Origin of the sequence: Acinetobacter sp. YH12046 (genome assembly GCF_013419905.1) — a bacterium.
Classification (GTDB): Bacteria; Pseudomonadota; Gammaproteobacteria; order Pseudomonadales; family Moraxellaceae; genus Acinetobacter.
Genome location: NZ_VOZF01000008.1, coordinates 1 through 57671 on the forward strand (window position 1 = coordinate 1; position 57671 = coordinate 57671).

Sequence of the window (57671 nt, forward strand, 5' to 3'; positions counted from 1 at the left end):
TTCGCAAGAGATGCGATGGATGTCTGATGATTTGTAGTCATAAATTTTAGTCCCCACTTGTTTTTAAGTGGGGACTAAATTAAGGCTTATAGGATGAATTCATAAGGTGTGTTCAGCGGACGCTTACGTCTAATTTGAGTTATGAATAAATATAAATATTAAGTATATTTATGAAATAAGCTTATTTTTAGAAAGTATTTAAGTATTTTCTACCTGCATATTGGGATATTCGACCCAGCGATAATCCTTAACTTTAATATCCCGAACATGATGAAAGCTGGACCAGATCAGTTTGCTACCTTTACTCCATTTTAATGTAGAGATACGAGATTCAACTTTCTCAATCTCTTCCGCTGTTGCAGGACGTAAAGAGCCAATCTCTGCATATAAACGTACACCGGGATAATGCTTAAATTTTCCCTTGAACATGGAACTTAACCAGAACAGTTTGCTGCTATTCACAGCCTGAATGCAGGCAAGTGGCTGATGCTGTAAATTTTCAGAGAAGATGGTGGAGTAAGTATCAAAAAAGAAACCTGTACTAGACTGCTGATCCAGAAAGACAGTTCCGATCGGAGTAATACTAGGAAAGCCTCGGGGATTGACGGTTGCGATCGAACAATGCATTGCTGCACGCTGCGCATCTGCAACAACTTGACGGATATTTTGCCATTCAGAAGGGGAAATCATGATGTTTTCTCTTTATTATTTTAATCAAGCTTAATCTGTATGTCTAAAATAGGCATTGCCATAAAAATATTCAGGCAAGGGCAATTTAACCAATTAAATATATTAGGTAAATTCCCTGTAAACGAAAAAGAGCCGATATGGCTCTTTCAAATTTTAGAAATGGAAAAATGAATTAACCATCATATTCCACATAATCCCACAGGTTTAAGCGCGCTTTAATTTCTTTGCGGATATTCGGCAACATCGGGAGTAATGTCCCGTCAATCCATAAACTTAAAGCTTGTGCAGAAATCAGTTGCTGTTGTTCATCGACCAGTTGCGCGCCTTTAACCATCACCAGTGTTTCTTCAGAAGCTTCGGTTTCAACACCTTTGAATAGCACCTGTAATTCATAACCGGTATCCTGAATCAGCCATTCCAGTTCGACCTGGATATTCTGATTAGATTTAAGTACGACCTGACCTTCGACCAAGTCCGAATCAGACAGGCAGTCATGTTCAACCCGTATTTTGGCTAAAAACCATTCTTGTTGAGACAGATCCTGCAAGGTCTTAACAGGGGTGAGAATATCACTGAGTTTAAACTGACGACTTAAATCAAAAAATTGCATGGGAGTGGAAAGCGAAAATTCGCAAAATACTGGAAAAGTGTAATTTTAGAGCAATCAACGGAATAGGTAAAACCTTTGTAGGTATTGATCTGATTAATATATAAGAAATAAGCTGAAAAATATAAGTATAAAAACCCGATTTAGAGATTTAGTCAATTTTATATTGTTCAGCTTATCATCAATAAAGATTTAAAATATCCAAAGCCAACTATCAATTAAGGAAAAATCACATTAAATGTAATTTGATTGCAATGTATCTGTCATTACATTAACCATTCTCCCGGGAATTTTGTTGCCAGATTCATCATATAACGCTGGAACTGTGTCGTTTCAGGGTCATGATTATGCTGAATGACTGAACCATTTTTTTGGTGTTCCAGCCAAATGATCTCACCCTCTTTATCTAACTTCAGTTGATAAGCCATTCTGGGTAAATACTGGTTTAAGGACTTGGTAATTTCATCTTGGAGTTGATCTGATTCAATCACCAGACCGACTTCAGTGTTTAAATAGGCAGAGCGTGGATCAAAGTTAAAGGAACCGATAAATACCATGCCATCCAGATCAAAGAATTTGGCATGTAGACTGGAGCTGTTCTTATTTTTGGCCGGAATAATATTACCGGTCATAATTTCATACCAGGTCCGTTTTGGTCGTTCAATATAAGGTTTGAATTCCCAGAGCTCGATCCCATTCTTGAGCAGCTGTTTACGGTATTGCTGATAATAGGCATGAACCAAAGCGACATCATTTGCCTGGAACGAATTGGTTAAAATTCTGATTTTGACACCCTGTTGGGCACGTTTACTTAAATAATCCGCACCTTCCTGAGTAGGAATGAAATAAGAAGAAACCAGTTCCAGATGATCTTTGGGTTCACCCATAAGTTCCAGCATATGGGTATAAATATAATCGCCATTCTGGGCGCTACGACGGACCTTGGAAGGGGCATCGGCAACAAAATAGGCATTTCCCCATTTGATTGGGCGCTTTCTCAACTGCTCATCAATCTGCTGTTCAGCAATACCGACTCGGCGTTTCAATTCATTTTTATCGACTTCATCTTCTTTAAATTCAGTTCTTAGTCGTTTTAAAAGTTGTGGATTACCCGAATCATTTAGAACTTGTCGGATATCATAGCTCAGATCATCGTTCCAGAATTTGATAAAGGTCTGATTCGCATCGTGGGCTGGTTTCCCGGCAAAGAAAATATCGACATCGCTAAACTGAAAATCCTCACTAGCATCAAAATATTCACTACTGATATTCCGACCACCCGTGACCGCTGCCGTACCATCCGCAATAATCAGTTTGTTATGCATGCGCGGATTAACATATTTCATACGAAATCCGTAATCTAGGGCACGCAATTGACGGAATTTATAAGGATTAAATAGTCGGACTTCGAAATTGGGATGCTGGGCTAAGGCCAGCAGCTTATCATCCAGTTGAGTTCCGTTCTGGTCATCAATCTGAACCCGAACCTTCACGCCACGGTCTGCGGCTTTTAATAATTGGGAGAGGATCATGTTGCCAATATAGTCATCTTTCCAGATGTAATATTGCAGGTCGAGATGGTATTTGGCTTGATTAATCAGATATAACCTTGCCGCCATACTCATAAAACCGTCATATAAAGGCAGATAAGCCATTTTCCCTTCCTGAATCTGTGGCAGTTGTTCCTCTCTGATCCAGTGGGTCGATTGTACTGGAGTAATAGCTTCTTCTTTTGCTGTATTGGGAGCTAATTCACAGCCAGAAATAGTCAGGCTAAAAACAAAAATACTTAAACATGTAATTGACGAGGGCTTAGTCATTGATGTTCCATTAGTTATAGGGGTTTTATTCCTCAACTTGTGATGTTAATGGTTGAATCTCCGAATAGAAAGAGGTTACTGTTAACCATCTGTAAATCAGTAATAAAAGGATCGTTTTACATGAAATCACGTGCAGCGGTTGCATTTGGCCCAGGTCAGCCATTAGAAATTGTGGAAGTAGATGTTGCTCCACCAAAAGCAGGTGAAGTACTGGTAAAAATTAGCCATACTGGCGTATGTCATACCGATGCATTTACCTTGTCTGGTGATGATCCGGAAGGCGTATTTCCAGCCATTTTAGGCCATGAAGGCGCGGGTGTGGTCGTTGAGGTAGGTGAAGGCGTGACGAGTCTGAAACCGGGTGATCATGTGATTCCACTTTACACAGCAGAATGTGGTGAATGTCTGTTCTGTAAATCGGGTAAGACCAACCTGTGTGTAGCGGTTCGTGCGACTCAGGGTAAAGGTGTAATGCCAGATGGAACTACCCGTTTTTCTTATAATGGCCAGCCGATTTATCATTATATGGGCTGTTCAACGTTCTCTGAATATACAGTCGTTGCAGAAGTTTCTCTGGCGAAAATTAACCCTGAAGCTAACCATGAGCAAGTGTGTTTATTAGGCTGTGGCGTGACTACAGGTATTGGTGCAGTACATAACACTGCTAAAGTACAGGAAGGCGATAGCGTCGCTGTATTTGGCTTAGGCGGTATTGGTCTTGCAGTTGTACAAGGTGCTCGCCAGGCCAAAGCCGGCCGTATTATTGCCGTGGATACCAATCCAGATAAATTCGAACTGGCTAAACAGTTTGGCGCTACTGATTTTGTGAATCCAAAAGACTATGACAAGCCAATTCAGCAAGTGATTGTGGAAATGACCGGTTGGGGCGTAGACCACTCTTTTGAATGTATTGGTAATGTCGACGTAATGCGTTCAGCACTAGAATGTGCACACCGTGGCTGGGGTCAGTCTGTGATTATTGGCGTAGCAGGTGCAGGTAAAGAAATCTCGACTCGTCCATTCCAGTTAGTGACTGGTCGTAAATGGATGGGTACGGCATTTGGTGGTGTTAAAGGTCGTTCTCAATTACCGGGCATGGTTGAGCAGGCCATGAAAGGCGAAATTCAATTAGAACCATTTGTGACACATACGATGCCATTAGAACAGATCAATGAAGCCTTTGATTTGATGCATGAAGGCAAGTCGATCCGTAGCGTGATTCATTTTGATTAAGATGATTTAGCGATTTAAACTTCATAAAGGCCGGTGAACACCGGCCTTTTTATTTTAATAATTAAGGTATATCAGATACATTTGCCTATCAAAGCACCACAGAGCTTTACCTAAAAAACACAAGGCTTCTAAGGTCATTACATGCCAGATGCTTATAGTGAATAGAAGCGTATCGATAGACGCGATTAAAACCATGTTTAAGAATCATTTTAAAGAATAAGGATAAGCTCTATGTCGAATGATAGATTTGATCGTATTAAAAATTCTCCTAAAGATGTCCGTGATGATTTAAACGCCGATCCAATTAGCTGCGAGCCAGGTGCACATCCTATTGGCACAGGCGTAGGTGCCGCCGGTGGTGCAGCTGCAGGTGCAGCAGTCGGTGCAGCAGGCGGTCCGGTCGGTGCAGCAGTAGGCGGTGTTGTTGGGGCAGTGGTCGGTGGTCTCGCAGGTAAAGGCGTAGGCGAAGCTGTGAACCCGACTGAAGAAGCAGCTTTCTGGCGAGATAATGCTGTTGAAACCCCTTATTATTCAGATGCCCGTACCACGTATAGCGATTTAGATTACGATCGTGACTATGATGCGGCCTATCGTGTCGGTTATGAAAACCGTGGAGCATATGATGCCAATACCCGTTTTGAAGATGTAGAAAGCGATCTGAAAGTAAAATGGGAGCAGGCAAAAGGCCAGTCACGCTTGAACTGGGAACAGGCAAAATTTGCAGTACGTGATGCCTGGAATCGCGTAACCCGTTAATTGCAAATGCCAAAACCAAGATCTAATATGCTCTTGGTTTTAAGGAAATGGGCAAAGTCTGCTGACCGTCACGACTTTGTCCATTATTAATATCTGAAAGGTTAGAATTCTAGGGCGATAAGTAAAAGTATAAATACTGATAAATATTTTTTTATATTTACTACTTGTCAAAACTGGATAGAACGCGTATTTTAATTTCAGATTCACATTTTTATGAAAGACATAAACATGTTAAAGCAACCTATCATTTCAAACGCTTATTTTTATTTCTGGCAGTTTAGATAATTGCCTGAATGCGTTTGGGCAATGAAAAGGTTGCCCACCAGTTAATACCTGATCGGCAACCCTGATCAGGTTTTTTTATGCATGTGATTTAACAATTTTTTGGAGACAGCCATGACAAACTTTAACTATTCATACTTTAGCAACTTTTATTGGTCTTACTTTAGCCAGCTAATGACGCTTTCGACATCTTCGATTAGACCCATAACGCTCAAATAAAAGTTTGGACTGATTGCCAGTCCCAGGATTTAAAGTCATGAATATTGCACATACATCACAACAACATCAAACAGAAACCATTTTAGCTTTACCACAGCAGCTTAAGCAGCAATTGCCACTGTCTCCGCAATTGGCTGTACAAGTCGCTGAACAGCGTCAAATTATTCAAAATATTTTAGAGGGTAAAGATCACCGTTTAATGGTGATTACCGGACCATGTTCCATTCATGATGAAGCTTCCGCACTGGAATATGCAGAAAAATTAAAACAGCTTCAGGAACAGGTTTCTGATCAAATTTTCCTGGTTATGCGGGCTTATATTGAAAAACCACGTACCACCGTAGGCTGGAAAGGCTTCCTGTATGACCCAGAACTCGATGGCTCATCCAATATTCAATTGGGTCTGGAAAAATCTCGTGCACTGTACCTAAAACTGATTGGCATGGGCCTGCCGATTGCCTCAGAGATCTTAAGTCCAATGGCGACAGCGTATTTCGATGATCTATTGGCCTGGGGTGCGATTGGCGCGCGTACCAGTGAATCACAAATTCACCGTGAAATTTCCAGCCATATGCCGTACAGCATCGGTTTCAAAAATGGGACAGATGGTTCGATTCAAATTGCTCTTGATGCTATTCAGTCAGCTTCCAATCCACATCAGTTCATGGGCATGAGCCAATCGGGTCTGCCGTGTATCCTGAGCTCAAAAGGGAATCCAAAAGCACATTTGATCCTGCGTGGTTCAAATAGTGGTCCGAACTACCAGTTGTCTGAAATTGAAAAAATTAAAGCGAAACACTCAACCGATTTGCCGGCCCTGGTTATTGATTGCAGTCATGGTAATAGTTCAAAAAACCCAATGCTACAACCTGAAGTGCTGGAGCAAATCGTCGCTGAACGTTTGCACAGCAATGTGCGGGGTGTAATGCTCGAAAGTCATCTGGTCGATGGCAATCAGAAAATCTCTGAAGATATGGTTTACGGCCAGTCAGTGACTGATGGATGTCTGGGCTGGACAAAAACCGAGCAATTATTGTTAAATATGGCTGATTCACTGCGATGCGAAAGTTTAAAGCGTAGCGCTTAAACTCACGATCTTATCTTTCCTCAATTCGTTGAGGAAAGATATTATGATCGGATATGGTTGTTCAGAAGTATTTTTCTAAATGCTGAAAGCAACAATTCGATATTTTGAAAATTAAAACAATGAGTATTAAAACGATTTTAAAAAATTCATAAAAAATAATTAATTTAAAAAAATAAACAATAACAATAATTTATTAGAGGTCAGCCTGATACTGTTTTTAAACAGCGGATGAGTAATGATCCCGGGAAGCTTGCTATGTATACAACTGAATTACTCGATGAAGCACGTAAATTTATGCACCATATGCTGACCAAAGTCGTGGAATATGGTAGTTCCGACCTTTTTATTACAGCTGATTTCCCGCCCAGTATCAAACAGCAGGGGTTGATGAAACCATTTGGTCAGCAGAAACTCACAGCCGATAAGACCCGTTTGTTTGCTTATGCCTTGATGAATGAGCGACAGATTCAGGAATTTGAATCGGTGATGGAATGCAATTTTAGTATTAGCATCCCGGGCGTGTCGCGCTTCCGGGTTAATGTCTTTCAGCAACAGCACAATGTAGGCATGGTGATTCGAATCATTACGACAGATATTCCAAGCTTTGAGCAGTTAGGCTTACCAGCTTCATTGCAACAGGTCATCATGCAGAAACGTGGTTTGGTGCTGGTAGTTGGTGCAACGGGTGTCGGGAAATCGACTACATTGGCAGCCATGATTGATTATCGTAATACGCATACTGAAGGGCATATTATTACGATCGAAGACCCGGTGGAATATGTCTATCAGCATAAAAACTCGATGATCACCCAGCGTGAAATTGGTGTAGATTGCGTTTCCTGGCACAATGCACTGATTAATACCATGCGGCAGGCACCTGACGTTATCGTGATTGGCGAAATCAGGGATACAGACAGTATGGAGCATGCAATTGCCTTTGCTGAATCTGGCCATTTATGTCTTGCAACACTCCATTCTAATAATGCCGATCAGGCACTGGACCGGATTATTAACTTCTTTCCAGAAGAACGCCGTAATCAGTTACTGCTAGATTTATCAGCTAATATCAAAGCCGTGATTTCTCAGCGGCTAATTCGCACTGAAGATGGTAAAGGTCGTCGGGCTGCGGTAGAAATTCTGCAAAATACTCCTTTAGTTTCTGACCTGATTCGTAAAGGTGAATTCCATGAACTTAAAACGATTATGGCTCGTTCGCGGGAACTGGGCATGCAAACCTTTGATCAGGCATTATTTGATTTATATAACCAAGGCATTATTTCTTATGAAGAAGCCTTGCGTAATGCAGACTCCAGCAATGAATTACGTTTGCAAATCAAGCTGAAGAGCAGTCGTATTAATCCTGTTTTACAGGCAGAAAATGCACAGATTTCACTTCTGGAACAGTCCAGATCGCGTGCACTTTCTCCTGATTAATCTTGGCTTTTTAATAAACAGACTACTATTCAGTTCAATAGAACTGAGTCATAAATCTTCTTTAATGGTGGCTTTTAAGCAAGGCAGTTTTAGGCCACCTATCTAATTTTTTAATTTTATCCTTACTTGCCTGGTGAATTCAGTTTCACCGTCTTGCATTTATCCTGAATATGATCTTTTTCATTGTAATATTCTTTTAAAATGAAATAGGTTTTAAAAGGCAATATATGTCTACTTAATTGATATTTAATTGAACTACATCATATAAATTTTAAAAAATATTTTCTTTATAAATCAAATCTGTTTGAGGCTTTAAAAAAAACGCTGCACAATAAAAATCAAATGATATTGGCATGAATCAAGCATTTAAATTCATGTAATTGTGTATTTCCAGGGGAAGAGAATGTTCACGGCAGAACTGTTGGACGAAGCAAAAAAATTCATGCATCACATGCTGACCAAAGTAGTGGAATATGGGGGCTCAGACTTATTTATTACCGCAGATTTTCCACCGAGTATTAAACATCAGGGCTTAATGAAGCCCTTTGGACAACAAATTCTTACTGCTGAAAAAACCAAACTGTTTGCTTATAGCTTGATGAATGATAAACAGCGTCAAGAGTTTGAAGCTGAACTAGAATGTAACTTCGCGATTACTGTACCGGGTGTATCGCGCTTCCGGGTAAATGTTTTTGTACAACAGCTTCAGGTCGGGATGGTAATCCGGACCATTACGGCAGAAATTCCAAATTTCCAGAAACTGAAATTACCAGAATCATTGAAACACGTGATTATGGAAAAACGCGGTCTGGTACTGGTTGTAGGAGGAACGGGTTCAGGTAAATCGACCTCTCTGGCAGCGATGATTGACTACCGCAATGAAAATTCGGCGGGGCATATCATTACCGTGGAAGATCCGGTGGAATATGTACATAAACACAAGAAATCCATGATTACTCACCGTGAAGTTGGAGTCGATTGCCATTCCTGGCACAATGCGCTGAAAAATACCTTGCGTCAGGCCCCCGATGTAATTCTGATCGGTGAGATTCGGGATACCGAAACCATGGAACACGCAATTGCCTTTGCTGAAACCGGACATTTATGTCTGGGTACACTGCATTCCAATAATGCTAACCAGACTTTGGACCGGATTATTAACTTCTTCCCGGAAGAACGCCGTAATCAGTTATTAATGGATTTATCTTCGAATATGAAGGCGATTATTTCCCAGCGTCTGATTCGTACTCAGGATGGAAAAGGGCGTCGGGCTGCAATTGAAATCATGTTAAATACACCTTTGATTTCTGATCTGATTCTAAAAGGTGAGTTTCATGAGCTGAAAGCCATTATGGGCAAATCTCGTGAACTGGGCATGCAGACTTTCGATCAGGCCTTATTTGACCTGTATAACGAGGGTGCGATTTCTTATGAGGAAGCATTGCGTAATGCTGATTCGACTAATGAATTACGTTTACAGATCAAGCTGAAAAGCAACCGCCAGGATAATCCTGCTGCTGGAGAAGCAACACAATTCACGATGATGCAAGAACCGAAAGCTGAAGAAAAAGAACAGGAAAATACTTCAGCATCTGAATAAATACATCTTCGTGTCAGAATTAAAACAGGCAGTTCATCTGCCTGTTTTTTTATTATATTTAGATATTAACTTGTATTAGGCAGTCTTAACTTGAACGACCAGTTTAAAGTAAACAATACTGCATAAGGTGAGTAAACTACAGAGAATAAAGGCGAACTGATAACTATAAGTCGCAATAAGCGCCCCAATCAGTAGCGAACCGACCGCAATTCCTACATCATAGAAGGTATAAAAGGTCGAAGTAGCATAACCAATCCGGTGTTTCGGTGCACGTTGAATGGCCAGTGTTTGAATGCAAGGTTGTGCGCTGCCAAAACCGATACCAATCAATACCGCAGCCAGCAGGAATCCCCCCAACGTCTGAATCTGACTGAGTAAAAAGAGTCCTAAGCTAAAGATGAGTAGCGCAGGATAAATCACATATTGTGGACCTTTGCGATCGTAAATTTTTCCGGTAATCGGACGTAAACTCATCATGGAAATGGCGAATACGACAAAGAATAAACTGGCATAAGCCATCAGGTTTTTACTGGCAGCAAAAGGTGCAATAAAAGACATGATGCTGGCATAAGAGAAAGAAATCAGAGCTGCCAGAACAGCAACAGGCAATGCTTTCTTTTCTACAACATCAGACAACACCAGTCCTTTTTTCTCAGGAATAGTTTGAATGATGTGCTCAGGCTCTTTGACCGGAATCATTAAGCAGAAAGCAAATCCGATAAAAACTAATGCAATAAGCAGCGTTGTGATCTGAAAATAAGACCAGTATTCAATCAGACTTAAGCCAATCAATGGTCCTAGAACAATACCCAGATTGACTGACATGACGTAATAGCCCATGCCTTCGCCTTTACGCTGTTCTGGAATAAACTGATTTACTACAGGGACACAGACGGTAGTCAAAATACTAAACCAGATCCCATGCAAAAAACGGATGATAAATAAGGTCGTCAACTGATCGGCAAGCAGGTAGGCTAGGGAAAATAGACTGAAAAAGATTCCAGAAACAATCAGGGTTTTACGGATACCCAATTTTTCAATAATTAGGCCACTAAATGGTCGTACAGCAATCGCTGAAATCATGAACAAGGTCATGGCCAGACCAGCTTGGGCTAAGTTTCCGCCTAATTCTTTCAGGATATAAATCGGTAAAATCGTGGTTTGTGCAAAATAGAAAATAAATAAAAACAAGTTATTGGCCAGACACAGCACAAAAGGCTTGGTCCATAAAGGCAATAGATTGGATTTCATAATTTTCCTAAATTGATCTATAGGGAAATGCTGCGATGAGCATGAATATTATTTTTATAAAGCAGCCTGAGCTATCTGATGCGAGTGATAGCAGGTACAGCAAAGACTTTAAGAAAAATGTGTGAAAAATACAATAAAATTCCGATATAAATACATTGTATTTGATGGTGAGCTTTAAATACGAAGTTTTCAATGCGTAAAAAAATCAGCCCGCAGGCTGATTCTTATTTTTCCATACTAAATCAAAGTAGCTTATAGGCCAGCTTCATATTCTGTATTAGACAATAGCTTTTCTACATCTGCCATATTGTCCGGTTTGATTTTATAGATCCAGCCTTTGCCATACGGGTCATCATTAATGAAGTCAGGATCATCTTCAAGCGCAGCATTGATTTCAACCACTGTACCAGAGACAGGTGCATGAATATCAGAAGCAGTTTTCACTGATTCAACCACGCCAGCCTGTTCGCCCGCAGTAATATGTGAGTCAAGATCTGGTGCTTCTACATAAACCAGATCACCTAATGCATCCTGTGCATGGTCGGAAATACCGGTCACAACAAGATCACCCTCAATGCGTACCCATTCATGCGTACTTGCGTACTTTAATTCTGAAGGATGATTCATTGATAACTCCCTAAAAATCTTAAGATCATTTTTGATATGTTTTATACATTCTTTTTGGCCAAAACAAAAGGTTTATCCGTGCTTATAAATAAGGATCTTTACGCCAGTTGCTCGGGCTACGACCACTCCAGCGCTTAAACGCCCGACTAAAATTGGCCACATCACTATAGCCAAGTTCATCAGCGATCTGCTCCAGAGTAAAGTCTGTACGGGATAATAAGGAAGTGGCATGCCGGTAGCGCACTTCATCCACTAGCGTAGAGAAAGAAGTACCTTCAGCGGCCAACTGACGCTTTAAGGTTCGATCCGACATATGCAGCCGTTCAGCTACGCTTTCAATACTCAGATAATGCTGTTCGGAATGAGTCAGAATATCCCGTACCCGCATGGCAATCCGGTGCCGTTCACCAAGTGCCGATAATTCAGCTTCACACTGGTTAATCGCAATCTGGCTAGCAATCGGATCAGCGTGTACCAACTTGTTCATCAGGTAGCTTTTATCAAAGCTTAAAATTAAATGCGGCTGTTCAAAACGGAACTGATGCGTAGGAAATTTCGCCATGAAGCGCTCAAAACCTTCCGGTTTTTTGAAATCAAAGTCGATTTCACCGGTTGCATCGTTAACCCCGGTAATGGCTTTGGCCATACTGATCAGGCCAATCATCAGGGCAATTGAAATTTCGGTGCGAAGCGGTTCCAGCTGAATATCAGTTTGCAACTGTACGGTTGCCTTAGCGCCAAAGGTCGAGAAAAATAGCTGCAGGAAGGGTAAACGTAACTGAATGAATCGGTTCGCTAGCACCAGAGCTTCGGTAATATTATTCGCCGTCATGATGGCATAACCGATAAAGCCATGAATCGAAATCCGCATCTGGGTACCTAAGTGATAACCCAGTGTCGGTTCACCAGTGAGCTTCAGGGCATGCTTGACCAGTTCATTGGCCACAGGGGTCGGAATACGGTAATCAGGATCTGCCAACTGTTCACTGGTCAGGCCAAAAGGCTTAAAAAGCGACTCATTATTATACCCCCAGCGGGAAATGACATCGAGAAGCAAGAGACCGTATACACCTGGAATACCTTGGTCTTGGCGTGGAGCTATTGTTTTCATGCGCGATCCGTTGCACTCATTCAAATTTTTTTATTTTCACTTCATATTGGCATGAAAAAGCCATTTTCTTGATAAAAATTGTTGGACAAAGCTGTGGCAATTTCCACAAGCAGATTTTAATCAACTTCAAGCAGAGTAGCTCAACTTAAAGTTGGAAATCAATGTAAACCAGAGATATTTTAGGGATTTAATTTTAAGCCTACAGATTTCTATTAATTCAGAATAGGGCTGTTTTTTGAATAATCTGGAATTTAAAAATGCTTGTGGAATAGTTGATATTCCCATAAAAGCAAACCGAAGCATGGCTATTCAAGTGACTCAAATAGAATGCTTCGGTTTCTGTTGTAGAGCTTAGCTACTACTGAATAGAGCGATTATGCTTCGTGTAAGTTATCAGTTTTGGCATGTTGCTGTACCAAGAACCCGCCGGTTTGACGCTGCCATAGCTGCGCATAGATTCCGTTTAAGGCCACCAGTTCATCATGCGTACCTTGCTCGGCAATTTTACCTTGATCCATCACAATCAGACGATCCATCTGCGCAATGGTAGAAAGACGATGCGCAATCGCAATAACCGTTTTGCCTTGCATCAAGTCATCCAGACTATTCTGAATAGCCGCTTCAACCTCAGAATCCAGAGCACTGGTGGCTTCATCCAGAATCAGAATCGGTGCATCTTTCAAGAATACCCGGGAAATGGCAATACGTTGGCGCTGTCCACCAGAAAGCTTCACGCCACGTTCACCTACATAGGCGTCATAGCCTCTACGGCCACGCAAATCAGTCAGATTCGGAATAAATTCTTCTGCTTTGGCCTTGCGTACAGCTTCAAACATCTCTTCATCAGTTGCATCCGGACGACCGTATTTGATATTTTCAGCTACGGTACGATGCAGCAAAGACGTATCCTGAGTGACCAGCGCAATATTTTTACGCAAACTGTCCTGAGTGACATCGGCAATATCCTGATCATCAATCAGAATACGGCCCTGATTCAGATGATAGAAATGCAATAGCAATTGAATCAGGGTCGATTTACCAGCTCCAGAACGCCCCACGATGCCGATTTTTTCACCTGGGCGAATGGTCAGATTAAACTGGTCAATGACCGGTTTTTCATTATAGGCAAAAGTGACATTATCAAATTTAATCTCACCGTGTTTTAGCTCCAGTTCTTTCGCATCTTCTTTGTCTTGAATATTGATCCGACGACCTAGAGTTTTCATCCCGTCCTGAATGGTACCGACATTTTCAAACAGGGCAGAGGTCTGCCACATCATGAACTCGGCAATACTATTCAGCTTTAATACCATCGCTGTAGTGGCTGCAATAATCCCGAGCTGCGCTTGACCTTGCATCCAGAGCCAGATTGCAGTACCCAGCACACCTGCATATAGCACAACACTCAGCATCAGAATGCTGATTTCGTATTGAGCGCCCAGACGCATTTGCTTATACACCGTAACCATAAATTCCTGCATAGAGGATTTGGCATACTGGCTTTCACGACCCGCATGCGCAAACAATTTTACGGTCTGAATATTGGTATAGGCATCAGTCACACGTCCGGTCATGACTGCACGCGCATCCGCTTGTAAGGATGAAATTTTGCTTAATCTTGGAATGAAATAGCAAGCAGCACAAATAAACAAGAATAGCCAGACCATAAGCGGCAAGATAAGTAAGGGTGAAATGGCACCCAAAACAATATTAATTGTGACGAAATAAATCAGCACATAAGCCAACATATCGCCCAAAATGACCCAGAATTCCCGGATCGCCAGCGCCGTTTGCATGACTTTGGCCGATAAACGTCCGGCAAAATCATTATGGAAGAAGTCCAAACTCTGTTTGAGCAATAAATTATGGAAGCGCCAACGCAGACGCATCGGGAAATTACTGTATAAAATCTGATGCTTGATCAGGGACTGGGCACTGGCAAACAGGATATTGGCCAGCAAGATAATACTCAATAAGGTCAGGTTGCTGGCATGTTGATCTAAAAAAGTCTCTGGCTGACTTTGACTCAACCAGTTCACCAGATCACCAATTTTTGAATACAGTAAGGCCTCAAAACTGGCTGCACCTGCGGTACACAATACTAGAATCAGCAAATAACGGCGTACCCCATAAGCTGCTTGCCAGACAAAGGGGAAAAACCTGGTGGGTAAAGGTTGATTCAGGTTTTTGGTGGGATAGGGGTCTACCAGCCGTTCAAGCCATCGAAACATTAACGTACTCTTATCATGTATTTTCTTTGCGAGGATTATAAAGGATTCTGCTTTTTGAAGTCTGAATTTGAGTGAAATTGCCACAAATGTTTAACTAAATCAAACTTTAGGTTGCAGAGCAGAAACTCATGCCAGATTTATGCCAGCTGATATGAAAACTAAAAATAAGAGCTTGAAATCGTTTTAAATACTGAGAATAAAAAAGCCCGAAATAGAGATTATGTCGGGCTTAAGTTAAGAGGTTAGTTTAAGTGATAATCGGAGATGAAGAACTCGCGTTAAAAGATTCTTTAAAATCACTTCCAGAAGGCGCCTGATAAACTTTCAATCCAAATTCCGGAATAATCGCCAGAATATGGTCCATGATATCTGACTGGATATTCTCATACTCTGCCCAAACCGTCGTATTGGTGAAAGCATAAATTTCCAGTGGCAAACCTTCGCTGGTCGGTTGTAACTGACGCACCATCAATGAGAAATCTTTGGCAATACCCGGATGCTGTTGCAGATAAAATTCCAGATAAGCGCGGAACGTTCCTAAATTGGTCAGACGGCGCTGGTTGTATTGTGAATGATGCTGGAGCTGCTGGTTAAACTTCTCTAGTTCTTCTGATTTGGTATTCAGATATTGATCCAGCAGGATAAAATTTTTCAGCTTGTTCTGTTCTTCAGCCGTCATGAAATGTACGCTGGTTTGATCAATATGAATTGAACGTTTGATCCGGCGGGCACCCGCTTCCTGCATGCCGCGCCAGTTTTTAAAGGTATCAGTCACCAGTTTATTGGTCGGAATCGTGGTCACAGTCTTGTCAAAGTTCTGCACAGTCACTGTATGTAATGACATATCAATGACATCACCATCGGCATTTAGGGTCGGCATTTCAATCCAGTCACCAATACGTACCATGTCATAAGATGAAATCTGAACCGAAGCCACCAGTGACAGAATCGTATTTTGAAAGACCAGCATCAGGACAGCGGCCATCGCACCAAAGCCAGCGAGCAAGGTGAATACATCTTTTTTCAGGAAAGTGCCTAAAATCATCAAGCCACAAACAATGAAGATGATCAGCTTGACCAGCTGTAAATAACCTTTAATCGGCTTGTTGCGTGACTTGGGATTACGCTGATAAATCAGGTTAAAGATATTCAGTAACTCACCGAGTGCCAGAGCAATGGTCAGGAAAATAAACGCCTGAGCACCCATTTGCACAAAGGTTTGCACCTTATCGGATAAATGCGGGACAGTGGTAATCCCGTTCATGATCACGATTGCCGGAACAATATTGGAAATCCGGCGAATCACACTATGTTCAGCAAAAATCTGATTATTGGCAAAGGGCATTTTGGAAATCAGTTGACGAATACCGCGTACGACAATCTGTTTGGCAAACACATTGGCAAGGATGGCCAGTAAAATCACAATACTCAGTGAAGATAACATTTCCAGCCATGGGTACTGATCGGCCCAATCTCGAATATTCTGAATAAAATTAAACTGTTCCAACTGATCTTTCTCTTTAACTCAAAAAATTTGTTAGAGTTTATAGGTTTAAACGCAATTTTTTAATCTTGGATAACCTTTTAAAACATATCTTTCTTAGAGGCTGCAAACTTAATCACTATTCAGGCATTTGTTTTTATTTTATCGGAACAGTATTTTTTTCCTTGAGGTTAATTCAGATTGAATAGATCAATGAAAATTGATTGGTTAATGGCTAGGAAATGTGAAAAATCGATAGAACAGCCTAACTTGGTATTCCTATGCTTCTTTTTAAACTTTAAAAAATTAAAAAAGGTCAGAGTGAATTAAAGAATTTGGTATAGCGTTTATTATGTTAGTTCAACATAACTTAATGTTTATTTTACATTTTATATACTTACTTTTTTTAGGGGATAGTGCTAGGATTAAAATCATATAATCTTAATCATTAAAAATGAAAAATCTTCAAATAGTTATAGCACAAGCTTACATTCCTATGAACTGGAACATATTGAGCAATCAATAAGCCATGAAATTAATAACACTATATTAGAGATAGTGGTTAATGATGAATCTTTTGAAAAAATTGATTGTTACTTGTATTCAAAAAAAGATACGAAAAAATTCTTAAAAGCTCTATACATTATGTAATAGCACTCTTAGAAAGAGCAAAGTATAGGGTAGAAAAAGCTCAGCAAAATAACGTGAGTCCTTTGCATATCTGCTTATACGTGATTAAGAAAATTGAGGGATTTATTGAATATTTACAGACTAAATTTTAGTTATTAGCGCTTTCATTTAAAGCCTGTTATATGAAATCTGAAGTTTCCACATAGGATTTGAATTGAGTGAAATTTGCTATCTATTAAAACAAGAATATGCAAAAGACAAGCTGACATAGACTTAATGAAACAGATTAAAAAAACCGGCAAGTATGCCGGTTTTTTTATTTATGCTTTTCTTTTAAGGAAAATGTGTTTACCACATTAAATCATCAGGAATCACATAAGCTGCATATGGATCTTCTTCATCAGTAGTTTCTTCATTTTTCTCTGAATTATTCACGATGATAAAGCCTTCCATTTTTGAATTGATGCGATCCGCCAGAGCTTTAGGCAGGAAGGCATAACTCTCATTTTCACGTGCAATCACCAGACTGCCAGCGACCAGTGCATTATAAATCTGCTGGTTGATATAAACTTTCTTGATCTTGCTGTCATCAATAAACTGATAACTAATTTCGCCATCCGTATCGCGGATTTTATGCTGGTTAATCATCTGCATGATGGCAGCTTTGAGTTCTTTTTCCTGCAACTGGGCTTTTTTCGCCTGTTCAATGGCTTGGTCTTTAGCCAGCTTTTCCTGTTTGTCCTGCTCAATCTTGGCCTTGATTTCGGCTTCTTTACTGTCACCTGTGCGTTTTTCATGTACAGCCTGTTTAGACAGTTTTTTGGCTTTTTTATTATCGACCAAGCCTGCCTTTAACAATTGTGCCTGTAATGCATTTTTAACCATGAGAATTTCCAGAAATTAGTCGTGTTGATGTCGATAACGTAAATAGATCACCCAATAGGTCAGGCTAAGCAGCAGGCTTAACACTGTAGGGACCAGGAATGCATTTAATTTTAAATAAGGATAAATCCAGCTGGCAAGTATGCCACCCACCAAAAAGCCGGCCAGAATCAGCATATGCAGGATCACTTTACGGGATTCTACTACCAGACCACGCAGGCGATAGCCCATAGCCAGACCTAAATCGGTCAGTACACCAGACAAATGGGTGGTCCGGATAATCGCACCTTTATAGTGGCTGACCATGGCATTTTGTACACCCATCGCGACACAGGCCCATAACAAGGCATAACGCGGGAAATAGGGCAATAACAGCCAGCAAATGAATATAAAAAAAGCCACCAGGCTTAAAGGATAACCATACAGGCGTCCCAAGCGAAAGTGACTATTTCCTAAAATCAGCCCGCTATACATCGAGCCAATCACATAACAGAGCGTAACCAGAATCAGATACAAAATCTGGCGTGGTTGCCAGTCCAGCAGCGCCATCGCCAGCATACTGACGTTACCGGTCATATGTGAAACGGACTGATGCAACACGGTCACCAGTCCTAATACATTAATCATTCCGGCATTTACCGCAAGGAAGAATGCACCCAATTGAACCCACGATGGTAAACGCTGTAATGGCATGGCAATATCATTAGAAAAACATCTTGATTCTTCAATATAAAATCAATCTGTAGCGCGGTCTACTGCTGTTGTAAATAAAACATCGGTAGATGAGTTGAGTGCAGTCTCGGTAGAGTCCTGCAATACACTGATCACCATACCAATTGCCACCACTTGCATTGCGATATCTGAAGAAATCCCGAACAGGCCACAAGCCACGGGAATTAGCAATAGTGAACCACCAGCCACACCTGAAGCACCACACGCAGACACAGTCGCTACGATAGAAAGAATTAGCATAGTAGTGAAGTCAACATTAACACCTAAAGTATTTACTGCAGCTAAAGACAACACGGTAATCGTCACTGATGCACCGGCCATGTTAATTGCTGCACCTAAAGGAATTGCTACGCTTGAAGTAGTCTCTTTCACACCTAAGCGTTTTGCCAAGTCCAGGTTTACCGGAATATTGGCAGCAGAACTGCGGGTAAAGAACGCGGTAATGCCACTTTCACGTAAGCAGGTAAAGACCAGTGGATACGGATTACGACGGGTAATGAAACCGACCATTAACGGGTTAATCACCAAGGCTACAAATACCATGGTACCCAGCAGAACAGCTAATAAATGCGCATAGCTGGTCAAGGTATCTAGGCCCGCTTCAGCAAAAGTCACGGCAACCAGACCAAAAATACCCACTGGCGCAAAGCTGATCACCAGACGAATTACATAATTGATTGCATTGGCAGCGTCATTTAAACAGGTTTTAGTTGTGTGTGATGCATGACGGAAGGCAATTCCTAACGCAATTGACCATGCCAGAATTCCAATAAAATTCGCTTCAGCAATGGCAACCACCGGGTTCGCTACAAAGCTCAGCACCAAATTTTTGAGAATTTCACCTAGGCTGCCTGGCGGCTGTAAATCACCTTGCGCTGCAATATCCAGGAACAATGTGCTTGGAAATAAAATACTGGCGATCACAGCGCTTAATGCTGCCAGGAACATGCCGACAGCATACATCAGCATAATAGGTCTTATCGTTGAATTGGTCTGGCCAACCTGGAAATTTGCAATTGATGCAAGAACCAGAATGAAAACCAGAACTGGCGCGACGGATTTTAGTGCCTTAATAAACAGATCACCCAACAGGCTTAAGGAAGGTGCAGCTTCAGGAAATAACAGAGCCACACCAACGCCTAGAATAATGGCGATGATGATTCGGGAGACTAAACTCAGACGCGATAGGGCAGAAAACATAAGGTTGCCTTGTGAAAATTACGAGGGCTAAATGCGAAAAAAATTTGCGTTATTTTATACTTAAATTAAGGATCGCTTAAAATATATTTTTAGATAATATTTAAGTGACTGAAAATTAATAAATAATTAAGATGGTTTTTTATCTTGATCGTATTATTTCCATACAAAATTCTTAGAAATAGCCAGATTTACTGATTGGTTTTTAATCTTTATTTTTTAAATGAATATAGAATTTAAATCAATCATTTCCAGTTATGTTTCAGTTCAATTCGTTGCATGACAGCATGTCTATCATACAACGAATTAAAAAATCTTAAATCATATAATGTTGAGGCTTCTCGAAGATTTCCGGAGCCAGATCCTGAATTGCCTGAAAATGGGTTAGATAAATCCGGCCACTCAAATGTGTCATGAGTTTGGAGGCTTGCAAGCGGTCGAATACCGGGCCTTTCACTTCTGCAAAGTGCAGGCGAATATTCAGTTTGGATAATTCAGCATTGAGCTCTTCCAGCGTTTCCAAAGCACTCAAGTCAATGGCACTAATACTAGAGCAGTTCAAAATCACATGCTCTAACTTGTCATTTAAACTTAACTGATTAATCAGATAACCTTTAAGAGTATGCGCATTTAAAAAACTTAGGTTTTCATCAATACGCAGAGATAGAACCCGATCAGAAGTCATCACCTGATGACGCTGGATATTCCGGAAATGCTGGGTGCCTTCGACCAGACCCACGACTGCAATATGAGGGCGGCTGATGCGCCATAGCATAAGAATAAAGGTCGAAATAATCCCGACGATTAGACCGGTAGTAATATCCAGTAATACCACACCAAAAAAAGTAATCCACATGGCAATGCCATCAGCTTTGGAATAACGCCAGGCATCGACGAAAGGCTGGAAATTGACCAGTTTCCAGATAGACACAATAATGGTTGCAGCCAGAATGGTCAGCGGCAGATCCTCAAAGAAGCTGGTAAAAAACAGACTAACCACGACAATCAATAAAGAAGACAATACGCCAGCCAAAGGTGTTTTGGCACCAGCGTCAGCATTAACCACCGTACGTGACAGGCTGCCGGTTACAGGAAAGGCGGAGCTGATTCCGGCACTGATATTGGCTACACCGAGCGCAATTAATTCTTGGTTACTGTTTAAATTGCTACGCTGCTGTAGCGCCGTTGCCTGAGCAATAGAGAGAGATTCTACAAAGCTGATCATGGCAATCATGCTGGCACCCGGTAATAAGGTCATCACCAGTTCCCAGTTCCAGTGCGGGAAAGACAAGGGCGGAAAGCCTGAAGGAATTTCTCCGACCGTTTTAATGCCTTGAACTTTTAAATCCAAAAACAGAACGGCAGCAATACCGAGAAAAACCAGAATCAGTGGAACTGCTCGAACCAGAAAATCAGTCGAACCGATCCGACTTTGTATCGCTTGAGATTTTAATAGTTTTGGCAGATAAACCAGTAGGCCGATAGAAAGCAGGCCAAAGATCAGGCTCGGAAGATGCAAAAGTGGCAAATATTCAACCAGGCTTTTCACCAGCTCGGGAATATTATTGGCTTTTAAAGGCAAATCCACCAGAAATTTGAACTGTCCAAAAGCAATCAATAGAGCCGAAGCAATAATAAAACTCTGAATGACTGGATGGCTGATCAGCTGAATCAAAAAGCCAAAACGGAACAGGCCCAAAAGCAGGGAAATAATGCCGACCATCAATGCCAATAAAGTTGCCGCTTCAATATAGACCGGAGAACCTACTTCAAATAAAGGATTCAGTGTGGCAAAGGTCATCATGGAAATGATGGCTACTGGTCCAATCGATAAGGTCGTACTGCCGCCCAATAAGGCATAAATGATCATTGGTAGAATACTGGCATAGAGTCCCATAATCGGTGGCAAACCTGCCAGCATGGCATAGGCCATCCCTTGGGGTACCAGCATCGCGACGACAATCAGGGCAGCCAGTACATCTGATTTTAATTTCACTGGGCTGTACTGACTTAACCATGACCAGGCAGGGAGTCTATTGAGCAGTCTAGACTTAAAATTTGGCATATACAGGTCTAAATCACAAATATAGATATATTATGCACAAATTCTGCTAAGAAGTCTTAGGATATAAATAGGTGATCATTCACATTTTAAAAAATGAATGAGAGGACAAAGGATCAAGGCAAAAGACTTAAAACTCTCAGTAGAGAAAATTTAAATCAGGCAGATCGCTTTAAAATAAAACAGGACGAATGAGGTAAATTGCAGCTTTAAGCGACTGCTTGATTTACACAGTAGATTTGATAAAGCTTTTTTAACATTTCTACCAGGTTCTGGTCTTTGATCGAATAATAGATCTGTTTACCGTCTCGACGGGTATTTACCGCATCGCTTTTACGCAAAATCATGAGCTGCTGAGACAGGGTTGGCTGTCTGATCTCGGTAATCTCTTCAATTTGAGAGACATTCAGTTCATTTTGGGAGAGATGACATAAAATGAGCAGTCGGTCCGTATTGGCCATTAACTTTAAAATACCGACAACCTGTTGAGCTGAATCCCGCATCGCGGCAATTTCAAGATCGGTTTTCATTTACTATGTCCATTTATACAATTACAGCCCGCGAATTATACGACTCGAACAGCATGAATTGATGGATAGAAAGCGTGAATTACTATGGTTTTTAATGAATTGTGTTATCAAGAATAGTTATAATTTACTAATTAAAATATAAGATAATTTTATCGTGTTCCGGTTTTTTAGAAAGAAGATGTTTCATTTCAAACTGCTATCGTGATTCCATCTTGTTTCAGGCATCTACAAAGCCGGAAAATGCTTGTATCATGTAAATACATCTTGGCGAATAACATCAAGGATATTCTAATGACTACAGATTCAGCTTTTCCAACACCTGCCAATTTAGGTATCGCGGTTTATAGCAATAATGCAGAGGCAATTGGTAATACCCCTCTGGTTCGTATCAATCGTGCCATTTCAGGCGGAGCGACTGTACTTGCGAAAATTGAAAGCCGTAACCCGGCATTTTCGGTGAAATGCCGTATTGGCGCAGCCTTGATTGCTGATGCAGAAAAGTCAGGTAAATTGAAGCCGGGCATGCACATTGTTGAGCCAACCAGTGGTAATACCGGTATTGCGCTGGCATTTGTAGCAGCGGCTAAAGGCTATGATATTACCTTAACCATGCCATCCAGCATGAGTATTGAACGCCGTAAAGTGGTGAAAGCATTAGGTGCTAATTTAGTACTGACAGATCCAGCCAAAGGCATGAAAGGCGCGGTGGAAGAAGCACAACGTCTGGTGAATGAAAATCCTGAACTGTATTACCTGCCACAACAGTTTGAAAATCCGGCCAACCCAAAAATCCATGAAGAGACGACCGGTCCTGAAATCTGGGAAGCGACTGGAGGTAATGTCGATATTCTGGTAGCGGGTGTAGGTACAGGCGGTACGATTACCGGTATTTCACGCTTTTTTGAAAAAGTGAAAAACAAGCCGATTTATTCAGTTGCTGTAGAGCCTGCTGAATCTGCCATTATTGGTCAGGCAAAACGTGGTGAGACACTCACTCCAGGACCACATAAAATTCAGGGTATTGGCGCGAACTTTATTCCAAAGAACCTGGATCTGGATCTGGTAGATGAAGTGATTGCCATTACTAGTAGCGATGCAGTGGAATGGGCACGTAAAACTGCGACTCAAGAAGGCATCTTGGTGGGTATTTCAAGTGGTGCTGCAATGGCTGCAGCTGCGCAACTGGCTGCACGTCCTGAAAATGCAGGCAAAAATATCGTGGTGATTCTGCCAGATGGTGGTGAGCGCTATTTATCTTCAATTCTTTTTGAAGATATTTCTGCTGAGTAAATATTTAACAAATTAGTTTCACTAAATCTCGAAAAAGCCTGAAGTCATCTTTGGGCTTTTTTATTGGACTTTATGCCTTCATATAATGAAAGATCAAGAATTTAAACCAGAAGCTTGACCTTCCCATTATGGTAATGTTTAAGCTATAGCATAGGCAGTGAATGGGTGAATGGAGAGTGCAGAATGAATAAACCAGCAACCACACAGTTGTACGAACAGCAGGTACAGATTTCAGGAATGACCTGTGCCTCTTGTGTCGCACGTGTGGAAAAAGCCTTAAAGAAAATTGAAGGTGTGGTGGAAGCGAACGTCAATCTCTCCACTGAACAGGCTTTTTTAAAAAGTGAACAACCTATTCCTGCAACGCAACTCGTCAATGCTATCAATAAAATCGGTTTTGAAGCCGTGATCCAGCAGTTTGATTTAAATATTGAAGGCATGACCTGTGCCTCTTGTGTAGCTCGTGTTGAAAAAGCCTTGAAAAAAGTCGATCAGGTACTGGATGCGCAGGTTAATCTGGCAACCGAAAAAGCTCACGTCACTGCAATTCGTCCTCTCGCTGTTTCCCAACTGGTTAAGGCGGTACAAAAGGCCGGCTTTGATATTCAAACCGACCGAATTGAACTGGCTATTGAAGGAATGACCTGTGCCTCCTGTGTGGCACGTGTAGAAAAGGCTTTATTAAAAGTCGATCAGGTAAGTGAAGCACACGTCAATCTCGCCACTGAAACAGCTTCGGTCAAGGCGCCGCGTAGTCAGCTTCCAGCTTTAATTGCTGCTGTCAAAAAAGCTGGCTATAACGCCCATGAAAAATTAGATACACAGGCTACCGATGCCCAGACGGCATTTCAGGAAAAGAAAACCGCTGAAACTGAACAGCTAAAACGTGACTTATGGTTAGCACTAATTCTGGCTGTTCCGGTGTTTATTCTGGAAATGGGTTCACATCTGATTCCGGCTTTTCATCACTGGATTGCACATACGCTAGGTACCCAAAACAGCTGGTATATCCAGTTTGTACTGACGACTCTGGTTTTGCTGATTCCAGGACGGCGGTTTTATCAGCATGGGATTCCGGCATTGTTGCGACTGGCACCCGATATGAATTCTCTGGTTGCCGTGGGAACAATAGCCGCTTATGGATTTTCCTGTATTTCCACTTTCTTTCCGCAATTATTGCCGCAAAGCACTGTACATGTGTATTTCGAAGCGGCGGCTGTGATTGTTGCCTTGATCTTACTGGGACGTTATCTGGAAGCTCGAGCCAAAGGTAAAACCTCTGAAGCGATTCAATATCTGGTTGGCTTGCAGCCAAAAACTGCTCGAGTACAGCAAAATGGAACCTGGGTTGATCTGAAAATTGCTGATGTACAGCAGGGCATGCTGATCGAGATTCGTCCGGGTGAGAAAGTCGCAGTTGATGGTGAAGTCGTTTCTGGTCAAAGTTATATCGATGAAGCGATGATCAGCGGTGAACCTTTAGCCGTGGCTAAACAGGCTGGAGATCGGGTGATTGGCGGAACGGTAAATCAGAATGGCACCTTGCAGATCAAGGCGACAGCAGTCGGACAAGATTCAGTTCTAGCTCAGATTATTCATATGGTGGAACAGGCACAAGGCGCAAAACTTCCCATTCAGGCGGCAGTCGATAAAGTGACCTTATGGTTTGTACCGGCTGTGATGCTGCTCGCGACTTTGACTTTTATTGTCTGGTTCCTGTTGGGTCCTGAACCGAATCTGACTTATGCACTGGTCAATGCTGTTGCAGTACTGATTATTGCCTGTCCTTGTGCAATGGGCCTGGCTACGCCAACATCTATTATGGTCGGCACCGGCCGGGCAGCAGAGCTGGGTATCTTGTTCCGTAAAGGCGAAGCATTGCAACTCTTGCAGCAAACCAGAGTTGTGGCGGTGGATAAAACCGGAACCTTAACTGAAGGGAAACCAGCCCTAACCGATTTTGCAGTGACATCTGGTTTTGAGCAGCAAATAGTATTGCAAATGGTCGCAGCAGTGGAAGCCAAATCCGAACATCCCATTGCTCATGCGATTGTGGAAGCTGCGAAAGCACAACAGTTGCAACTACCTGAAGTCAGTGATTTTGATTCAATCACTGGTGCAGGCGTGAAAGCTCAAGTTTCAGGTCAGCAAATTCATATTGGCGCAGAACGCCTGATGCAGCAATTGGGCTTAAGTGTCGATATTTTTAAAGAGAAAGCACAACAGTTAGGCGAGCAGGGACGCACGCCTTTATATGTCGCGATAGATCAGCAGTTGGCTGCCATTATTGCTGTGGCTGATCCGATTAAAGCCACAACCTATAGTGCGATTCAGGCCTTACATGATCAAGGCTTAAAGATTGCCATGATCACCGGTGATAACCAGCATACTGCACAGGCCATTGCCAGACAGTTGAAGATTGATCATGTCATTGCTGAAGTTCTGCCTAATGAAAAAGTCGATGCGGTACGCCAACTCCAACAGCAACATGGCATCGTCACTTTTGTCGGTGACGGGATTAATGATGCACCTGCCTTGGCTCAGGCCGATGTTGGAATGGCAATAGGAACTGGTACGGATGTCGCAATCGAAGCAGCAGACGTGGTGCTGATGTCTGGAAATTTACAGCATGTGGCAACCGGTATTGGCCTGAGTCAGGCGACCATGCGCAATATCAAACAGAACCTGTTCTGGGCCTTTGTCTATAATATTGCCTTGATTCCGATTGCTGCCGGTCTGTTGTATCCATTCTTCGGTATTTTGTTATCACCGATGTTTGCAGCAGGCGCGATGGCATTATCCTCAGTTTTTGTGGTCAGCAATGCGCTTCGTTTAAAGACTTATCAGCCGATCCAGTTGAAGGAGGCAGTGTAATGAATATTGGACAGGCCGCGAAACGCTCCGGGATCTCGGCCAAAATGATCCGTTATTATGAAGATATCGGTTTATTACCCAATCCTAAACGTAGCGATTCGGGTTATCGTATCTATAGTGACGATGACATCAAGACTTTAAGTTTTATTCAGCATGCGCGTGAACTGGGTTTTTCTTCTGAACAGATGAAAGAATTGCTCGGCCTGTGGCTGAACGATGCCAGACACAGCAGTGATGTCAAACAGTTGGCGCAAAAGCATATCGAGTTACTGCAACAGAAAATTGCGGACATGCAAAACATGATGAAAATTTTGCAGCAATCGGTTGCACAGTGTGCTGGAGATGAGCAATCTGACTGTCAGATTCTGAAACAGATTGAGCAGGGTGTGTCACATGGGAAAACTGCACATACGGCTATCAAAGCAGATCAATAGCCTTGAATTAAAATTCGCTTAACCCAAATTTAAACTGATCAAAGGGAGATCAAGATGAAATTCCGTATTGAAAATATGACTTGTGGTGGTTGTGCACGTAGTGTGACTGCAACCATTCAGGAGCTGGATGAAAATGCTAAAGTCAATGTTGATGTAGTCAGCAAAATGGTGGAAGTTGAATCGAGTGCAAGCGAATCTGAGATTATCGCGGCATTAACTGAAGATGGCTTTCCGCCTGAAACTATGGCTTGATATTTGCCATTTAAAAAATAATTTTAAAATGCCTAATCATGATTAGGCATTTTTTATGAAACTGCCGATATTTTATCTGGCGTCATCAATGCCTGATTAATATATAGCTTAATCAGGCGTTCACGTGAACCAATCGCTTTTTGATAACTGGTCGAATTTAATAATAATGAAGCGCCATAAGTGACTGTCCAGATATAAGATAAATAATCCCGGATTGACATGGCACTATCTAAAGACACCAGATAATCATGGGTCATATCTTTAATGCGGATAATCCGTTCTTCACGAATACGGTAGAGTTCCTGAAATAACTCTTTCAGGTTTTTTTCATTATTGGTTAAACGCTCTTCAATAACATGCAGCAAAATAGTCCGGTTTGAATTGAGCATGTGATAAAGCATATATTGCGAAACATAATTTTTAATATCGTTATTATATTTATCGGAAATTGCCAGAATTCTTTTTTCATTCAGAATGATGAGTTCTAAATATAACTGGTTCTTGCTTTTAAAATGCTTGTAGATGGTTCCTTTGGCGATGTCCAGTTCTTCAGCAAGTTCACTCAAGGTGATGTCCTGATTATTATCAAGCAGTAGACTTTCTGCCATGCTCAGGATCTTCTCTTTACGAAGAAGGAAGTTCTGCTGTCTTACAGTCGTCATTTTCTTGACTCATCATTTTAGAAAAGGAACCTACTAAGAATATGCTATTTTCACAGGTATAGCTATAAAACTAAGGTCGTGATATTTATCTAAATTTGTATATTTATTCAACATTTCTTGTAGAAAAAAGTCATATACAGCTGCGCTAAAAATATTGTCAAGAAAATTGAACCCTTGAGATCAACTTTGCTAAATAAAATTCCATTTTCAATATATTTGATTTATGGTTTTAGGGCATAAAGCTGAATCATATTTTCGTTTTAAACCCAGACCAGACAAGGTTTAGCGAAGTGAAGCCAGAGTCATTTTAACAGCTTAAATTTTTCATTCATCAATGGATTTAAGTTTTAATGATTCAGTAAATACCAGAGGTATAAAGTTTTTGATTTTAAATTTTATATCGCTAATTTATGTCAATGAATTCATCGCCAGATTAATTCGATATGATGATTTTTGAATGACATGCATGGATTCGAGCAAAAATCCTCAAAATATTTTCTCGAATCCATAATGAAAAAATACTCAGTAACAGAATTGAGTATCACCAGTGAAGGAATATGAAAATGCCTATTTATAATGCGCCGCTAAAAGACATGGAATTTATTTTAAATGATGTGTTTCAGGCCGAACAATTTTGGCAAGATAATGAAAATCTTGCACATTTAGATATGGCAACTGCAAATGCAATTCTGGAGGAGATGGCCAAGTTTTCCAAGAATGTGATTCTTGATCTGAACCGCCCTGCAGATGAAGAAGGTGGTGCTCAGTTTAGTAATGGTGAAGTCAAAACACCTGCAGGCTTTAAAGAAGCTTTCAAACAGTTTGCCGAAGGTGGCTGGGTGGGGCTGGGCGCGCCTGAAGAATGGGGCGGTCAGGGCATGCCAAAAATGCTGACTGTACTGGCTGATGAAATGATCTGGAGTACCAATCCCTCTTTCATGCTTTACCCGCTGTTAACCGTGGGGGCTGGCATGGCGATCAATGACCGTGCTTCGCAGGAACAGAAAGAAACCTATCTGCCAAAATTCTATACGGGTGAATGGTCAGGCACGATGTGTTTAACTGAGCCGCATTCAGGGACAGATCTGGGCATTATCAAAACCAAGGCTGAACCAAACGAAGATGGTTCATATAACATTACCGGGACCAAAATCTTCATTACTAGCGGTGAGCATGATCTGAGTGAAAATATCATTCACCTGGTACTGGCCAAAACCCCAAACGCACCAGCAGGTTCACGCGGTATTTCTCTGTTTATTGTCCCTAAATTCCTGGTTAATGCCGATGGTTCACTCGGTGAGCGCAATGCGGTCGCTGCCGGTTCGATCGAACATAAGATGGGTATTAAAGGCTCGGCAACCTGTGTCATGAACTTTGATGGTGCCAAAGGCTATATGGTGGGTAATGAAAATGAAGGTCTGGCGGGCATGTTCGTGATGATGAACTACGAACGTTTGTCGATGGGGATTCAAGGCATTGGCGCGGCAGAATTTGCTTATCAGAATGCCGCACAATATGCGACCGACCGTTTACAGGGCCGTGCATCAACCGGTGCTAAATCACCAGAAAAACCAGCCGATTCAATTCTGGTACATGGTGATGTACGCCGTATGTTGCTGAATGTGCGTGCCAATAATGAAGCTTCTCGTGCTTTCGCAGTCTATGTCGGCCAGCAGCTGGATATTACCAAATATTCCACTGATCCTGAGGCAGTGCGTAAAGCAACCGATCGTGTGGCTTTATTAACGCCTATTGCCAAAGCTTATCTCACCGATAAAGCACTGGATGCTGCACTTGAAGCACAAATGTGCTTCGGTGGTCATGGCTATATCCGTGAATGGGGCATGGAACAATGTATCCGTGACCTGCGCATTTCACAGATCTATGAGGGGACCAATGGGGTGCAGGCAATTGACCTGATTGGCCGTAAAACTACGAAATGTAAAGGTGCATATATTGCAGAGTATATTGCAGAAATCCGTGAATTTGCCCAAAGTCTAGATGATGCCTTAACGATTAAAAAGGCAACCTTAGATACCTGTCAGCAACTGGAAGATATTACCAATTTTATTGTTGAGCAGTCTCAGCAGAATCCTGATTTCGCCAACTCGATTGCTGTTGATTATCTGCACGCTGTAGGTTTGTTGAGCTTCGTCTATATGTATGCGCGTATCAGTAAAGCGGCGGCTACCAAAGAAGAAAGCTATTTCCAGAATAAACTGGTACTGGCTAATTACTATATTGCTAAAGTACTTCCGGATTTAAGTGCGAGAATTCAACGCATTCAGGCAGGTGCAGAGCCGGTGATGCAATTGCCAGAAGAATATTTCACTGCACAAGCCTAAACCCGCAAATATTGCGAAGGACAAACACTGTAGAGCTATCACTTTACAGTGTTGATAACAATGATGTTAAAGGATGAGATTAGAATGATTGTAATTGTAGAAGCTGTACGTACCGCGATGGGCGGTTTTCAAGGCTCACTTTCAAGCTGTACCGCACCAGATTTGGGTGCTGTAGTGATCAAGGAAGCGGTGGCACGTGCAGGTCTGGCAGCCAATGATATTGATGAAGTGATCATGGGGTGCGTATTGCCAGCCGGTTTAAAACAGGGGCCGGCACGTCAGGCCATGCGTCAGGCTGGTTTGCCAGATTCAACCGGTGCGACCACGATCAATAAAATTTGTGGTTCAGGCATGAAAGCGGTGATGCAAGCTGCAGATGCGATCAAGGCCGGTTCAGCAGAGATTGTGGTTGCAGGTGGTATGGAATCGATGTCAAACGCACCCTATTTAATGGACAAGGCACGGGCCGGATTCCGTATGGGGCATGGAAAAGTCATTGACCATATGTTCCAGGAAGGTCTGGAAGATGCGGAAACAGGTCTGTCGATGGGAATCCTTGCTCAGGAAATGGCAGATAAAAAGGGCTATACCCGTGAGCAGCAGGATGCCTATGCGATTGGCTCATTAAATAAAGCCGTGACCGCGGTGCAGCAAGGTTTCTTTAAAGATGAAATCGTACCGGTCACTGTCAGTAGCCGTAAAGGCGATGTCGTGGTAGAACAGGATGAACAGCCTTTAAATGCCAAGGCTGACAAAATTCCAACCTTACGTCCAGCTTTCAAAAAGGATGGAACAATTACTGCGGCAAATGCCAGCTCCATTTCTGATGGTGCTTCGGCACTGGTTGTGACTTCTAGTGAAATTGCCGCGCAGCGCAACTTAAAGCCGCTGGCTAATATTGTGGCCTATGCCAGCCATTCGCAGCATCCATCAGAATTCACCATTGCACCAGTGGGCGCGATTGAAAAAGTCTTGCAAAAAACGGGTTGGGATGCTCAGGACGTAGACCTTTGGGAAATCAATGAAGCTTTTGCCATGGTAACCATGTTAGCAATAGATGCTTTTAAACTTGATCCAGCAAAAGTGAACGTTAATGGTGGGGCATGTGCGCTTGGTCATCCCCTAGGTTCTTCCGGTTCCCGAATTATTGTGAGCTTGATTCATGCCTTAAAGCGTACTGGTGGCAAGAAAGGCATTGCAGCACTGTGTATTGGCGGTGGGGAAGCAACAGCGATTGCTGTAGAACTGATTTAAGTCTTTTCATAATTGCATGATCATATGCTTAAAGTAGCAAACTTAAATATTTTTTGAATTAGACCACAATGCTTCTGGTACGCCAGGAGCAGGTGTCTCTTTATTTTTAATTTTTGAGAATTTTTATGAACGGTTTAGAGCGTATTCGTTTGCTCGCATTACAAGATAAAGTAGTTCCTGTAGAAAAAGCACTACAATTGATTCAAGATGGTGATGTAATTGGTTTGAGCGGTTTTGGCGGCGCCGGTGAAGCGAAAACTGTGCCTTTGGCATTGGCTGAATATGCCCGGCAGCATCCGATCCATATTACCTTGGCGACAGGTGCAAGTCTGGGGAACCGGATTGATGGGAAACTGAATGAAGCTAACGTTATAACCCGCCGTTATCCTTATCAGGCTGATCCTTCTTTACGTCAGGCCATCAATAATGGTGAAGTGATGTATATCGATCAGCATCTTTCTGAACTGGCAGACAATATCCGTCATAAAAACCTGCCGGCGATTAATGTAGCTATAATTGCCGCAACGGCCATTACTGAAGATGGCCAGATTATTCCGACCGGTTCTTGTGGAAACTCGGCGAATTTCATCGAAATGGCAGATCGGGTCATTGTTGAAATTGATACAACAGTTAATCCGGTGCTAGAAGGCGTACATGATATTTATTTGCCTAAAACCCGTCCAAACCGTGGCCCGATTCCTTTGACGCAAGCCAGTGACAAGATAGGTACAATCGGAATCCATGTTGCACCTGAAAAAATTGCTGCGATTGTCATTAATGAGATTCCGGATACTTCTTTCGCAATGGATGAGCCGGATGAAGAAACACTGGCGATTGCCAGCCACTTAATTCAATTCTTTGAAAATGAAGTCGCCGCAGGACGATTACCTGAAAATCTGGGGCCGCTGCAGTCCGGAGTAGGTTCCGTGGCAAATGCCGTATTTGCAGGTTTTGAACATTCTAATTTCAACCATCTGGAAATGTATTCTGAAGTCCTGCAAGACTGTACTTTCCAGCTTATCGATTCAGGAAAAATGACCTTTGCTTCTGGTTGTTCCATGACCCTGAGCGATGAATGTGCGGCACGGGTGATGAAGAATTTTGATCAGTACAAAGATAAAATTGTCTTACGCCCGCAAGAACTTTCCAACAACCCTGAGCTGATTCGCCGTCTGGGTATAATTGCAATCAATACCGCACTGGAGTTTGATATTTACGGGAATGTGAATTCAACCCATGTCGCTGGCACCAAGATGATGAATGGTATTGGCGGCTCAGGTGATTTTACCCGTCATGCACATATTGCGATTTTTGTGACTAAATCCTATGCCAAAGGTGGTGCGATTTCGTCTGTGGTTCCACTGGTGAGCCATACAGATCATACTGACCATGACGTGGATATTCTGGTAACAGAGCAAGGTTTGGCCGATCTGCGCGGATTGGCACCACGTGAACGTGCCCGCAAGATTATCGATATTTGTGCTCATCCCGATTATCGTAAAAGTCTGAATGATTACTTTGAGCGCGCCTGTGCGCATGGTGGGCAAACACCGCATTTGTTAAATGAAGCTTTGTCCTGGCATGCCCAGTTTGAAGAAACCGGTTCAATGAAAATTGCTTAGTTCTCTTTCTTAAAATAAGCCCAAAATAAAGCCTGTGAATCACGGGCTTTATTTATTGTACTAGATAAATATTTTAGTTCTGAATCAGACGTGGGTTATTAAAGACTTTATCCAAGATATGCCGATGAATGAAACGCAGTTTATCTTTCACAGCTTCAGTCAGCTTAAAGGGGTAAGCATCTTCCAGACCCATACTGCGGTTTAAGGCATTCAAATTAAAAGTCAGGGTGACCCAGTTTTCCAGGATATGTTCAAAATCCTGTCCACCAATCGGGCATTCTTTAAAGTCCATACTGGCTAGATTTCGGCCATTACCTTCCACGCGTAGACCGGCATAAAATGCAGTTTCCAGTGTTTCCATGATATGCAGATAATGTGACCAGGTTTCAGCCCAGTCTTCCCAGGGATGGGCTGTGGCATAGGGACTAATATATTTTTCATGCCAGTTGATAGGCGCACCTTGATTATAGTGCCTCTCTAGTGCTTCACTATAATTTTGCCGCTCATCTCCAAAATAATGGCGAAGTTCATCGAGTAATTCCGGATGTAGATGCTGGATGACATTAAAATAAAAATGCCCACTTTCATGACGAAAATGCCCTAATAATGTCCTGTAATTTTCACCCATATTGACCCGGGTTGTTTCCCGATAAACCACATCGGCCTCGAAGGCATTTAAGGTAATCACCCCATTGGCATGGCCGGTAAGTACTGGCTTGTCTTTTTCAGGAAGAAGAAAATCAAAACGCAAACCTAATGGATCATCATCCGAATGTTTTGGACGAGGCATAATGTTCATACGTTGGGTCAGATATAGAAACCGGCGTTTGGCTTCCTCAAGCCGATACCAGTAAATCATGTTTTCGGCATTTTCCAGATTTGGAATTACATGAGTCAGCTGGCAGGATTCGCAAAAATCTTCCTCGTCATCTACGGGGATCATCCAGTTACATACCTGATGATGGGTATAGTTATAACAAGGTTTATAACGGGAATATTGATACTTCTCGGCAACGGGAACCCACTCCTGAGCATTCAGCTTTTTAAATGTCGTCATTTCTTTTTCGGATGCGATATAGCCGATAGGAGAAAGGCAGTGATCACATACGAATTTGGCGAAAAAGATCTGCTGTTCGCAAACTGGACATTCAAAATACTTCATCGATACTCCCTGCAAAATGAATGAATTACAATGAATTACTGAAACTCTATAATTTATATTCAGATTGCATTGCGGAATTTTATCCTGTTTAAAAATTCATCATAAAAATTTCTTAAAAAACACTATGTTGATTAATTGTAAAATGCGTGTGATCAATTATTCATTAAATTATAGTTTAGTGACTGTTTATAGACGAAAAGCTGACAGAAATAAAAAAACCGATGAACTGACTTATGTATTTTTTTCTTAAATAAAAACGAGAGTATCAATTTAAAAAAACTGAATAATGCAAACTATAAAAAAATTAGAGATCAAAAATTATTGAAAAAAATTGATTGAATAGCGTTTTTCATAAGACCTAATTGGTATATATTTTCCTCAATGTTAAAACATACATCGTGCAGAAAAATAAATTATTTTTCATTTTATAGTTCTGCTTTTGGGGTATTAAAATATGATGAAGATAAGAAAAGCCACTGTTCAGGACACACTAGCAATTGCGAACGTCATTGCCCCATTTGTTGATGTCTTGATTTCTAGTGAAGAGGGACGCAAGCGTTTTCAACCTGAAATTCTTCAGACCATTTTTGATCGAGCTGATATTCATTATTTTGTTGGAGAAATTAATCAAAAAATTGTGGGCGTGGTGGCCTATATGGAACCTGCACACTTCATGCACTTTTTTCTGGATCCAGCTTATCAGGGGCAGGGATATGGACGACAAATGTGGAATTTTTTAGAAGAACAAATCTGTAATCAAGGGCATCAAAGGATCACAGTCAAATCCAGTTTATATGGCTTCAATATTTATAAAAAATTTGGTTTTGTAGAAACAGGTGAACTTACTCATGAACATGGCATTCGCTTTATTCCAATGGAAAAAGTTTATTCTGATGAAACATCTTCAGTCTCTTAAAATAGAAGAGCCGTTTATTATAAGTTAATCAAAGATCAGGAGTTATTTTCTTATTTATTAGCATAGTTGGAATCTGAGAAATCAATTTTATCCCTGTCAAATTGATAAATTTTAATTATTTTTAAATTAGAAAATTAAACTTTTAGCTATTAGCCATTATCTCTTTTTTAATTAGTCATAGATTGTACTAAGGCATAGAATTAATTCACTTTTACGGTACTAATGATCAGGGTATGGCAATCAGCTGGATTTTCTTTACTTTAATGGCTGCATTTATGCAGGCTTGGCGAAATGCCTTTCAAAAACAGCTCAGTACCACTGTCGATATTTGGGGCGTGACACTGGCACGTTTCCTGTTTGGCTTTCCGTTGGCCGGGCTTTACATTGCAGCTTTATACCACTTCAAACCGGTAGAAAGTGTGGTGCATTTTACCCCGAAGTACTGGATCTATATCCTGATTGCGGGTATCAGCCAGATTCTGGCAACCGCCTTGATGGTGCAGCTGTTTAAACAGAAAAATTATGCGATTGGCGTTGGACTGGCAAAAAGTGAAGCGATTCTGGCAGCCATTATCGGAGTGATTTTTCTATCAGATCATCTTTCTGTACTGGCATGGATCGGGGTGCTGATCGGTGGTTATGCTGTGTTTTTGCTTAGTAAAGGCAATCAGCTGACCGGCTTATCCACCAAGACTTTAGCCATCGGAATCGGCAGCGGTTTGAGCTTTGCTATTACTTCACTCTTGGTACGTGAAGCCAGTCTGGAACTACCGATGTTGCCAACCGTGCATCGTGCTTCATGGGTACTGATTTCAGTGATTGGTTTCCAGTGCATCAGTATGCTGATTTACCTCAGTCTGTTTAGCCGAAAAACCTTAGTTGCCATGTGGCAACGTTTGGGGCTTACTTTTAAAGTCAGTTTTTGTAGCTTTATGGCCTCCCTTGGCTGGTTTACCGCCATGAGTATGATGAGCGTGCCAATCGTGAAAACCTTGGGACAAATCGAAATCCTATTCAGTCTGCTAATCTCCGCTTATTTCTTTAAAGAAAAACTGGCGCGTGCCGAACATTGGGGCTTGGGGCTGGTGGTGATTGCAGCGATGCTAGTGATCTGGGCTTAACAAATACTCGAATAAAAGAAAGCCACGAATTATCGTGGCTTTTTTATAAGAATGAATTAAGCAGCAAGAAAAGTTTGTACTGCCTGATTAAAGGCTTCCGGTTGTTCAATATTGGAAATATGCGAAGCATTGATTTCAAACAACTGGCTATTCGCAATACGTTGCTGCATAAACTGTCCATCTGCAACAGTCGTCACCGGATCCTGCTGACCCGCAATAATCAGCACAGGGATTTGAATGCTACTAAGTTGTTCGCGGACATCCGCCTTAGCCAGAGCTTCACAGCAGTTTGCATAGCCTTCTGGGCTGCCAGCTCCGAGGTCGTTTGAAAGTTCTGCAACGACTGCCGGGTTGCTCTGGATAAAGGGATCGGTAAACCAGCGTGATGCCGCAGTTGCAGCAATCGGAGCAAGACCTTGCTCACGGACAAGCGCAGCACGGTCTTGCCATGCCTGTTCCTGGCCAATTTTGGCTGCAGTATTGCAGACAATCACCTGGCTAAAACGTTCTGGCTTATGAATCGCTAACCATTGACCGGTTAAGCCACCCATAGAAATACCACAGAATGCTGCTTTTGCAATGTTCAAATGATCCAGAAGATTCACTATATCCTGACCCAACTGCTCCAGGCTATACGGGCCTTGCGGTGCTTCCGAACCACCATGACCACGGGTGTCATAGCAGATTACGTAATAATCTTGCTGGAAATGCGCAATCTGTGGCTGCCACATGCTGTATTTGGTGCCCAGTGAATTGGAAAATACCAATGCAGGTTTGCTAGCATCCCCAAAAGTCTGGTAATTAATCTGGGCATCATTTGATGTAAATATTGGCATTTGTTATTCCTTTTATTTCCTTCTAAAAGTTCCTCCCTGAACAAGGCATAAGCACTGCTTAAGCCTTGTGCAAGAAAGGGAGGTTAGGAGGGATTTTTTAAACACGTTCAATAATCAGCGCGATACCTTGGCCTACGCCAATGCACATAGAGCAGAGGGCATATTTCCCGCCAGTCCGTTCAAGCTGGTTCAAGGCCGTGGTCACCAGACGGGCACCGGAAGCACCAAGTGGATGACCAAGGGCAATCGCACCACCATTCGGGTTTACATGTGCGGCATCATCCGGAAGACCTAAGTCACGGGTTACCGCCAGTGCCTGTGCGGCAAAGGCTTCATTCAGCTCAATCACATCCATTTGCTCAAGAGTTAAACCCGTTTGAACAAGCAATTTTTTAATGGCAGGTGTCGGACCAAAGCCCATAATGCGTGGCTCTACACCGACAACCGTTGAACCAATAATTTTGGCACGTGGTTTTAAACTATAGTGTTGAACGGCTTCATCGGATGCAATCAGGAGTGCCGCTGCACCATCGTTAATGCCAGAAGCATTGCCTGCCGTCACCGTACCATCTGCTTTGACGACTGGTTTTAACTTAGTTAATCCTTCCAGTGTTGTAGAAGCACGAGGATGTTCATCAGTATCTACCACAACTGGTTCGCCTTTACGCTGAGGAATGACCACGGGCACGATTTCATTTTTAAAGAAACCTTTGGCTTGTGCTGCTGCTGTACGTTGCTGGCTGGTCAGGGCAAACTTGTCTTGATCTTCACGATTAATATTGAACTGTTCTGCCACGTTTTCAGCAGTTTCCGGCATGGTTTCCACGCCATACAGTTCTTTCAGTTTCGGGTTGATAAAACGCCAGCCCATGGTGGTGTCTTCAATTTTCTGGCTACGGCCATAAGCGGTTTCTGCTTTACCCATGACAAAAGGGGCGCGTGACATGGATTCCACACCACCAGCCACAATCAGATTCGCTTCACCGGCTTTAATGGCACGTGCCGCAATCGCTATTGCATCCAGGGAGGATCCGCAAAGACGGTTAATGGTAGTGGCTGGCACTTGATAAGGTACACTTGCAAGCAGTGCTGACATACGACCCACGTTGCGGTTGTCTTCACCGGCCTGGTTGGCACAGCCGTAGATAATGTCATCAACTTTTTCCCAGTTGATACTTGGGTTGCGTTCCATCAAGGCTTTAATCGGGATCGCGCCAAGATCATCAGCACGAACAGGTGCCAGCCCACCAGCATAGCGACCGAATGGGGTACGAATGGCATCAATGATATATGCATTTTTCATTTATTAAATTCCTTGTTCCTTTAAATCCCCCTAAATCCCCCTTTATCAAAGGGGGACTTTTCCTCCCTTTCTTATGCTGAATTTTAAAAGCTGTGCTTTAAAACTCACTCAGGGAGGTTAGGAGGGATTATTAACCCTGTGTCGCATCAATCAGTGGTGCACCCGTCATGGACTGCAATTCTTCAAATGACAGACCTTCGACTTTTTCAATGACTTTCATGCCTTCAGGAGTGACATCAATTACACACAGGTCAGTATAGATGCGGTCCACACATTTCAGGCCAGTCGCAGGATAAGTCAGTTCAGCCACAATCTTAGGTTCGCCTTTTTTAGTGACGTGATCAGTAGTGATAAAGACTTTCTTGGCGCCGACGGCCAGATCCATCGCGCCACCGACAGCAGGAATTGCATCTGGTGCACCGGTATGCCAGTTGGCCAGGTCACCATTTTCAGCGACTTGGAAAGCACCCAAAACTGCGATATCTAAGTGTCCGCCGCGCATCATCGCAAAAGAATCCCCATGATGGAAAAAAGCACCGCCAGTCAGCATGGTCACAAATTCTTTACCGGCATTGATCAGTTCAGGGTCTTCTTCACCTTTGGCAGGTGGCGGGCCAAAAGCTAGCAAGCCATTTTCAGAATGCAGGAAAACATCCTTGTCTGTAGGCAGATAGCTGGCAATCTTGGTCGGCAGGCCAATACCAAGGTTGACATAGGTACCATCAGGAATGTCTTGTGCCACACGTTCAGCGATCTGGTCACGGGTCAGTTTGCTATAGCTCATTATTTATCTCCGATGCCAATTATTGTGCAGGTTTAACTTGAACAACGTGTTGAACAAAAATTCCCGGGGTGATGATGTGTTCCGGATCCAGTGTACCCAGTTCAACCACTTCAGAAACTTGAGCAATCGTCACATCCGCAGCCATCGCCATAATCGGGCCGAAGTTACGTGCGGATTTACGGTAAACCAGATTGCCCCAGCGATCGCCTTTATGCGCCTTGATCAGGGCAAAGTCTGCTTTAATTGGATTTTCTAAAACGTACTCTTTGCCTTCATAATTCAGGGTTGGCTTGCCTTCCGCCAGCAAGGTACCAAAACCGGTAGGCGTGTAGATTGGCCCTAGCCCCATACCTGCAGCCTGAATCCGGCAGGCCAGGTTTCCTTGCGGCACCAGTTCCAGCTCGATTTTTCCGGCACGGTACAGCTCGTCAAAGACCCATGAGTCTGACTGGCGCGGGAAAGAGCAGATGATTTTACGTACTGCGCCAGTCTTTAGCAGTTTTGCCAGACCATAGTCGCCATTACCAGCATTATTATTGACAATAATAAGATCCTTGATTCCCAATTCGATCAGACCATCAATCAGTTCAGCAGGCTGACCCGCTGTCCCAAATCCGCCGATCATAATGGTAGAACCATCCTTGATCTGGGAAAGTGCTTCTTTCAATGATAATGAACTTTTATCTATCATAATCTGGTCCTTACATACCCTAAACTAATGGATGTCTTTAAATTCGTTTTGAATCTGATGTTGCAACCGGAACAGCATTACGGTCTTTCTGTGACAGCAGAAAATGTGCTACCAGGCCAATACAAATCCCCCAAAAGACTGAACTCAGCCCCAAGAAATGCATGCCGGAAGCAGTTGCTAAAAAGGTGATCAGTGCGGCATCACGTTGCGACTCTTTGCCCATCGCCATAGAGATGTTAGTGGCAATTGCTCCGAGTAAGGCCAGTCCTGCCAAAGCTGCAATTAATTCCTTCGGCATCAGGCTAAACAGCATGACAATGCTGCCGGCAAACAGGCCGCCTAAAATATAAAAAAGCCCGTTCGCCACACCCGCGATATAACGCTTTTCTTTCAGCTCGTGCGCGTCTTTGCTTAAACACAATGCGGCCGTAATAGAGGCCAATACAATAGTAATCCCCCCCACACAGGCTACTGCGAGCGAGGCAATACTGGTTGCACTGATAATTGGCTTGGCAGGCATGTCATATCCACTGATCTTGATAATGGCCATTCCTGGTAAGAACTGGCCCGACAGACTGACCAGAATAAGCGGGAGGGCCAGATTCAGGGTGGAACTCCAAGTCCATTCCGGTGCAATAAATTGCGGAATTGCCAGACTGAAATCTGCCGTGACCGGATTAATCTTGCCCAGCAGCATGCTTAAAATCACACCGGCAACCAGCACCCAGACCATGGCATAACGTGGACTGAAACGCTTGGCCAGCAAAAACACCGCCAGCATGCCAAAGACGATATAGGGCATGGTATCGGTCGCGGTGAACAGTCCTAAACCAAACTGCAGTAAAATTCCGGCCATCATTCCGGCAGCGACTTCCTGGGGAATCCAGGACAGCAATTTGTCGAAATAACCGGTAATCCCAATGAGAAAAATCACCACAGCAGAGGTGATATAGGCCGCAACCGCTTCATTGAGCGAAATATCGGGAAACAGCGTGACCAATAGTGCCGTTCCGGGCGCAGACCAGGCGGTGACAACAGGTATTTTGTATTTAATCGATAAAAAGATACCTGCGAGCGCCGCACCAATAGAAATTCCCCAAATCCATGAAATCATCATGTCTGGGGAAACCTGGGCTTGCTGCGCTGCCTGGAAAAAAATGATCAGTGGTCCTGAATAGGAAATCAGCACTGCTAGAAATCCTGCAACAGTCGCTGAAATTGACCAGTCATTTTTTAATGTCTGAAACAGGGTGTTCATTGGTAATGTGCCTCCTTGCGTCGAACCATGAGCCTGTCAAAAATCGTGATGATCAGGACTAGCCTTGATCTCCACCACCGACCGGTACTACGGTACCTGTCATATAAGATGATTCATCTGAAGCCAGGAACAGAATGGCATTGACCTGTTCCTGGATCGTGCCATAGCGTTTCATATGGCTGCGATCCTTGGTCTGGTCGACCACATCCTGCATCCATTGTTCTTCCTGTTCGCTCAGCGGTTTGGCATTGCGTGGAATCTTGCGTGGCGGTGCTTCGGTACCACCTGTTGCCACAGCATTCACGCGGATACCATCTTTGGCATAGGCAAAGGCTAGGGAAGCGGTCAGCGCATTCACGCCACCTTTGGATGCTGAATACGGCGCACGATGAATCCCACAGGTTGCAATCGAAGACACATTCACGATGGTGCCTTGTTGCTGCTTGATCATTTGCGGTAGTACTGCACGGCAGCACCACATTGTTGGGAAAAGAGAGCGGTTCACTTCCTTGATGATTTCTTCTTCAGAGAATTCTTCAAAAGGTTTCATCCAGATGGCACCACCCACGTTATTGATCAGTACATCGACACGACCATAGGTATCTAAGGCTTTTTCAACGACAGATTGAGCACCCGCATAAGTTTCCAGATTTGCCTTGACGAAGATGGCATCACCGCCAGCCGCTTCGATTTCTGCCAGGGTTTCCTGCACATAGTCCGAAATATCGGCCAATACTACTTGTGCGCATTCAGCAGCAGCCTGGATGGCTACACCGCGACCGATGCCTTGCGCAGCACCAGTCACGATTACGACTTTATCTTCAAATCTTGGGTTACGGTTCATGAGATTCTCCGGCTTCTAAACTTAGTTGGCAGAGAATTTTTCAAACAAGAAGCTGGCAGGTTTGACACCTTCAGCATCCAGCCAGCCGCGAACCGCTTCAACCATTGGCACTGGACCACATAGGTAGATATCGACATCTCCAGCGTTCAGCCATTCGTTTTCGATATGATCGGTTACATAGCCTTTACGCTCATGTGCAGATTCTGGATTTGCGACCACTGTACGATATTCGAACCATGGGAATTTATCCTGTAGTTCATTCAGCTTTTCAATTGCGACCAGGTCGAAGTCATTGGTCACACCAAAGACCAGACGTACTGGATATTCAGAACCTTTTTCTTCCAGTACCTGTAACATTGACATAAATGGCGCGATGCCTGTACCACCTGCCAGCATCAATACCGGACGGGTCACATTACGCAGATAGAAGCTGCCGAATGGACCGGTAAAGGTCATTTTGTCACCCGCTTTTGCATCAGCGCTGAGGAAACTCGACATTTTGCCGTTCGGGACATTACGAACTACAAAACCAGTTAAACGGTTGCCCGGCTTGGAACTGAATGAGTAAGAACGGGTTTCAGTGGTGCCAGGAATGCCGACATTGACATATTGTCCGGCCAGAAAATGGATATCTGGTTGACCATCATCGAGTTGAATATCAAAGGTAATGGTGGAATCAGACAGGTTTTCTACACGGGCCAACGTACCTTGAAATGCATGAATCTCGGTTTTACAGACATCAGAGGAGGCCTGAATTTGGAACACGGCATCCGAAGTCGGTTTACATTGGCAAGCCAGAATAAAACCTTCTGCGGCTTCTTCTGGTGTCAGTGCATCTTCAATGTACATTTCTTCAGGCATGTCATACGCACCTGATTCACAAAAAGCGCGGCACGTTCCACATGCACCGTCACGGCAATCTAGAGGGATATTGATCTTTTGACGGTAAGCTGCATCGGACAGGGTTTCGCCTTGGGCAACACTAATAAAACGTGTAACGCCATCTTCAAATTGGAGTGCAACATTGTGGTTTGACATGGCTGAATATCCTATATAAATCTTTGAAACTAGACCTTTCAGCCATATTTCCCTGGCTGAAAGGTTTTTTGACCTTGCTGTCGAAACAGTCTTAGAGGTGATAAATGTCGATAACCTGGTTGATGTAATCGTTTTTCAGCACCACGTATTTGCTTAAAATCTGTGGTTTTTCGCCTGAAAAATTGATTACATAACGAGACATACCAAAGTAGCTGTAACTGGTTTTGTAGCGGAAACTCAGGGTATTCCAGTTAAAGCGCACAGTGACCTTGTCGCCGTCACGTTCCACAATTTCAATATTGCAGATGTTGTGACTAGTACGGGTATCCGGCATGGTGGCAGATGAACGCTCCGTCTTGATGCGGAACACACGGTCCTCAAGACCCTGACGGTCAGGGTAGTAGATCAGTGAGATTTCAGACTGTGGGTCTTCAGTCAGACGGTCATCATCATCCCAAGCTGGCATCCAGAAAGAAGCAGTAGGAGCGTAGCACTGTAACCAGTCATCCCATTGCTCATCATCTAAAAAGCGGGCTTCCTGATACAGGAACTGTGCAATGTTTTCTAAAGTGATGTCGCTCATGCGGTTTCTCCTTCAGTGTTTGCAGCAATTTCTTTTTCAGTCGCAATGCCTTTTTTGATCAGTTCTAACCAGTACTGGTGTTGTGCCAGATATAAGCCTTCATCTTCAGTTTTAATGCCGGACAGTTTTGGTTTCAGACCAATTTCATTGGCTGCATCATCCGGCCCTTGAATCCAGTGCTTAGAACCACGGCACATGTCGTTCCATTCCAGTGCGATCCCGGCATAACCAGCCTGACAGGCACGGAATTCTTCCAGATCGTCCGGAGTTGCCATACCAGAAGCATTAAAGAAGTCTTCATACTGACGGATACGGCGAGTGCGTGCTTCCGGCTCTTCACCGACAGGACCGATACAGTAAATGGTCACTTCAGTCTTATCGACAGAGATCGGACGCAGGACACGAATTTGTGAGCCGAACTGATCCATAAAGTAAACGTTTGGATAGATACACAGGTTACGTGAACGCTCAATCATCCATTTCGCCATGGCTTCGCCATAACGCTCGGTATATTCATCTTTCTTGGCAAAGTTTGGACGGTCTTCCGGGTTGGCCCATTGTGTCCAAAGCAGCATGTGACCATGTTCAAAGCCGTAAGAACCACCGCCTTGTTTGCCCCATGAACCTGCGCTCATGGCACGAATATTATCGCCAGCTTCTTTTTCCTTACGTTGCTGAGTCGTTGCAGCATAGTTCCAGTGCACGGCAGAGACGTGATAACCATCGGCACCGTTTTCTGCAGTCAGCTTCCAGTTACCTTCATAGGTATAAGTCGATGAACCGCGTAAAACTTCCAGACCTTGCTCAGACTGACCCACGATCATGTCGATGATCTTCGTGGCTTCACCCAGGTATTCTTCCAGAGAAGGAACATCCGGATTCAGGCTGCCAAACAAGAAGCCTTTGTAATTTTCAAAACGGGCTACTTTTTTCAGGTCATGAGAACCGTCCTGGTTAAAGCAATCTGAATAGCCTGCATCAGCCGGGTCTTTCACTTTTAACAGCTTGCCTGAGTTATTGAATGTCCAGCCATGGAATGGGCAGGTATAGGTTGCTTTATTGCCACGCTTATAACGGCACAGTTGTGCACCGCGGTGAGAGCAGGCATTGATCATGGCATTTAGTTCGCCATTACGATTACGTGCAATGATGATTGGCTGACGGCCAATATGGGTTGTGTAGTAATCATTGTTGTGGGGAATCTGGCTCTCATGGGCCAGATAAACCCAGTTTCCTTCAAAGATATATTTCATTTCCAGATCAAACAGGGCTTGATCAGTAAATACGGAACGGTGCAGTTTAAATTCACCAGATTCAAAATCATCGACCAGTAATTCATCAATACGGTCTAAATGGCTGGTGTTAATTACAGGAATACGAGGCATGTCCAGTCTCCGACTTTCCAAGGAGGGGAAGTCATCGGGATGTTGCTCAGACTGACATCCCGATTCCATTTTGAATTAAGCGCTTGCGCGACGACGTTCTACTTCAGTGCTTGGTGCAGCAGCCTGGTCTTTCACCAGTTCGATATTGAACTGGATATGTTTGAATGGACCATTTAAACCACGGCGTGCGATTTCAGCTTCATCGGTCACATCAACAGCAGTTGCGACCAGACCATCACGTGTGGCGAATGCAAAGTCATCCCACAGGTATTGATCGCCTTCGATGTTGAACTGTGTGGTTAACTTCCGATAACCCGGCGCAGATACGAAGTAATGCACATGAGATGGGCGGTTACCGTGACGACCTAATTTGTCCAGTACGAACTGGGTGGTACCTTCAGGCGGGCAACCATAACCGACCGGCATGGTGGTCAGCGCAATATATTTACCGTCTTGATCGGTAAAGATAGAACGGCGCAGGTTAAAGTCCGATTGTGACTTGTCAAAGAAAGAGTAGTTGCCCAGGCTGTTGGCATGCCAGACTTCAACTTTTGCACCTTCAATGATGTTGCCGTCAGTATCGGTCACTGTGCCTTCAATAATCAGGGTTGGAATTTTGCCTTCTTCAGAACCGTCATCCATACGCGCAAAACCAACGGACTCAGGTGCACCTGCAACATAGAGCGGGCCTTCGATGGTACGTGGTGTACCACCAGTAATGCCGGCTTTGGCATCTGCTTCATCCGCGCGTAAGTCTAAGTAATGTTCCAGACCCAGACCTGCAGCCAGTAAGCCTAATTCATTAGCTTGACCTGCATCAGTAAAGTATTCCAGACCTTTCCAGAGTTCAGTCTGAGAAATATCAAGATCTTCGATCGCTTGGAAAAGATCACCTAATAAACGTACAACAACTTGTTGTACACGCTCATCTACTGGTCCTGTCGCTGTGTCGACATTCATTTTTTTAACCAGTGCATCAATTTCTTGGCGGTTCATACTATTGCTCCTAAAGTATGTCTTTCATATTTTAGTGGCGCATGTTTTAGCATTCGTTTGGCTGGCTAAATCTTGCTGGCCACAAGTCCTTTTGGATTACCCTCAGGTGTATGGATGGGAAGAAAAATCTTTCATTTCCATTCCCGAATTTATTCATTACTTGTCATCATCTCGAATCGACGAGGGATGGCGGTTCAATGCCATGACTTCGATGTTCATATACGGGTAGAGCGGCAAGCCTTGTAGCAGGTTGTGCAACTCTTCATTGCTTTCAACATCAAAAATACTGATGTTTGAATACTGCCCGGTGATACGCCAGATATGACGCCACTTACCCTGGCGTTGCAGATCCTGTGAATAAGCTTTTTCAACTGCCTTAATTTCATTGGCCTGTTCAACCGGCATATCTTTTGGAATATTGACGTCCATTCGTACTTGGAAAAGCATGGGGTTCTCCTGGAATTATTGACGACGCAAGTTGTCAATTTTGTTTTCATCCAACTCAATACCCAGACCTGATCCTTTCGGAATCTCAAGTTCAAAGTTTTGATACTGGAGTGGGGTTTTTAAAATATCTTCAGTCAGTAGCAGGGGGCCAAACAGTTCGGTGCCATAAGCGAGACTTTCAAAAGTCGAGAATGCATGGGCAGAGGCGATCGTGCCCACCGGGCCTTCCAGCATGGTGCCGCCATACAGATCGATACCTGCCAGCTGTGCCACTTTTGCAACTTCACAACCTTCAATCAGGCCACCAGATTGCGCCACTTTGACTGCAAAAACTGATGAGCCATGCTGACGTGCGATCTGATAGGCAGACTGCGGACCCATCAAGGATTCATCCGCCATGATGGCGATATCAAAACGCTGGGTCAGACGTCGCATTGCATCCAGATTATCAATGGCACATGGCTGTTCAATCAGGTCAATGCCGCCGTCCTGGAGTAACTGAATGCCTTTAATCGCGTCTAGCTCTGTCCAGGCACGGTTCACATCAACACGGATCGAAATGTCTTTGCCTAATGCCTGTTTAATGGCAAGCACGTGTTCAACATCCTGTTCCACTGGACGAGAACCAATTTTCAGTTTGAAAATATTGTGGCGTTTGGCCGCAATCATTTTCTGGGCTTCAGCAATGTCTTTCTCGGTATTGCCAGATGCCAGGACCCACAGCACTGGTACGCTGTCACGTAAACGTCCACCTAGAATTTCACTCAGTGGCTGGTTCAAACGTTGTGCCTGAATATCCAGTAGCGCAGTTTGAATGGCACACTTGGCAAAACGGTTACCATTAATATTCTTTTTGATGGCTTGTAATGTCTGTGCAACATTCAAACCTGATAATGTTTTCAGAAGCGGTGCAAAGTAAGTCTCAATATTCACTTTGACACTTTCTGGGCTTTCTTCACCGTAGCCTAAACCGCCAATAGTGGTGGCTTCGCCCCAACCCACATAGCCGTCTTCGGTGGTGATTTTGACCAGGACCAGTGTCTGGGTTTGCATGGTTGCGACAGCCATCTTGTGAGGACGGATCGTCGGTATTTGAACCAGCAAGGTTTCAACTGACTTATACATAATTACGCTTCACATTCTTGCTTTAATGTTTTGACTTGATATACCTTAAAAGAATAATTTTGATTGGTCTAAGATCGATTTAGCATTTTTTTATACTTTAAAGGTATGCAATAATATGGAACTCAGGCATTTGCGTTACTTCGTCGCAGTCGTCGAAGAACAAAGTTTTACCAAGGCGGCAGAAAAACTGTTTATTGCTCAACCACCTTTAAGCAGACAGATACAAAATCTGGAACAGGAACTGGATATTCAGCTCTTTGAAAGAGGTAGCCGACCGCTTAAGACCACAGAAGCAGGTCAATTCTTCTATCAACATGCGGTTAAACTTTTGTCTAATGCGGAAGAAATCAAATCGATGACCAAGCGGATTGGTATCGCGGATCGCACCATTAGCATTGGTTTTGTTGGCTCGTTATTGTTCGGTTTGCTATCGCGTATTGTGTTTCTATTTAAGCAGCAACATCCCCAGCTCAAAATTGAGATGGTTGAAATGAATACTTCAGAGCAGATTCAGGCACTTAAAGAAGGGCGGATTGATGTAGGTTTTGGACGTTTAAGAATTTCAGATCCGGCAGTGAAACGGGTGTTACTGCGTGAAGAAAGGCTGATGGTCGCAGCACATTCCAGCCATTTTCTTTCCCATCGAGATGGCGTGAACCTGACTGAACTGGTGGATCAGCCACTCTTTTTATACCCGAATAATGGTAAGGCTAATTTTTCTACCCAGGTGCGCGGTATATTTTCCGAGTATGGGCTGGAACCGAAAAATATCCGTGCAGTCAGTGAATTGCAACTGGCGCTTGGTTTTGTGGCTGCCGGAGAGGGCGTCTGTATTGTGCCGGAAAGTGCCCAGAATATTCGTCTGGCACATTTAAACTTTATCCCTTTATTAGATGAATTTGCGGTCAGTCCGGTTTTTATGGCTATTCGTAATATGGATGAAAGTGAATATATTCGATATCTGTTTGATGCGGTCTATCAGGTCTATGATCTTGAAGCGATTAAATATGATCGTGCTGTATTTTAATTCAGATCAATACCTGTCTGGATCTTATAGGGAATAAAGCGAATCCATATTTTAATATTGAATGAAGGTTTCATTTTTTGGATGAATATCATTAAGGCATAGTAAATAAAGCCTTTTCTTTAAGGCAGACTTTATAGGTATAGAAGCATGCCTATTCAGTTTTGGACATTTATGCACATCTTCTGCATTGTGAATCTCATAAATTGAACTTCACAATTAGGAGGTGGAGATGTCTACAAATAAAGTGAATATAAATACGCTGATTGATGAAGCAAAGTTCACGCCATTTCATTGGGGCGTCCTGATCTGGTGTTTGCTGATCATTATTTTTGACGGTTATGACCTGGTAATTTACGGCGTGGCTTTACCGCTACTGATGCAGGAATGGGCACTCAGTGCAGTACAGGCAGGCATGTTAGCCAGCACCGCCTTGTTCGGTATGATGTTTGGAGCGATGAGTTTCGGCACTTTGTCCGATAAACTGGGACGTAAAAAAACCATCATGATCTGTGTCGCGATCTTTAGTGGTTTTACGTTTATCGGTGCCTTTGCAACATCACCTGTCGAATTCGGAATTTTACGTTTTCTTGCCGGACTCGGAATTGGTGGCGTGATGCCAAACGTCGTTGCCCTGATGACGGAATACGCACCAAAAAGGATTCGCAGTACATTAGTTGCCTTGATGTTTAGTGGCTATGCCATCGGAGGCATGACATCTGCTTTGCTTGGCGCATGGCTGGTACCACAGTTCGGCTGGAAAATCATGTTCTTGCTTGCGGGTACTCCTTTACTGTTCCTGCCGATACTCTGGAAATATTTACCAGAATCCCTGATGTATCTGACCAATAAGCAGCAAACGGCTGAAGCGCAAAATATTATCCAGAAAATCTCGCCAACCCAGGTAATTGGATCTGACACCCAGTTCGTCCTGAATGAAGTACAAAAAGGCGATGAAGCACCTTTAAAAGCATTATTTCAGCAAGGCCGCACATTTAGTACCTTTATGTTCTGGCTGGCATTTTTCATGTGTTTATTAATGGTCTACGCACTGGGTAGCTGGTTACCAAAACTGATGATCCAAGCCGGTTATTCTCTGGGTGCCAGCATGATCTTCCTGTTTGCCCTGAATATTGGCGGCATGATCGGGGCTGTTGGTGGGGGGTATCTGGCAGACCGTTTCCATATTAAAAAAGTGCTGACGATCATGTTCCTTTGCGGAGCAGCTTCTTTAATCCTGCTCGGTTATAACAGTCCGCAATTCGTGCTTTATAGCTTGATTGCTGTGGCCGGTGCAGCAACCATTGGTTCTCAAATCCTGCTCTACACCTTCGTGGCGCAATATTATCCATCAACGGTGCGTTCCACTGGCATGGGTTGGGCTTCCGGAATTGGACGTATCGGTGCGATCGTTGGACCGGTATTGACAGGTGCTTTACTCACCATGAATTTACCGCATCAAATGAACTTCTTTGCAATTGCGATTCCCGGTTTGATTGCTGCGCTGGCAATTTTCCTGGTGAACTTAAAGATGTCTGTAGAAGGTCAAGCCCTTGCTACACCTGAGATTCGCACTGATTCTCTCGCTGAAAAAGCAAGTTAATGGATTAAATATCAATTAATAAAGAAAACACTTCTAATGATAGAGATCGCCATCGTAAGCGGTGGTGATCTGTTGCTAGAATCGAGACGCATAATAAAAAAGTGAGTTTAGGATGAACACGAAACAATTATTTAATAATCAAACAATCACATTAAAACGCACGGTTCTGATGAGCATGATGGCAATGAGTTTAGGGGGTATCAGCTTGGCTACCCAGGCACAAACTCCAGCTCAGTCCAATCAGCAGGAAATTGAGCAGTTGCGTCAGGAGGTTCAAGCTCTACGCGCCTTGATTGAACAGCAGCAGACTCAGACAGCTGCTGTGACTGCACCTGTAGCGACAACGCCGGCACCTGCAAATACAGCAGTAGCCCCTGCGAGCAAACCTGTGATGAAAATTGCCAGTGGGGCCGAGTTTAATCTATACGGTAATATCCGTGCTGATGCCTCTTATCAGGCTGAGGGCGGTGCAGCGACACGTATGTATAACCAGATTAATGCAGTACCTCTTGAAGGCACAGGTGAACGCAGTGATGAGTTTAAATCCACGCTTTCAGCCACCCGTTTAGGGATGGATTTTAAAGCGCCCGTGGGTGCTGGGGATAATGCCTTAAGCGGTAAGGTTGAGGTCGATTTCCTGGGTGGAGCTGGTTTTGACAACCTGCGTATTCGCCATGCCTATATCAGCTATGCTGACTGGTTAATTGGTCAAACCTGGTCAAACTTTGCAACTCCGGACTATATTCCAGAAACTGTAGATGCACTGGTTTATGCTGGCGGTTCAATTAAACGGACTCCACAAGTTCGTCATACCAGCACCTTCAGCCCGGCTACCAATCTGGTACTGGCGGTAGAAGATCCAAAAGATGGTTCTATTAAGCAGCGTCTACCTGCTTTAACAGCACGGTTAAATCACAAATTTGCAGATAATCTTACCGTTAGTGCGCGTGCGATGGGCCATGAAAAACGTGTGAATGAAGATGAAAAAACTGCATGGGGTGTGGGTTTAGGTGCGAAATATGAGTTTGTTTCAGGCACCAGTCTTAAGGCAGATTATTATCATGTCAAAGGTGATAGCAGCTTTGTCTCTTACGCTAATCCTGGCGTAGTTCGAGCTCCTAATGGTGATCTTCTACAGAGTGAATTTGACTCGATTACAGTCGGTCTAACGCAGCAGTTTAATGATAAATTGCGTGGTACCGTAGGGTATGGTTATATGAATTTCGACCAAGATAATGGCTATCTTGCTGCTCCTGGTCTGACTCTAACAGCAGTGAACAAAGACCTTTGGCAGGCTTGGGCCAATGTGTTCTATAACCCTACAAAACCGCTGAGTTTTGGCCTGGAATATGTTTATGGTGAACGTGAAGCATTGGGTGCTGCACCAAATGGCAGTACAAAAGGTGAAGATAACCGAGTGAATGCCGTTGCAATTTACAGTTTCTAAGCTCTAGCGATTTACATAAGAAACTTAAAGCGTGGATGAATTAATCCACGCTTTTTGCATGATTCAGGATCACCTCTGCCAGCACATTGACAGCATTTTCTATCTCAGAGGTCCAGTCAAATGAACAGTTCAGGCGAATATAATTCTGGCTGGTATGTTCCGGTTTAAACAGCAAAGCGGGTGCAATAGCAATATTGTGCTGAATCAGCTGTTCATATAAAACCTGTCCATCCAGCTGTTCGGGCAATTTGATCCAGAGAAAATAGCCACTGGAATAATAATAAATTTCACAGACTGAATCTAAACGCGCTTTGAGTTCCTGATAAAACTTTTGCTTATACTTTTCCAGCTGCTGTCTTAAATGGCGCAAATGCTTTTCATAATGATGATGGGACAGAAAATCGACCAGTGCATTTTGTAATAGCGGACTAACAGTCAAAGTACTCATGAGCTGTAAATGCTGGATTGCATCAGAAAATGGGCCAGCGAAAACCCAGCCGACCCGCGCACCCATGCCCAAGGTTTTGGAAAATGAAGAGCAGTGCAATACCCGTTGATGCTGATCAAAATATTTCACGGAAACCGGTTTATGAGCGCCGTAATTGAGTTCCTGATAGACATCATCTTCAATCAGATATACCTGATATTCATTCAACAGTTCCGCAATTCTTTGCTTGATCTCTGAATTTACCGTAAAGCCAATCGGATTATGTGCATTCAGCATCAGCCAGCAAACTTTGATCGGGTACTGTTTAAGTGCTTGTTCAAATGATTCCAGGTCAAAACCAAACTGCGGATGTTCAGGGATTGTAATCACCTGCAAGCCTAAACGTTCAGCCGCCTGCCAGGCACCATAAAAAATGGTTTGCTGGAGCAGGATAAAATCACCCGGTTGAGTCAAAGCCTGTAAAGACAGATTGAGGGCTTCCAAGGCACCAGAAGTAATGACAATGTCATCCGAAGTACAGTTTATACCTTGTAACTGATAGCGATTGGCAATCAGTTGGCGTAATTCCTGATTACCCGGTGGCATATGATTTTGATGGCTATAACTGCTTTTTCTTTTGCTATGCTGCGCCAAAATCTGCATAAACCGGCTGTTATATAACAGTTCAGCATTTGGAAAAGCTGAACCAAAAGGTGCAATATTTGGAGTTTGCAGTGACTTTAAATAATTAAATACCACAGAGTTAATTTTAACTTTGGAGTTTAAGCCAATCTGTACCGCGGGTTCTTTGCTGTTATAGGTTTGAGGTCGCTCCGCAATATAGTAGCCAGATTTATCTTTGGCATAGACCAATCCTTGCGATTCAAGCACCTGATAGGCATTAAGCACCGTCATCAGGCTATAGCCGGACAGTTCAGTTTGTTCCCGTAATGAAGGTAATTTGTCATGCGCCTTCCATGCGCCATTTTCAATCATCTGGCGAATATTTTGGGCTAGCTTTTCAGATTTGAACATAAGAAAATAAAATCTAAACTGTACTAATATAATCAGAATTATATTATGAATAAGTTATTAAAATATAACAAATCAAAAAAATAAGTGGCTAACTGTTATATTTTTTTAAATGAATATTGTATCTATACAGTTGATTTAGGTCTGCTGATAATAAAACTCATAACGCCAGACCAACCTATGGGTGATCATATGAATTCAGAAGACAACAAAGCACCAAAATATGCGGATAGCAGTATTTCTGATGCAGCATTCAAGAAGATGATTCTCTGGTTTGCACTTTATACTGGTTTATTCTGCCTCGGCGTTATCTTTGTAGTAAATGCAGACAAAATTATGATGAGCGGCTTTTAAAATTCTCTTCTCCCTGAACACTATCATCGCCCCAATCTAAATTGGGGCTTTTTTATGCCACACATTACCAGTTTTATTTTCTACTTTTTCTGCATCCACTCTATGACTTTGTCACAATTTGACACTCACAAAGTCAGATTTCCTTGCTAGATTCAGACTGTTTGATGATAAAAATGAATACAGGCTTTTCGCCAGCGCATCATACAGAAATAACAACGATATAGCAGATGGACAAACAACAAGGATAAAGGAGTGAAGCATGCTCGGAAATATGATGTTCCAGCCCTTACTGATCAGCAGCATGATTGAACATGCCGGTCGTTATCATGCCGATACCGAGATCATTTCTAAAAATACCGATACCAGCATTAAAAAGACCAATTGGGGAGAAATCCGGGAAAACTCGAAACGTTTTGCCAATGTATTACAGCAATTCGGTCTGACACTCGGCGACCGGGTTGCAACCATTGCCTGGAATAATCATCGACATCTAGAATCTTGGTATGCCATTTCGGGAAGTGGACTGATTTGCCATACCATTAACCCGCGGTTATTTCCGGAACAGCTGGTATTTATTATCAATGATGCTGCCGATCGAATACTGCTGTTTGATAAAACCTTTGCACCTTTAATTAAAGCCGTCAAACCGTTATTAAAAACTGTAGAACAGTATATTTGTCTGGATGCTGAAGATTCGTCGATTTGTGAAGCCATTCCGGAAGTTCAGTTTTATGATGATTTGCTTGCCCAGCAATCTGCAGAATTTGACTGGCCTGAACTGGATGAAAATACAGCGAGTTCACTGTGTTATACCTCCGGTACGACTGGAAATCCGAAAGGGGTTTTATATAGCCATCGCTCAACAGTGTTGCATAGTTATGCCATCATCATGCCGGATTCCCTGAATGTAGCAGCGCGTGACATCATGCTGCCGGTGGTGCCAATGTTCCATGTCAATGCCTGGGGAACCCCATATGCCGCTGCCATGGTCGGTTGTACTTTGGTGTTGCCGGGGCCGGGCCTGGATGGAGCCAGTCTGGTCAATCTGATTGATACGTATAAAGTATCTGTGGCTTTAGGTGTTCCAACGATCTGGCAAGGCCTGATTGCGGCTGCCCAGCAAAGTGGTTCAAAATTGGAAAGCCTGAAACGGAATGTGGTCGGTGGTTCTGCCTGTCCACCGGCTATGCTGAAAACCTTTAAAGAGCAGTTTAACTGCGAAACCATTCATGCTTGGGGGATGACTGAAACCAGTCCACTTGGTAGTGCCAATCAGCTAAAAACCAAACATCTTGATCTAGCGGATGAAGAAAAAATGCAGATTCGCTTGTCTCAAGGTCGTCCACCGTTTGGCGTTGATTTACGTTTAACCGATGAAGAAAAAGGAACCCAGGAAATTGCCCGCGATGGTGAAACCATAGGCAATCTGCAGATTAAAGGGCACTGGATCATTGATCATTACTTTGGCAAGGAAGAATCTGCGCTCACAGCAGATGGCTGGTTTGATACCGGAGATATTGCTACCTTAAATGAAGATGGCTTTATGAAGCTGTGTGACCGTTCCAAAGATCTGATCAAGTCAGGCGGTGAATGGATCTCTTCAGTCGATCTTGAAAATATGGCGATGGGACATCCTGAAATTGCCATGGCTGCCGTGATTGCGGCACAGCATCCTAAATGGGATGAGCGTCCCGTTCTGATTGCGATTAAAAAGCCAGAGAGTCATGTGAGTGAAGCTGAAATGCTGGATTACTATGCGGACAAAGTCGCTAAATGGCAGATCCCGGATCGCGTGATCTTTGTAGATTCTATTCCGTTAAGTGGAACCGGCAAGATGCTGAAAAAAGACCTGCGTGAACTTTATGGTTCTATCTTGCTGGAACAGGTCGTAGGTTAAGCTATTTTTTTAAAAGGTAAATTTTTGCCTTTTTAACTCACCCAATATTTAAAACAGAAACTGATCTCTTATATAGAGGTCAGTTTTTTATATGTTTTTGCTAAAAATATACAGACCAAAAAAGCAATTTATTCAGTTCATACAGTTTTACAGCACTTTCTGGTTAGGATTGTCTTACAAAAAGTCTAACTATGGTTTCTAAGCACATAATTTGACCTACATTGACATGGTGCGAGCTTCAGAATTCTTTATTCTGGACTACATAATAAATAGACAGTTGTACATTAATACTGTCTGCGGAATAGAGGGGATAAAAATGACAAGTATGACAACCTACAAGCCGCATTGGATTCGTGAAGATTTCATTGATTTTGTTGGTGAAAAAATCCATCCAACCTGGGCACTCAAAAAAGTCAAAGCATCGGTCGTGAATATTCAGGCGGTTAGCCCAGACTTTTTCAAAATCCAGTTACGTCCAAATTATAACTTTAACCACGGGTCATTTCAGGCCGGTCAAAATATCGCGGTGACTCTGCGTCTGGATGGAGTACGTCATCAACGTCATTATTCTATCGTGACCATTTTAAAAAATGGCGATGTGATTATTGCAGTCAAGCAGCAAGGTAAAGTGTCACGTGCCTTAACTTTATTGCAACTGGGTGCAGTGGTCGAGCTGTCTCAGCCACAGGGCGAATTTACCTTATTAAACTCTCCTAAACCGATTCTGTTTCTAGCATCAGGCAGTGGCATTACCGCCATTTATTCCTTATTGCAAAAAGCAGTCGTGCAGTTTCAGCACCCAATTGATCTGATTTATTTTACCCGTGATGATGCATTTCATGCCGAGATCAAAACCTTAGCGTTAATGCATCCTCATCTGAAATATCATCATTTTAATACAGTCGAGCATAAGCAGCATCTGAGCCAGCAATTGCTAAACAAGCTGGTACCAGACTTTGAACAGCGTGAAATCTATGCCTGTGGTTCAGCGGGAATGATGAAAACTGCACTCAAGATTGCCGATAAACTGGCGGTGAAATCTAGCTTCCATTCTGAATATTTCCAGATTGCGATGGATGAAAAAGTGAAAGCACAGCCTGTACAGTTTTTAAGATCGCAGCAGGAATTCCAGGCAGAATCTAATCTGCTGGAAAGTGCAGAGCAGGCGGGTCTTCGTCCAGCGCATGGTTGCCGTATGGGCATTTGTAATACTTGCTCATGTACCAAAGTCAGCGGTTCAGTTAAAAACATGCTGACGGGTGAGATCGACCACGGCAGCAATACTCCAATCAAACTTTGTATTTCACAGGCCGTCAGTCCTGTGGTGATTAATTTATAAGCTATTTCAACCATTACTAAACGAATAAGAAGGTGCTCCCATGAATATGCAAATTGATTTTAAAAAACACAGTAAATCTCAATTTCTAAGCCCGGAACAGGTTGAAGAGTTCGGTGCCAAGGTTGATGCTATCCGCCGTGAAGTAATGGAAGATTTGGGCGAGAAAGACGCAGAATATATTTATAAAATCCGTAATTTTGTACGTTATAGCGAGATTGCTTCCCGTGGCATGCTGATGTTTGCAGGCTGGTTGCCGCCGGTCTGGTTAGCGGGAACAGGCTTATTGGGTATCTCGAAAATCGTGGAAAATATGGAACTTGGCCATAACGTGATGCACGGCCAGTTCGACTGGATGAATGATCCGAGTCTGAATGGTTCGACTTATGATTGGGATACTATTTCCACTGGGGATGACTGGAAATACACGCATAATTATATTCACCACACGTATACCAATATTGTCGGTATGGATCACGATGTCGGTTATGGTCTGATCCGTGTCAGTGAATCTCAGCCGTGGGAACTACGTTTTATCTGGAATATTCCTTTAACCATTCAGTTGATGGTGTTCTTTGAATGGTATGTGGGTGTACAGCGTTTGCATCTGGAAGATGTCATTGCCTATAAAACTAAAACCTGGAAACAGGTCTGGGAAGAAGCAGCGCCTTTACGCAAAAAAATGCGCCGTCAGGTCCTAAAAGATTATGTATTTTTCCCACTGATTGCCGGTCCAAATGCGATTCCAGTATTTACCGGGAATGCGGTTGCCAATGTGATTCGTAGCCTATGGGCGTCCGCGGTGATCTTCAATGGACATTTCACTGAAGATGCAGAAACTTTTGAAATGGACAATACCGACAAT

At 43.0% G+C, this 57671-nt stretch carries 49 protein-coding genes and 1 pseudogene (1 of these 50 running past the window's edge); 22 read left to right on the forward strand and 28 right to left on the reverse strand.

Annotated elements, in window-relative coordinates; all coding sequences use genetic code 11:
* Nucleotides 1-198: 198 nt before the first annotated feature.
* The 3 genes from FTU03_RS06795 to FTU03_RS06805 all read right to left on the reverse strand — a co-directional run bounded on the left by FTU03_RS06795 (nt 199) and on the right by FTU03_RS06805 (nt 3117).
* The gene (locus tag FTU03_RS06795; protein WP_179992614.1) at nt 199-690 is read right to left on the reverse strand and encodes a pyridoxamine 5'-phosphate oxidase family protein; all 492 of its coding nucleotides are present in this window, start codon (nt 688-690) and stop codon (nt 199-201) included.
* 172 nt (nt 691-862) lie between these two features.
* Nucleotides 863-1300, reverse strand: coding sequence for a hypothetical protein (locus tag FTU03_RS06800; RefSeq protein WP_125278624.1), 438 nt, complete (start codon nt 1298-1300; stop codon nt 863-865).
* A gap of 263 nt (nt 1301-1563) precedes the next feature.
* Entirely contained in the window at nt 1564-3117 is a 1554-nt protein-coding gene (locus FTU03_RS06805) for a phospholipase D family protein (protein WP_179992613.1), read from the reverse strand.
* Nucleotides 3118-3237: 120 nt separating this feature from the next.
* Here FTU03_RS06805 and FTU03_RS06810 point away from each other — a divergent pair, with 120 nt between their 5' ends.
* The 5 genes from FTU03_RS06810 to FTU03_RS06830 all read left to right on the forward strand — a co-directional run bounded on the left by FTU03_RS06810 (nt 3238) and on the right by FTU03_RS06830 (nt 9728).
* Nucleotides 3238-4350 carry an S-(hydroxymethyl)glutathione dehydrogenase/class III alcohol dehydrogenase gene (locus FTU03_RS06810; RefSeq protein ID WP_166138145.1) on the forward strand — a complete coding sequence of 371 codons (1113 nt, stop codon included), beginning with the start codon at nt 3238-3240 and terminating at the stop codon, nt 4348-4350.
* Between the two features lie 231 nt (nt 4351-4581).
* Nucleotides 4582-5106, forward strand: coding sequence for a hypothetical protein (locus FTU03_RS06815; protein ID WP_179992612.1), 525 nt, complete (start codon nt 4582-4584; stop codon nt 5104-5106).
* 538 nt (nt 5107-5644) lie between these two features.
* Entirely contained in the window at nt 5645-6694 is a 1050-nt protein-coding gene (locus tag FTU03_RS06820; RefSeq protein WP_179992611.1) for a 3-deoxy-7-phosphoheptulonate synthase, read from the forward strand.
* A gap of 255 nt (nt 6695-6949) precedes the next feature.
* The gene (locus tag FTU03_RS06825; RefSeq protein WP_179992610.1) at nt 6950-8128 is read left to right on the forward strand and encodes a PilT/PilU family type 4a pilus ATPase; all 1179 of its coding nucleotides are present in this window, start codon (nt 6950-6952) and stop codon (nt 8126-8128) included.
* Between the two features lie 403 nt (nt 8129-8531).
* Nucleotides 8532-9728, forward strand: a complete 1197-nt coding sequence (locus FTU03_RS06830) for a PilT/PilU family type 4a pilus ATPase (RefSeq protein WP_125278619.1) — start codon at nt 8532-8534, stop codon at nt 9726-9728.
* A 75-nt stretch (nt 9729-9803) separates the two neighbouring features.
* Here FTU03_RS06830 and FTU03_RS06835 read toward each other — a convergent pair whose 3' ends face one another.
* The 5 genes from FTU03_RS06835 to FTU03_RS06855 all read right to left on the reverse strand — a co-directional run bounded on the left by FTU03_RS06835 (nt 9804) and on the right by FTU03_RS06855 (nt 16455).
* Nucleotides 9804-10979 carry an MFS transporter gene (locus FTU03_RS06835; RefSeq protein ID WP_179992609.1) on the reverse strand — a complete coding sequence of 392 codons (1176 nt, stop codon included), beginning with the start codon at nt 10977-10979 and terminating at the stop codon, nt 9804-9806.
* Nucleotides 10980-11231: 252 nt separating this feature from the next.
* A complete protein-coding gene (gcvH, locus tag FTU03_RS06840) occupies nt 11232-11606 on the reverse strand; it encodes a glycine cleavage system protein GcvH (protein ID WP_104426083.1) in 375 nt (124 codons plus the stop codon).
* 82 nt (nt 11607-11688) lie between these two features.
* Nucleotides 11689-12717 carry an AraC family transcriptional regulator gene (locus tag FTU03_RS06845; protein WP_104426084.1) on the reverse strand — a complete coding sequence of 343 codons (1029 nt, stop codon included), beginning with the start codon at nt 12715-12717 and terminating at the stop codon, nt 11689-11691.
* Between the two features lie 374 nt (nt 12718-13091).
* On the reverse strand, nt 13092-14948 hold the full coding sequence (locus FTU03_RS06850; RefSeq protein WP_179992608.1) for an ABC transporter ATP-binding protein: 1857 nt from the start codon (nt 14946-14948) through the stop codon (nt 13092-13094).
* Nucleotides 14949-15195: 247 nt separating this feature from the next.
* Nucleotides 15196-16455 carry a mechanosensitive ion channel family protein gene (locus FTU03_RS06855; protein WP_125278616.1) on the reverse strand — a complete coding sequence of 420 codons (1260 nt, stop codon included), beginning with the start codon at nt 16453-16455 and terminating at the stop codon, nt 15196-15198.
* A 430-nt stretch (nt 16456-16885) separates the two neighbouring features.
* Here FTU03_RS06855 and FTU03_RS16305 point away from each other — a divergent pair.
* Nucleotides 16886-17213 (forward strand): annotated as a pseudogene (locus FTU03_RS16305) (hypothetical protein).
* Nucleotides 17214-17409: 196 nt separating this feature from the next.
* Here the strand turns inward: FTU03_RS16305 and FTU03_RS06860 are convergent.
* From FTU03_RS06860 to FTU03_RS06880, 5 genes are all read right to left on the reverse strand, one after another.
* Nucleotides 17410-17946, reverse strand: coding sequence for a DUF2058 domain-containing protein (locus FTU03_RS06860; protein WP_104426088.1), 537 nt, complete (start codon nt 17944-17946; stop codon nt 17410-17412).
* 15 nt (nt 17947-17961) lie between these two features.
* Nucleotides 17962-18636, reverse strand: coding sequence for a YoaK family protein (locus FTU03_RS06865; protein WP_104426089.1), 675 nt, complete (start codon nt 18634-18636; stop codon nt 17962-17964).
* A 42-nt stretch (nt 18637-18678) separates the two neighbouring features.
* On the reverse strand, nt 18679-19875 hold the full coding sequence (gene sstT, locus FTU03_RS06870) for a serine/threonine transporter SstT (protein ID WP_004785593.1): 1197 nt from the start codon (nt 19873-19875) through the stop codon (nt 18679-18681).
* A 313-nt stretch (nt 19876-20188) separates the two neighbouring features.
* Nucleotides 20189-21937 carry a SulP family inorganic anion transporter gene (locus FTU03_RS06875; protein WP_179992607.1) on the reverse strand — a complete coding sequence of 583 codons (1749 nt, stop codon included), beginning with the start codon at nt 21935-21937 and terminating at the stop codon, nt 20189-20191.
* Between the two features lie 206 nt (nt 21938-22143).
* On the reverse strand, nt 22144-22464 hold the full coding sequence (locus FTU03_RS06880) for a metalloregulator ArsR/SmtB family transcription factor (RefSeq protein ID WP_179992606.1): 321 nt from the start codon (nt 22462-22464) through the stop codon (nt 22144-22146).
* 291 nt (nt 22465-22755) lie between these two features.
* On the opposite strand from FTU03_RS06880, the gene cysK reads away from it, so the two are divergent.
* The 4 genes from cysK (at nt 22756) to FTU03_RS06900 (ending at nt 27314) form a co-directional block, all read left to right on the forward strand.
* Nucleotides 22756-23754, forward strand: a complete 999-nt coding sequence (gene cysK, locus FTU03_RS06885) for a cysteine synthase A (RefSeq protein ID WP_004785600.1) — start codon at nt 22756-22758, stop codon at nt 23752-23754.
* Between the two features lie 183 nt (nt 23755-23937).
* Nucleotides 23938-26628, forward strand: coding sequence for a heavy metal translocating P-type ATPase (locus FTU03_RS06890; protein ID WP_179992605.1), 2691 nt, complete (start codon nt 23938-23940; stop codon nt 26626-26628).
* Nucleotides 26628-27062, forward strand: a complete 435-nt coding sequence (gene cueR / locus FTU03_RS06895) for a Cu(I)-responsive transcriptional regulator (protein WP_159122916.1) — start codon at nt 26628-26630, stop codon at nt 27060-27062. The genes FTU03_RS06890 and cueR overlap by 1 nt, the downstream gene beginning before the upstream one ends.
* A gap of 54 nt (nt 27063-27116) precedes the next feature.
* A complete protein-coding gene (locus FTU03_RS06900; protein ID WP_125278609.1) occupies nt 27117-27314 on the forward strand; it encodes a heavy-metal-associated domain-containing protein in 198 nt (65 codons plus the stop codon).
* A gap of 53 nt (nt 27315-27367) precedes the next feature.
* On the opposite strand, the gene FTU03_RS06905 is transcribed toward FTU03_RS06900, so the two are convergent.
* A complete protein-coding gene (locus tag FTU03_RS06905) occupies nt 27368-27976 on the reverse strand; it encodes a TetR/AcrR family transcriptional regulator (RefSeq protein ID WP_005235816.1) in 609 nt (202 codons plus the stop codon).
* Nucleotides 27977-28539: 563 nt separating this feature from the next.
* Here FTU03_RS06905 and FTU03_RS06910 point away from each other — a divergent pair.
* The 3 genes from FTU03_RS06910 to FTU03_RS06920 all read left to right on the forward strand — a co-directional run bounded on the left by FTU03_RS06910 (nt 28540) and on the right by FTU03_RS06920 (nt 33197).
* Nucleotides 28540-30321: an acyl-CoA dehydrogenase C-terminal domain-containing protein gene (locus FTU03_RS06910; RefSeq protein ID WP_179992604.1), complete on the forward strand. Its 1782-nt coding sequence runs from the start codon at nt 28540-28542 to the stop codon at nt 30319-30321.
* Nucleotides 30322-30399: 78 nt separating this feature from the next.
* The gene (locus FTU03_RS06915; RefSeq protein WP_179992617.1) at nt 30400-31575 is read left to right on the forward strand and encodes a thiolase family protein; all 1176 of its coding nucleotides are present in this window, start codon (nt 30400-30402) and stop codon (nt 31573-31575) included.
* Nucleotides 31576-31700: 125 nt separating this feature from the next.
* The gene (locus FTU03_RS06920; protein WP_179992603.1) at nt 31701-33197 is read left to right on the forward strand and encodes a succinate CoA transferase; all 1497 of its coding nucleotides are present in this window, start codon (nt 31701-31703) and stop codon (nt 33195-33197) included.
* A gap of 73 nt (nt 33198-33270) precedes the next feature.
* Here FTU03_RS06920 and FTU03_RS06925 read toward each other — a convergent pair whose 3' ends face one another.
* Nucleotides 33271-34359: a putative zinc-binding metallopeptidase gene (locus FTU03_RS06925; protein ID WP_159122920.1), complete on the reverse strand. Its 1089-nt coding sequence runs from the start codon at nt 34357-34359 to the stop codon at nt 33271-33273.
* A gap of 457 nt (nt 34360-34816) precedes the next feature.
* Between FTU03_RS06925 and FTU03_RS06930 the strand changes: the two genes are divergently transcribed.
* Together FTU03_RS06930 and FTU03_RS06935 are read left to right on the forward strand one after the other, a co-directional pair.
* Nucleotides 34817-35275, forward strand: coding sequence for a GNAT family N-acetyltransferase (locus FTU03_RS06930; protein ID WP_179992616.1), 459 nt, complete (start codon nt 34817-34819; stop codon nt 35273-35275).
* Between the two features lie 233 nt (nt 35276-35508).
* Nucleotides 35509-36396 (forward strand): DMT family transporter, encoded by an 888-nt coding sequence (locus FTU03_RS06935; protein ID WP_179992602.1) that lies wholly within the window; start codon nt 35509-35511, stop codon nt 36394-36396.
* A 56-nt stretch (nt 36397-36452) separates the two neighbouring features.
* Here FTU03_RS06935 and pcaD read toward each other — a convergent pair whose 3' ends face one another.
* The 12 genes from pcaD to FTU03_RS06995 form a co-directional block, all read right to left on the reverse strand.
* Nucleotides 36453-37232, reverse strand: coding sequence for a 3-oxoadipate enol-lactonase (pcaD, locus tag FTU03_RS06940; protein ID WP_179992601.1), 780 nt, complete (start codon nt 37230-37232; stop codon nt 36453-36455).
* 97 nt (nt 37233-37329) lie between these two features.
* Nucleotides 37330-38535 carry a 3-oxoadipyl-CoA thiolase gene (gene pcaF, locus FTU03_RS06945; protein ID WP_179992600.1) on the reverse strand — a complete coding sequence of 402 codons (1206 nt, stop codon included), beginning with the start codon at nt 38533-38535 and terminating at the stop codon, nt 37330-37332.
* 130 nt (nt 38536-38665) lie between these two features.
* Complete coding sequence (locus FTU03_RS06950; RefSeq protein WP_179992599.1) at nt 38666-39319, reverse strand: 3-oxoacid CoA-transferase subunit B; 654 nt, start codon at nt 39317-39319, stop codon at nt 38666-38668.
* Between the two features lie 19 nt (nt 39320-39338).
* The gene (locus tag FTU03_RS06955) at nt 39339-40010 is read right to left on the reverse strand and encodes a 3-oxoacid CoA-transferase subunit A (RefSeq protein ID WP_179992598.1); all 672 of its coding nucleotides are present in this window, start codon (nt 40008-40010) and stop codon (nt 39339-39341) included.
* A gap of 37 nt (nt 40011-40047) precedes the next feature.
* Nucleotides 40048-41268, reverse strand: a complete 1221-nt coding sequence (gene benE / locus FTU03_RS06960) for a benzoate/H(+) symporter BenE (protein ID WP_179992597.1) — start codon at nt 41266-41268, stop codon at nt 40048-40050.
* A gap of 58 nt (nt 41269-41326) precedes the next feature.
* The gene (benD, locus tag FTU03_RS06965; RefSeq protein WP_179992596.1) at nt 41327-42112 is read right to left on the reverse strand and encodes a benzoate diol dehydrogenase BenD; all 786 of its coding nucleotides are present in this window, start codon (nt 42110-42112) and stop codon (nt 41327-41329) included.
* A 21-nt stretch (nt 42113-42133) separates the two neighbouring features.
* On the reverse strand, nt 42134-43150 hold the full coding sequence (gene benC, locus FTU03_RS06970; RefSeq protein ID WP_179992595.1) for a benzoate 1,2-dioxygenase electron transfer component BenC: 1017 nt from the start codon (nt 43148-43150) through the stop codon (nt 42134-42136).
* Between the two features lie 91 nt (nt 43151-43241).
* Nucleotides 43242-43733 carry a benzoate 1,2-dioxygenase small subunit gene (gene benB, locus FTU03_RS06975; protein ID WP_179992594.1) on the reverse strand — a complete coding sequence of 164 codons (492 nt, stop codon included), beginning with the start codon at nt 43731-43733 and terminating at the stop codon, nt 43242-43244.
* Nucleotides 43730-45118 (reverse strand): benzoate 1,2-dioxygenase large subunit, encoded by a 1389-nt coding sequence (benA, locus tag FTU03_RS06980; RefSeq protein ID WP_179992593.1) that lies wholly within the window; start codon nt 45116-45118, stop codon nt 43730-43732. Before benA ends, benB begins: the two co-directional genes overlap by 4 nt.
* A 75-nt stretch (nt 45119-45193) precedes the next feature.
* On the reverse strand, nt 45194-46114 hold the full coding sequence (gene catA, locus FTU03_RS06985) for a catechol 1,2-dioxygenase (protein WP_179992592.1): 921 nt from the start codon (nt 46112-46114) through the stop codon (nt 45194-45196).
* Between the two features lie 156 nt (nt 46115-46270).
* Entirely contained in the window at nt 46271-46561 is a 291-nt protein-coding gene (catC, locus tag FTU03_RS06990; protein WP_104426111.1) for a muconolactone Delta-isomerase, read from the reverse strand.
* Nucleotides 46562-46576: 15 nt separating this feature from the next.
* Nucleotides 46577-47686 carry a muconate/chloromuconate family cycloisomerase gene (locus FTU03_RS06995; protein ID WP_179992591.1) on the reverse strand — a complete coding sequence of 370 codons (1110 nt, stop codon included), beginning with the start codon at nt 47684-47686 and terminating at the stop codon, nt 46577-46579.
* Nucleotides 47687-47801: 115 nt separating this feature from the next.
* On the opposite strand from FTU03_RS06995, the gene FTU03_RS07000 reads away from it, so the two are divergent.
* The 3 genes from FTU03_RS07000 (at nt 47802) to FTU03_RS07010 (ending at nt 51760) form a co-directional block, all read left to right on the forward strand.
* A complete protein-coding gene (locus FTU03_RS07000; RefSeq protein ID WP_166138516.1) occupies nt 47802-48713 on the forward strand; it encodes a LysR family transcriptional regulator in 912 nt (303 codons plus the stop codon).
* Nucleotides 48714-48942: 229 nt separating this feature from the next.
* Nucleotides 48943-50313 carry an aromatic acid/H+ symport family MFS transporter gene (locus FTU03_RS07005; protein ID WP_179992590.1) on the forward strand — a complete coding sequence of 457 codons (1371 nt, stop codon included), beginning with the start codon at nt 48943-48945 and terminating at the stop codon, nt 50311-50313.
* A 112-nt stretch (nt 50314-50425) separates the two neighbouring features.
* Entirely contained in the window at nt 50426-51760 is a 1335-nt protein-coding gene (locus FTU03_RS07010) for a DcaP family trimeric outer membrane transporter (RefSeq protein WP_179992589.1), read from the forward strand.
* A 40-nt stretch (nt 51761-51800) separates the two neighbouring features.
* Here the strand turns inward: FTU03_RS07010 and FTU03_RS07015 are convergent, their stop codons facing one another.
* Nucleotides 51801-53222, reverse strand: coding sequence for a PLP-dependent aminotransferase family protein (locus FTU03_RS07015; RefSeq protein ID WP_179992588.1), 1422 nt, complete (start codon nt 53220-53222; stop codon nt 51801-51803).
* A gap of 189 nt (nt 53223-53411) precedes the next feature.
* On the opposite strand from FTU03_RS07015, the gene FTU03_RS07020 reads away from it, so the two are divergent.
* The 4 genes from FTU03_RS07020 to FTU03_RS07035 all read left to right on the forward strand — a co-directional run.
* Nucleotides 53412-53573 (forward strand): hypothetical protein, encoded by a 162-nt coding sequence (locus FTU03_RS07020; RefSeq protein WP_166138668.1) that lies wholly within the window; start codon nt 53412-53414, stop codon nt 53571-53573.
* Nucleotides 53574-53832: 259 nt separating this feature from the next.
* Nucleotides 53833-55470: a long-chain-fatty-acid--CoA ligase gene (locus FTU03_RS07025; protein WP_179992587.1), complete on the forward strand. Its 1638-nt coding sequence runs from the start codon at nt 53833-53835 to the stop codon at nt 55468-55470.
* A gap of 316 nt (nt 55471-55786) precedes the next feature.
* Complete coding sequence (locus FTU03_RS07030; protein WP_179992586.1) at nt 55787-56809, forward strand: flavin reductase family protein; 1023 nt, start codon at nt 55787-55789, stop codon at nt 56807-56809.
* Nucleotides 56810-56849: 40 nt separating this feature from the next.
* Nucleotides 56850-57671 carry the 5' portion of an acyl-CoA desaturase gene (locus FTU03_RS07035; RefSeq protein ID WP_179992585.1) on the forward strand. The gene runs 345 nt beyond the window's last position, so only the first 822 of its 1167 coding nucleotides appear in the window; it begins with the start codon at nt 56850-56852; the stop codon falls past the right edge of the window.

Bases quoted from the DNA above. Each gene is read 5' to 3' on its own strand.
- FTU03_RS06920 (WP_179992603.1), top strand. From the start codon at position 31,701: ATGAACGGTTTAGAGCGTATTCGTTTGCTCGCATTACAAGATAAAGTA.
- FTU03_RS07025 (WP_179992587.1), top strand. From the start codon at position 53,833: ATGCTCGGAAATATGATGTTCCAGCCCTTACTGATCAGCAGCATGATT.
- cueR (WP_159122916.1), top strand. From the start codon at position 26,628: ATGAATATTGGACAGGCCGCGAAACGCTCCGGGATCTCGGCCAAAATG.
- benB (WP_179992594.1), bottom strand. From the start codon at position 43,733: ATGAGCGACATCACTTTAGAAAACATTGCACAGTTCCTGTATCAGGAA.
- pcaF (WP_179992600.1), bottom strand. From the start codon at position 38,535: ATGAAAAATGCATATATCATTGATGCCATTCGTACCCCATTCGGTCGC.
- FTU03_RS06825 (WP_179992610.1), top strand. From the start codon at position 6,950: ATGTATACAACTGAATTACTCGATGAAGCACGTAAATTTATGCACCAT.
- FTU03_RS06955 (WP_179992598.1), bottom strand. From the start codon at position 40,010: ATGATAGATAAAAGTTCATTATCATTGAAAGAAGCACTTTCCCAGATC.
- FTU03_RS06810 (WP_166138145.1), top strand. From the start codon at position 3,238: ATGAAATCACGTGCAGCGGTTGCATTTGGCCCAGGTCAGCCATTAGAA.
- FTU03_RS06850 (WP_179992608.1), bottom strand. From the start codon at position 14,948: ATGTTTCGATGGCTTGAACGGCTGGTAGACCCCTATCCCACCAAAAAC.
- FTU03_RS06890 (WP_179992605.1), top strand. From the start codon at position 23,938: ATGAATAAACCAGCAACCACACAGTTGTACGAACAGCAGGTACAGATT.
- gcvH (WP_104426083.1), bottom strand. From the start codon at position 11,606: ATGAATCATCCTTCAGAATTAAAGTACGCAAGTACGCATGAATGGGTA.
- FTU03_RS06830 (WP_125278619.1), top strand. From the start codon at position 8,532: ATGTTCACGGCAGAACTGTTGGACGAAGCAAAAAAATTCATGCATCAC.
- FTU03_RS06875 (WP_179992607.1), bottom strand. From the start codon at position 21,937: ATGCCAAATTTTAAGTCTAGACTGCTCAATAGACTCCCTGCCTGGTCA.
- FTU03_RS06905 (WP_005235816.1), bottom strand. From the start codon at position 27,976: ATGACGACTGTAAGACAGCAGAACTTCCTTCTTCGTAAAGAGAAGATC.
- FTU03_RS06930 (WP_179992616.1), top strand. From the start codon at position 34,817: ATGAAGATAAGAAAAGCCACTGTTCAGGACACACTAGCAATTGCGAAC.
- FTU03_RS06835 (WP_179992609.1), bottom strand. From the start codon at position 10,979: ATGAAATCCAATCTATTGCCTTTATGGACCAAGCCTTTTGTGCTGTGT.
- FTU03_RS06900 (WP_125278609.1), top strand. From the start codon at position 27,117: ATGAAATTCCGTATTGAAAATATGACTTGTGGTGGTTGTGCACGTAGT.
- catC (WP_104426111.1), bottom strand. From the start codon at position 46,561: ATGCTTTTCCAAGTACGAATGGACGTCAATATTCCAAAAGATATGCCG.
- FTU03_RS06935 (WP_179992602.1), top strand. From the start codon at position 35,509: ATGGCAATCAGCTGGATTTTCTTTACTTTAATGGCTGCATTTATGCAG.
- FTU03_RS06860 (WP_104426088.1), bottom strand. From the start codon at position 17,946: ATGGTTAAAAATGCATTACAGGCACAATTGTTAAAGGCAGGCTTGGTC.
- benD (WP_179992596.1), bottom strand. From the start codon at position 42,112: ATGAACCGTAACCCAAGATTTGAAGATAAAGTCGTAATCGTGACTGGT.
- benA (WP_179992593.1), bottom strand. From the start codon at position 45,118: ATGCCTCGTATTCCTGTAATTAACACCAGCCATTTAGACCGTATTGAT.
- FTU03_RS07010 (WP_179992589.1), top strand. From the start codon at position 50,426: ATGAACACGAAACAATTATTTAATAATCAAACAATCACATTAAAACGC.
- benE (WP_179992597.1), bottom strand. From the start codon at position 41,268: ATGAACACCCTGTTTCAGACATTAAAAAATGACTGGTCAATTTCAGCG.
- sstT (WP_004785593.1), bottom strand. From the start codon at position 19,875: ATGTTTTCTGCCCTATCGCGTCTGAGTTTAGTCTCCCGAATCATCATC.
- FTU03_RS06950 (WP_179992599.1), bottom strand. From the start codon at position 39,319: ATGAGCTATAGCAAACTGACCCGTGACCAGATCGCTGAACGTGTGGCA.
- FTU03_RS06910 (WP_179992604.1), top strand. From the start codon at position 28,540: ATGCCTATTTATAATGCGCCGCTAAAAGACATGGAATTTATTTTAAAT.
- FTU03_RS06995 (WP_179992591.1), bottom strand. From the start codon at position 47,686: ATGTATAAGTCAGTTGAAACCTTGCTGGTTCAAATACCGACGATCCGT.
- pcaD (WP_179992601.1), bottom strand. From the start codon at position 37,232: ATGCCAATATTTACATCAAATGATGCCCAGATTAATTACCAGACTTTT.
- FTU03_RS07015 (WP_179992588.1), bottom strand. From the start codon at position 53,222: ATGTTCAAATCTGAAAAGCTAGCCCAAAATATTCGCCAGATGATTGAA.
- FTU03_RS06805 (WP_179992613.1), bottom strand. From the start codon at position 3,117: ATGACTAAGCCCTCGTCAATTACATGTTTAAGTATTTTTGTTTTTAGC.
- FTU03_RS07005 (WP_179992590.1), top strand. From the start codon at position 48,943: ATGTCTACAAATAAAGTGAATATAAATACGCTGATTGATGAAGCAAAG.
- FTU03_RS06925 (WP_159122920.1), bottom strand. From the start codon at position 34,359: ATGAAGTATTTTGAATGTCCAGTTTGCGAACAGCAGATCTTTTTCGCC.
- FTU03_RS06880 (WP_179992606.1), bottom strand. From the start codon at position 22,464: ATGAAAACCGATCTTGAAATTGCCGCGATGCGGGATTCAGCTCAACAG.
- FTU03_RS07030 (WP_179992586.1), top strand. From the start codon at position 55,787: ATGACAAGTATGACAACCTACAAGCCGCATTGGATTCGTGAAGATTTC.
- FTU03_RS06795 (WP_179992614.1), bottom strand. From the start codon at position 690: ATGATTTCCCCTTCTGAATGGCAAAATATCCGTCAAGTTGTTGCAGAT.
- FTU03_RS07020 (WP_166138668.1), top strand. From the start codon at position 53,412: ATGAATTCAGAAGACAACAAAGCACCAAAATATGCGGATAGCAGTATT.
- FTU03_RS06845 (WP_104426084.1), bottom strand. From the start codon at position 12,717: ATGAAAACAATAGCTCCACGCCAAGACCAAGGTATTCCAGGTGTATAC.
- FTU03_RS06865 (WP_104426089.1), bottom strand. From the start codon at position 18,636: ATGCCATTACAGCGTTTACCATCGTGGGTTCAATTGGGTGCATTCTTC.
- cysK (WP_004785600.1), top strand. From the start codon at position 22,756: ATGACTACAGATTCAGCTTTTCCAACACCTGCCAATTTAGGTATCGCG.
- benC (WP_179992595.1), bottom strand. From the start codon at position 43,150: ATGTCAAACCACAATGTTGCACTCCAATTTGAAGATGGCGTTACACGT.
- FTU03_RS06800 (WP_125278624.1), bottom strand. From the start codon at position 1,300: ATGCAATTTTTTGATTTAAGTCGTCAGTTTAAACTCAGTGATATTCTC.
- FTU03_RS07000 (WP_166138516.1), top strand. From the start codon at position 47,802: ATGGAACTCAGGCATTTGCGTTACTTCGTCGCAGTCGTCGAAGAACAA.
- FTU03_RS06820 (WP_179992611.1), top strand. From the start codon at position 5,645: ATGAATATTGCACATACATCACAACAACATCAAACAGAAACCATTTTA.
- FTU03_RS06815 (WP_179992612.1), top strand. From the start codon at position 4,582: ATGTCGAATGATAGATTTGATCGTATTAAAAATTCTCCTAAAGATGTC.
- catA (WP_179992592.1), bottom strand. From the start codon at position 46,114: ATGAACCGCCAAGAAATTGATGCACTGGTTAAAAAAATGAATGTCGAC.